59 protein-coding genes (1 of these 59 running past the window's edge) are annotated in these 57,671 nt (G+C 32.8%); 29 read left to right on the top strand and 30 right to left on the bottom strand.

Going from position 1 to position 57,671, the window contains the following annotated elements; all coding sequences use genetic code 11:
• Positions 1-13 precede the first annotated feature (13 nt).
• The 7 genes from BT107_RS16485 to BT107_RS16515 form a co-directional block, all read right to left on the bottom strand.
• Positions 14-1,183 (bottom strand): acyl-CoA dehydrogenase family protein, encoded by a 1,170-nt coding sequence (locus tag BT107_RS16485; RefSeq protein ID WP_072304942.1) that lies wholly within the window; start codon positions 1,181-1,183, stop codon positions 14-16.
• A gap of 7 nt (positions 1,184-1,190) precedes the next feature.
• A complete protein-coding gene (locus tag BT107_RS16490; RefSeq protein WP_072304943.1) occupies positions 1,191-2,078 on the bottom strand; it encodes a ComEA family DNA-binding protein in 888 nt (295 codons plus the stop codon).
• Positions 2,079-2,088: 10 nt separating this feature from the next.
• Positions 2,089-4,158, bottom strand: coding sequence for an amino acid carrier protein (locus tag BT107_RS16495; RefSeq protein WP_072304944.1), 2,070 nt, complete (start codon positions 4,156-4,158; stop codon positions 2,089-2,091).
• Positions 4,159-4,239: 81 nt separating this feature from the next.
• Positions 4,240-5,253 (bottom strand): potassium channel family protein, encoded by a 1,014-nt coding sequence (locus BT107_RS16500; RefSeq protein ID WP_072304945.1) that lies wholly within the window; start codon positions 5,251-5,253, stop codon positions 4,240-4,242.
• Between the two features lie 74 nt (positions 5,254-5,327).
• Positions 5,328-5,555, bottom strand: coding sequence for a PspC domain-containing protein (locus BT107_RS17700; RefSeq protein WP_072304946.1), 228 nt, complete (start codon positions 5,553-5,555; stop codon positions 5,328-5,330).
• 9 nt (positions 5,556-5,564) lie between these two features.
• Positions 5,565-6,848: a DUF2851 family protein gene (locus BT107_RS16510; protein ID WP_072304947.1), complete on the bottom strand. Its 1,284-nt coding sequence runs from the start codon at positions 6,846-6,848 to the stop codon at positions 5,565-5,567.
• A 57-nt stretch (positions 6,849-6,905) separates the two neighbouring features.
• Positions 6,906-7,214: a rhodanese-like domain-containing protein gene (locus BT107_RS16515; RefSeq protein ID WP_072304948.1), complete on the bottom strand. Its 309-nt coding sequence runs from the start codon at positions 7,212-7,214 to the stop codon at positions 6,906-6,908.
• A 72-nt stretch (positions 7,215-7,286) separates the two neighbouring features.
• Here BT107_RS16515 and BT107_RS16520 point away from each other — a divergent pair, with 72 nt between their 5' ends.
• The 9 genes from BT107_RS16520 to trpA all read left to right on the top strand — a co-directional run bounded on the left by BT107_RS16520 (position 7,287) and on the right by trpA (position 14,969).
• Positions 7,287-7,745 (top strand): MarR family winged helix-turn-helix transcriptional regulator, encoded by a 459-nt coding sequence (locus BT107_RS16520; protein WP_072304949.1) that lies wholly within the window; start codon positions 7,287-7,289, stop codon positions 7,743-7,745.
• Between the two features lie 10 nt (positions 7,746-7,755).
• Positions 7,756-8,316 (top strand): YceI family protein, encoded by a 561-nt coding sequence (locus BT107_RS16525; protein WP_072304950.1) that lies wholly within the window; start codon positions 7,756-7,758, stop codon positions 8,314-8,316.
• A gap of 239 nt (positions 8,317-8,555) precedes the next feature.
• Entirely contained in the window at positions 8,556-9,953 is a 1,398-nt protein-coding gene (locus BT107_RS16530) for an anthranilate synthase component I family protein (RefSeq protein ID WP_072304951.1), read from the top strand.
• 4 nt (positions 9,954-9,957) lie between these two features.
• Positions 9,958-10,521, top strand: coding sequence for an anthranilate synthase component II (locus BT107_RS16535; protein WP_072304952.1), 564 nt, complete (start codon positions 9,958-9,960; stop codon positions 10,519-10,521).
• A gap of 47 nt (positions 10,522-10,568) precedes the next feature.
• Positions 10,569-11,561, top strand: a complete 993-nt coding sequence (trpD, locus tag BT107_RS16540; protein WP_072304953.1) for an anthranilate phosphoribosyltransferase — start codon at positions 10,569-10,571, stop codon at positions 11,559-11,561.
• Positions 11,562-12,344 (top strand): indole-3-glycerol phosphate synthase TrpC, encoded by a 783-nt coding sequence (trpC, locus tag BT107_RS16545; protein ID WP_072304954.1) that lies wholly within the window; start codon positions 11,562-11,564, stop codon positions 12,342-12,344.
• Positions 12,344-12,985 carry a phosphoribosylanthranilate isomerase gene (locus BT107_RS16550; protein WP_072304955.1) on the top strand — a complete coding sequence of 214 codons (642 nt, stop codon included), beginning with the start codon at positions 12,344-12,346 and terminating at the stop codon, positions 12,983-12,985. The genes trpC and BT107_RS16550 overlap by 1 nt, the downstream gene beginning before the upstream one ends.
• Before the next feature lie 31 nt (positions 12,986-13,016).
• A complete protein-coding gene (gene trpB / locus BT107_RS16555; RefSeq protein ID WP_072304956.1) occupies positions 13,017-14,198 on the top strand; it encodes a tryptophan synthase subunit beta in 1,182 nt (393 codons plus the stop codon).
• Between the two features lie 9 nt (positions 14,199-14,207).
• The gene (trpA, locus tag BT107_RS16560; protein ID WP_072304957.1) at positions 14,208-14,969 is read left to right on the top strand and encodes a tryptophan synthase subunit alpha; all 762 of its coding nucleotides are present in this window, start codon (positions 14,208-14,210) and stop codon (positions 14,967-14,969) included.
• Positions 14,970-15,044: 75 nt separating this feature from the next.
• Here the strand turns inward: trpA and BT107_RS16565 are convergent, their stop codons facing one another.
• From BT107_RS16565 to abc-f, 4 genes are all read right to left on the bottom strand, one after another.
• A complete protein-coding gene (locus BT107_RS16565) occupies positions 15,045-15,980 on the bottom strand; it encodes a glycerophosphodiester phosphodiesterase family protein (protein ID WP_084639264.1) in 936 nt (311 codons plus the stop codon).
• Positions 15,977-16,930, bottom strand: coding sequence for an alpha/beta hydrolase (locus tag BT107_RS16570; protein WP_072304958.1), 954 nt, complete (start codon positions 16,928-16,930; stop codon positions 15,977-15,979). Before BT107_RS16570 ends, BT107_RS16565 begins: the two co-directional genes overlap by 4 nt.
• A 24-nt stretch (positions 16,931-16,954) precedes the next feature.
• Positions 16,955-19,456, bottom strand: a complete 2,502-nt coding sequence (locus BT107_RS16575) for a TonB-dependent receptor (RefSeq protein WP_072304959.1) — start codon at positions 19,454-19,456, stop codon at positions 16,955-16,957.
• Positions 19,457-19,751: 295 nt separating this feature from the next.
• Positions 19,752-21,389, bottom strand: a complete 1,638-nt coding sequence (gene abc-f / locus BT107_RS16580; RefSeq protein WP_072304960.1) for a ribosomal protection-like ABC-F family protein — start codon at positions 21,387-21,389, stop codon at positions 19,752-19,754.
• Between the two features lie 181 nt (positions 21,390-21,570).
• On the opposite strand from abc-f, the gene BT107_RS17585 reads away from it, so the two are divergent.
• Both BT107_RS17585 and BT107_RS16585 read left to right on the top strand, forming a co-directional pair.
• Positions 21,571-21,711: a hypothetical protein gene (locus BT107_RS17585; protein WP_170854755.1), complete on the top strand. Its 141-nt coding sequence runs from the start codon at positions 21,571-21,573 to the stop codon at positions 21,709-21,711.
• 176 nt (positions 21,712-21,887) lie between these two features.
• Complete coding sequence (locus tag BT107_RS16585) at positions 21,888-22,679, top strand: hypothetical protein (RefSeq protein WP_072304961.1); 792 nt, start codon at positions 21,888-21,890, stop codon at positions 22,677-22,679.
• 80 nt (positions 22,680-22,759) lie between these two features.
• On the opposite strand, the gene BT107_RS16590 is transcribed toward BT107_RS16585, so the two are convergent.
• Positions 22,760-26,212 (bottom strand): pyruvate carboxylase, encoded by a 3,453-nt coding sequence (locus BT107_RS16590; protein WP_072304962.1) that lies wholly within the window; start codon positions 26,210-26,212, stop codon positions 22,760-22,762.
• Between the two features lie 315 nt (positions 26,213-26,527).
• Between BT107_RS16590 and BT107_RS16595 the strand changes: the two genes are divergently transcribed.
• Together BT107_RS16595 and BT107_RS16600 are read left to right on the top strand one after the other, a co-directional pair.
• On the top strand, positions 26,528-26,656 hold the full coding sequence (locus tag BT107_RS16595) for a 30S ribosomal protein THX (protein ID WP_072304963.1): 129 nt from the start codon (positions 26,528-26,530) through the stop codon (positions 26,654-26,656).
• Positions 26,657-26,822: 166 nt separating this feature from the next.
• Entirely contained in the window at positions 26,823-27,365 is a 543-nt protein-coding gene (locus BT107_RS16600) for a hypothetical protein (RefSeq protein ID WP_139254341.1), read from the top strand.
• 5 nt (positions 27,366-27,370) lie between these two features.
• Here the strand turns inward: BT107_RS16600 and BT107_RS16605 are convergent, their stop codons facing one another.
• The 4 genes from BT107_RS16605 to BT107_RS16620 all read right to left on the bottom strand — a co-directional run bounded on the left by BT107_RS16605 (position 27,371) and on the right by BT107_RS16620 (position 30,260).
• Positions 27,371-27,745, bottom strand: coding sequence for a hypothetical protein (locus BT107_RS16605; RefSeq protein ID WP_072304965.1), 375 nt, complete (start codon positions 27,743-27,745; stop codon positions 27,371-27,373).
• A 50-nt stretch (positions 27,746-27,795) separates the two neighbouring features.
• Complete coding sequence (yaaA, locus tag BT107_RS16610) at positions 27,796-28,557, bottom strand: peroxide stress protein YaaA (protein ID WP_072304966.1); 762 nt, start codon at positions 28,555-28,557, stop codon at positions 27,796-27,798.
• 95 nt (positions 28,558-28,652) lie between these two features.
• Positions 28,653-29,681, bottom strand: coding sequence for an RluA family pseudouridine synthase (locus BT107_RS16615; RefSeq protein WP_072304967.1), 1,029 nt, complete (start codon positions 29,679-29,681; stop codon positions 28,653-28,655).
• A gap of 24 nt (positions 29,682-29,705) precedes the next feature.
• The gene (locus BT107_RS16620; RefSeq protein WP_072304999.1) at positions 29,706-30,260 is read right to left on the bottom strand and encodes a PASTA domain-containing protein; all 555 of its coding nucleotides are present in this window, start codon (positions 30,258-30,260) and stop codon (positions 29,706-29,708) included.
• 100 nt (positions 30,261-30,360) lie between these two features.
• Here BT107_RS16620 and BT107_RS16625 point away from each other — a divergent pair, with 100 nt between their 5' ends.
• The 3 genes from BT107_RS16625 to BT107_RS16635 all read left to right on the top strand — a co-directional run bounded on the left by BT107_RS16625 (position 30,361) and on the right by BT107_RS16635 (position 33,656).
• Positions 30,361-31,335, top strand: coding sequence for a D-alanine--D-alanine ligase (locus tag BT107_RS16625; protein ID WP_072304968.1), 975 nt, complete (start codon positions 30,361-30,363; stop codon positions 31,333-31,335).
• Positions 31,336-31,412: 77 nt separating this feature from the next.
• Positions 31,413-31,868 carry a pantetheine-phosphate adenylyltransferase gene (gene coaD / locus BT107_RS16630; protein ID WP_072304969.1) on the top strand — a complete coding sequence of 152 codons (456 nt, stop codon included), beginning with the start codon at positions 31,413-31,415 and terminating at the stop codon, positions 31,866-31,868.
• A gap of 42 nt (positions 31,869-31,910) precedes the next feature.
• The gene (locus BT107_RS16635) at positions 31,911-33,656 is read left to right on the top strand and encodes a M14 family metallopeptidase (protein ID WP_072304970.1); all 1,746 of its coding nucleotides are present in this window, start codon (positions 31,911-31,913) and stop codon (positions 33,654-33,656) included.
• A 1-nt stretch (position 33,657) separates the two neighbouring features.
• Here the strand turns inward: BT107_RS16635 and BT107_RS16640 are convergent, their stop codons facing one another.
• A complete protein-coding gene (locus BT107_RS16640) occupies positions 33,658-34,245 on the bottom strand; it encodes an NUDIX hydrolase (RefSeq protein WP_072304971.1) in 588 nt (195 codons plus the stop codon).
• 7 nt (positions 34,246-34,252) lie between these two features.
• Between BT107_RS16640 and pyrE the strand changes: the two genes are divergently transcribed.
• Entirely contained in the window at positions 34,253-34,897 is a 645-nt protein-coding gene (gene pyrE / locus BT107_RS16645; protein WP_072304972.1) for an orotate phosphoribosyltransferase, read from the top strand.
• A 1-nt stretch (position 34,898) separates the two neighbouring features.
• A complete protein-coding gene (locus tag BT107_RS16650) occupies positions 34,899-35,291 on the top strand; it encodes an orotate phosphoribosyltransferase (protein WP_072304973.1) in 393 nt (130 codons plus the stop codon).
• Here the strand turns inward: BT107_RS16650 and BT107_RS16655 are convergent.
• Positions 35,288-36,019 (bottom strand): biotin--[acetyl-CoA-carboxylase] ligase, encoded by a 732-nt coding sequence (locus tag BT107_RS16655; RefSeq protein WP_072304974.1) that lies wholly within the window; start codon positions 36,017-36,019, stop codon positions 35,288-35,290. The two genes, BT107_RS16650 and BT107_RS16655, sit on opposite strands and share 4 nt — an antisense overlap.
• A 93-nt stretch (positions 36,020-36,112) precedes the next feature.
• Here BT107_RS16655 and rsfS point away from each other — a divergent pair, with 93 nt between their 5' ends.
• The 6 genes from rsfS to BT107_RS16685 are packed head-to-tail and all read left to right on the top strand — an operon-like array spanning position 36,113 to position 40,847.
• The gene (gene rsfS, locus BT107_RS16660) at positions 36,113-36,490 is read left to right on the top strand and encodes a ribosome silencing factor (protein ID WP_072304975.1); all 378 of its coding nucleotides are present in this window, start codon (positions 36,113-36,115) and stop codon (positions 36,488-36,490) included.
• A gap of 9 nt (positions 36,491-36,499) precedes the next feature.
• Positions 36,500-38,482 carry an ATP-dependent zinc metalloprotease FtsH gene (gene ftsH, locus BT107_RS16665; protein ID WP_072304976.1) on the top strand — a complete coding sequence of 661 codons (1,983 nt, stop codon included), beginning with the start codon at positions 36,500-36,502 and terminating at the stop codon, positions 38,480-38,482.
• Between the two features lie 30 nt (positions 38,483-38,512).
• A complete protein-coding gene (locus BT107_RS16670; RefSeq protein WP_072304977.1) occupies positions 38,513-39,121 on the top strand; it encodes an LUD domain-containing protein in 609 nt (202 codons plus the stop codon).
• A gap of 2 nt (positions 39,122-39,123) precedes the next feature.
• Entirely contained in the window at positions 39,124-39,927 is an 804-nt protein-coding gene (locus BT107_RS16675; protein ID WP_072304978.1) for a phosphatidate cytidylyltransferase, read from the top strand.
• Positions 39,917-40,582: a phosphatidylserine decarboxylase family protein gene (locus tag BT107_RS16680; protein WP_072304979.1), complete on the top strand. Its 666-nt coding sequence runs from the start codon at positions 39,917-39,919 to the stop codon at positions 40,580-40,582. Before BT107_RS16675 ends, BT107_RS16680 begins: the two co-directional genes overlap by 11 nt.
• Positions 40,575-40,847, top strand: a complete 273-nt coding sequence (locus BT107_RS16685) for an acyl-CoA-binding protein (RefSeq protein ID WP_072304980.1) — start codon at positions 40,575-40,577, stop codon at positions 40,845-40,847. Before BT107_RS16680 ends, BT107_RS16685 begins: the two co-directional genes overlap by 8 nt.
• Positions 40,848-40,887: 40 nt before the next feature.
• Here BT107_RS16685 and BT107_RS16690 read toward each other — a convergent pair whose 3' ends face one another.
• Positions 40,888-42,228, bottom strand: coding sequence for an FAD-dependent oxidoreductase (locus tag BT107_RS16690; protein WP_072304981.1), 1,341 nt, complete (start codon positions 42,226-42,228; stop codon positions 40,888-40,890).
• Positions 42,229-42,394: 166 nt separating this feature from the next.
• Positions 42,395-42,943 (bottom strand): ClpP family protease, encoded by a 549-nt coding sequence (locus tag BT107_RS16695; RefSeq protein ID WP_072304982.1) that lies wholly within the window; start codon positions 42,941-42,943, stop codon positions 42,395-42,397.
• Positions 42,944-43,058: 115 nt separating this feature from the next.
• Between BT107_RS16695 and BT107_RS16700 the strand changes: the two genes are divergently transcribed.
• On the top strand, positions 43,059-43,757 hold the full coding sequence (locus tag BT107_RS16700) for a hypothetical protein (RefSeq protein WP_072304983.1): 699 nt from the start codon (positions 43,059-43,061) through the stop codon (positions 43,755-43,757).
• Positions 43,758-43,760: 3 nt separating this feature from the next.
• On the opposite strand, the gene kynU is transcribed toward BT107_RS16700, so the two are convergent.
• A complete protein-coding gene (gene kynU / locus BT107_RS16705; RefSeq protein WP_072304984.1) occupies positions 43,761-45,035 on the bottom strand; it encodes a kynureninase in 1,275 nt (424 codons plus the stop codon).
• A 60-nt stretch (positions 45,036-45,095) separates the two neighbouring features.
• On the opposite strand from kynU, the gene BT107_RS16710 reads away from it, so the two are divergent.
• Positions 45,096-45,737, top strand: a complete 642-nt coding sequence (locus tag BT107_RS16710; protein WP_072304985.1) for an O-methyltransferase — start codon at positions 45,096-45,098, stop codon at positions 45,735-45,737.
• Here BT107_RS16710 and BT107_RS16715 read toward each other — a convergent pair.
• The 9 genes from BT107_RS16715 to BT107_RS16755 form a co-directional block, all read right to left on the bottom strand.
• Positions 45,715-46,275: a phosphatase PAP2 family protein gene (locus BT107_RS16715; protein WP_072304986.1), complete on the bottom strand. Its 561-nt coding sequence runs from the start codon at positions 46,273-46,275 to the stop codon at positions 45,715-45,717. The genes BT107_RS16710 and BT107_RS16715 overlap by 23 nt on opposite strands.
• A 4-nt stretch (positions 46,276-46,279) precedes the next feature.
• Positions 46,280-46,561 (bottom strand): Sec-independent protein translocase subunit TatA/TatB, encoded by a 282-nt coding sequence (locus tag BT107_RS16720; RefSeq protein ID WP_072304987.1) that lies wholly within the window; start codon positions 46,559-46,561, stop codon positions 46,280-46,282.
• 99 nt (positions 46,562-46,660) lie between these two features.
• Positions 46,661-48,970 carry a M1 family metallopeptidase gene (locus tag BT107_RS16725; protein WP_072304988.1) on the bottom strand — a complete coding sequence of 770 codons (2,310 nt, stop codon included), beginning with the start codon at positions 48,968-48,970 and terminating at the stop codon, positions 46,661-46,663.
• Between the two features lie 59 nt (positions 48,971-49,029).
• On the bottom strand, positions 49,030-49,530 hold the full coding sequence (locus tag BT107_RS16730) for a DUF6702 family protein (protein WP_072304989.1): 501 nt from the start codon (positions 49,528-49,530) through the stop codon (positions 49,030-49,032).
• A 67-nt stretch (positions 49,531-49,597) separates the two neighbouring features.
• Entirely contained in the window at positions 49,598-50,374 is a 777-nt protein-coding gene (locus BT107_RS16735) for a carboxypeptidase-like regulatory domain-containing protein (RefSeq protein ID WP_072304990.1), read from the bottom strand.
• 1 nt (position 50,375) lies between these two features.
• Complete coding sequence (locus BT107_RS16740) at positions 50,376-51,107, bottom strand: carboxypeptidase-like regulatory domain-containing protein (RefSeq protein WP_072304991.1); 732 nt, start codon at positions 51,105-51,107, stop codon at positions 50,376-50,378.
• Between the two features lie 2 nt (positions 51,108-51,109).
• On the bottom strand, positions 51,110-51,838 hold the full coding sequence (locus tag BT107_RS16745; RefSeq protein WP_244543139.1) for a carboxypeptidase-like regulatory domain-containing protein: 729 nt from the start codon (positions 51,836-51,838) through the stop codon (positions 51,110-51,112).
• Entirely contained in the window at positions 51,838-52,593 is a 756-nt protein-coding gene (locus BT107_RS16750) for a carboxypeptidase-like regulatory domain-containing protein (protein ID WP_072304992.1), read from the bottom strand. The genes BT107_RS16745 and BT107_RS16750 overlap by 1 nt, the downstream gene beginning before the upstream one ends.
• A 3-nt stretch (positions 52,594-52,596) precedes the next feature.
• Complete coding sequence (locus BT107_RS16755; RefSeq protein ID WP_072304993.1) at positions 52,597-53,337, bottom strand: hypothetical protein; 741 nt, start codon at positions 53,335-53,337, stop codon at positions 52,597-52,599.
• Between the two features lie 149 nt (positions 53,338-53,486).
• Between BT107_RS16755 and pepE the strand changes: the two genes are divergently transcribed.
• From pepE to BT107_RS16770, 3 genes are all read left to right on the top strand, one after another.
• Positions 53,487-54,179, top strand: a complete 693-nt coding sequence (gene pepE / locus BT107_RS16760; RefSeq protein ID WP_072304994.1) for a dipeptidase PepE — start codon at positions 53,487-53,489, stop codon at positions 54,177-54,179.
• Positions 54,180-54,308: 129 nt separating this feature from the next.
• Positions 54,309-57,020 (top strand): beta strand repeat-containing protein, encoded by a 2,712-nt coding sequence (locus BT107_RS16765; protein WP_072304995.1) that lies wholly within the window; start codon positions 54,309-54,311, stop codon positions 57,018-57,020.
• A 1-nt stretch (position 57,021) separates the two neighbouring features.
• On the top strand, positions 57,022-57,671 hold the 5' portion of the coding sequence (locus BT107_RS16770; protein WP_072304996.1) for a T9SS type B sorting domain-containing protein. It continues 508 nt past the right edge of the window; 650 of the gene's 1,158 nt are visible here — the first part of the coding sequence; the start codon lies at positions 57,022-57,024; the stop codon falls past the right edge of the window.

A 57,671-nucleotide genomic window follows, 5' to 3' on the forward strand; every position in this document is an offset into this window, starting at 1 on the left:
AAAATAAGTAAATCTAATTTGTTGCTGGCTTGTATTCTTTTTTATCTATTACCATTTTAGCAATAATCTCCCTCAAGATTTCAGAAGTACCACCACCAATTGGCCCAAGTCTACTATCCCTAAGTAATCTAGCCAAAGGATAATCCTCCATATAACCATAACCTCCTAAAAACTGCAAACAGTCATAAATAACCTCATCAGCCATCTTTGTAGACTTCAACTTAGATATAGTTGCTTCTTTCACAACATATTCACCTTTATTTAACCTATACGCTACTGAATAGTTATATTCTCGGCATATTTCCATATCTGCATATAAATCTGCATACTTATGCCTTAATGCCTGGTATTTGTCTATTGTTTTTCCAAACGTTGTACGCTCAGACATATATTGACGCGCATAATCTAAAGCATACTCTGCTCTAGCGTGTGCATTAACCCCCATTATTAATCGTTCTAAAGCAAAATGCTGCATTATGTAAGAGAACCCCTTATCTTCTTCACCCATTAAATTAGATGCAGGTATCGTAACATTATCAAATGCTATTTCTGCCGTATCAGATGCTCTCCAACCTAACTTATTAAGTTTAGAAGCAGAAACACCTAAAGTATCTTTATCTACCATAAAAATGCTAATACCTTTATTACCTAATTCAGGACTAGTCTTTGCAGCAACTACCATATAGTCACAATATACTCCGTTTGTAATAAATGTTTTAGAGCCATTAATTACATATGTATCTCCTTTTTTAACAGCAGTAGTTCTCATACCAGCGACATCACTACCTCCAAAAGGTTCCGTAACACATAAACAACCAATTTTTTCACCAGCTATACTAGGTGTTAAGTAGTTTTGTTTAATAGCATCATCTCCTTCTTTTGTAACGTGTGTCATTGCTAAGTAGGCGTGTGCCCACATTGCAGCAGCAAAACCACCAGAATTAATTTTTTGCAATTCTTCTAAAAAGATAATTGTATAAAAAAGATCTAAATCTAATCCTCCGTATGCTTCTGGAGAAGCAAGACCAAAATAGCCCATATCTCCAAATTTCTTCCAGATAGAACGATCAATAGTTCCTGATTCTTCCCACTTATCTATATTGGGAACAACTTCCTTTTTTAAAAATTCTTTTAGACTTTCTCTAAATAATTGATGTTCTTCTGTGAAGTACATACCTTCCATACCTGTTTCATTTTTTATCGATGCTCAAATATAGTTTAATTCTATCAATCTTATTCGCAGGAAATCCCTCAATATTTATTAAATCAGCAAAAGAAGTAAAAGCTCCGTTTTCTTCCCTATATGCAACTATATGCTTTGCAAGATCATATTTAATATAAATTAATTTAGAAATCTCGTACGCTGTAGCGTTATTAATATCTATTAATACAACATTAGGCTTGCTTATAACCTTATAACGCTTCAAAAGACGCACTACAACCTCAGGAGACAAACCATAAACATCTAACAACTGATCGTTTACCAGAAAACCACCTAACCTATCTCTAAATTTAATTATCCTAGCAGATAATTTCTCTCCTATTCCATTTATTTTCTGAAGTTCTTCTGCAGTTACCGTATTAATATCTGCAACATCATAAGCCGTAGAGACTATTGGCTTTTTAACAAAACCGACACTTGTTGCATTCTTTTTAATTTTACTGGTCCAATCTGGAAATTTAAAATAAGGAGATAAAACACCTAATAACGAATCGGAAACTTTAGTAACCTCTTTAAAATCTGCCGTAGAGTTTACATATTTATTTAAAGCCCTATAACTATGCAACCTATCTATTTCCTCTACAGACATACCTAATGTATACCCTTTATAATCCGAAATGTAATTTGGATTAAAAGGATAGATTTTAAATGTATTCTTTTCTATAGATTGATTTTTTAAAGAGTCTATTTTAGATTGAAGTTCGGCATTATGAGTTAAACCGTTTGTAGAAGATGTAAATACCCCATTACGAACCAAAAAATAAACAACCTGAAGAATTACGATGAATAGTAATAAAAAGAAAATCCCACTTTGCTGTTCTTTACTGAACTGAAAGTGGGACTTAAACTTTTTCATTATTTTATTTTTACTTCTCTATTGTCTGCTTTGTATGCAGCTGACCAGATTTTAACTTTTTAAAGTACTCCGACAAGTCTTTTTTAACTTCGCCAGACATTATATACAGACCTATTATATTAGGAAAGGACATTGCCAAGATCATCATATCTGAAAAATCTAACACAGCACCTAAACTAACAGAAGCCCCTATTACAACAAATACTAAAAAGAACATTTTGTAAACAAATTCAGTTCTTTTACTTTTTCCAAATAAGTAAGTCCAAGCACGCATACCGTAGTAAGACCAAGATATCATTGTAGAAAATGCAAATAAGAAAACAGCCAACGCCAAAACATAAGGAAACCAAGAAATTTGACTACCAAAAGCATCAGATGTTAACTGTGCACCAGCCATACCTTCTACTTCATGCATACCAGTAAATATTAACACCAACGCAGTTAATGTACAAACTACTACCGTATCTATAAAAGGCTCTAAAAGCGCAACAAAACCTTCTGATGGAGGATTGTTGGTTTTTGCTGTACTATGTGCAATTGCTGCAGAACCAACACCAGCCTCGTTAGAGAATGCTGCTCTTTGGAAACCTACAACTAAAACACCCACAATACCACCTTTTAATGCAGACGGGCTAAAAGCTCCGTCTACAATCGCAGAAAATGCAGGACCTATATTTTGTATATTCATAACAATAACTGCTAAAGCAGCTACTACATAAATAGATGCCATAACTGGTACAATTTTACCCGTTACTTTAGCAATACTATTAATACCTCCAATAATAACAACACCTACTAAAACTGCTGTCACTACGCCAAACCAAAAACCGTTACCAACTAGCGCTGGAAACTGACCTGCTAATTGCTCAAAAGACTGGTTTGCTTGGAACATATTACCACCTCCAAAAGAAGCTCCAACGGCTAATACTGCAAATGCTCCTGCAAGTACTTTACCTACTCCTTTCATATTTCTTTTCTCAAGACCATAACGCAAGTAGTTCATTGGCCCTCCAAATACTCTACCATCAGGTAAAATATCTCTATATTTTACACCTAGTGTACACTCTACAAATTTTGAAGACATACCTAACAATCCGCAAACAATCATCCAGAAAGTTGCACCTGCACCACCTAATGATACTGCTACTGCCACACCTGCAATATTACCTAAACCAACAGTACCTGATACTGCTGTAGCTAATGCCTGAAAATGTGTTACTTGACCTGGAGCATCTGGATCATCATACTTACCTCTTGCAAGGTCTAATGCATGTTTAAATCCACGAATATTAATAAAGCCCATTCTTACTGTAAAGAAAGTTGCTCCTAATACCAACCAGATTACAATAAATGAAATTGGTTTAGTTAACGGATCTCCATTAGGATGCGTTAAAACTACTGGGTCATCATAATTAATTTCAGCAAAGTAATGTGCACCTTGCTCTATAACGTGTTCTTTATTCTCTGAGTTATAAACAACCTTACCTGCCGCTGTTAAATGGTTTAATGTACCATTAGCCAAAGACACTATATTTTGATCTTCACCTGCTGCGTTAGTAAGAACTGCTATATCTTCACCTTGCTTAACTTTTTCTCCATCTCCTTTAAGCCAAGTTTTTAACGTAAACTTATCTTCTAACTCAGGAGACCAGTTAGGCACACCTATTCTTTTAGAGTCTGCATATACTACAGGATCATAAATACCTATTGCAGCAAAAGGGTCCCAAAACAAAACAGACCCCAAAGCACTTACTGCTGGAGTCATAGTTCCGTTAAAAATTTCGGCAATTGCTTCTGATTCTACGGTAAATACTTTGGTTACACTTTTTCCGCTAGAGTCCGTAACTACTACACTATACGGTATTCCCTCTACCAAATGTTCAGCTTTATTAGAGCTTAGAGGAGTTGCTTGGTTACTCCATTTATAGGTATAAGGGGCAACACCACCTTTTACCTCTAGCTTAATCACTCCATCATTTATAGAATTTGAGGGATTAAAAACTTTTCCTTCTACACTAAAGTCTTGAGAAAATACAGACACAGACATTAAAAAAGAAAGAAAATATAGGTATTTCTTCATCGTTGATTGAATTTTTTGAGTTAGTTAGGACGGCAATATCCAAAAAATAATCAACTCAATCAAGGAATTTTCATTAAATTATCAACCAATCTGGAAGATTTCATTCAATTTCATAATTTGCTCTGGCCTGCCTAAAACAATAACTTTACTCTTAGATTCTAATTGTAAATCTGCTTCTGGATTAATAATATATTCACCATCAGGAGCAATGTAACCTATTATAGTACAACCTGTTCGTTTTCTTAGATCTAAATCTCTTAACGAATTACCTGTTATTTTATCTGTAAGATCTTCTATTGCTATTTCTTCTAGTGTAGTGGTATGTTTGCCTTCTGTAGAAAGTTTATCCATAAAACTTATTAAATCTGGCATTACAACTAAAGATGCCATATGGTCACCACCAATTTTATCTGGCATTATTACTTTATCTGCTCCTGCCAATATTAATTTACGCTGAGAGTTTATTAAAGATGCTCTACTTATTATAAACAATTCTTTATTTAACTGCCTACTAGATAACACTACAAAAAGATTAGATGCATCATCTGGCATTGCTGTAATTAAGTATTTTGCTTTAGAAACACCTGCTTCTATTAAAGAATCATCATCTGTTGCATCTCCTTCTATAAAAAGAACTTCATCTTCATATTTTTCTATAACTTGTTTGTCTTTTTCTATAACAACAAATGGCCTCTTATAACTACTTAATCTTTCTGCTGCCTGCGCACCATTTCTTCCGTATCCGCAGATAATAATATGACCAGACAAGTCTTTAATTTTATTTTTCACTCGTTTCTTCTTTAATAGTTGCACTGAATTTTTACCCAAAACATATTCTGTAACCACAGATATAGCATAGGCGACAATAAAAACACTAGAGATTATAAAAAATATTGTAAAAATTTTAGATGCAGTATCTAATGGCTTAACCTCAGAAAAACCAACGGTAGCCATTGTTATAACAGTCATATAAACTGCCTCCATCCAACTGTAACCAGAAATATACCTATACCCTAAAATACCTATTGTTAAAATAGATACAATTAACAACTCTGCTAAGTATATTTTAGATCTGAATAATTTTAAAAGCTTCACCTATAAATGGTATTTTAACACTCAACAAAGCATTTCTAAGAATAGAAATACACTTTATGTTGGACTATTAATTATTACAAATCAAAAACCGATGTCCTTTTGGTATAAAGTAAATCTTTAATTTTTAGCCAAAATGCTAAAAATAAGTATAGTGCAAATCCAAATCCTAACGTAGCAAAAGTTAGGTAAATAAAAGAAGTACGCACTATTCTAGCCCTTATTCCAAAGCGCTCCGCTATACGTCTACACACCTCAAAACCACGTTTTTGAAAATAGTACAATATGTTATAGAAAAATTTCATTGTATAAAATTAACTATTTCTACTTAATAAACTACTACCAACAGCACATTGCAAGCATTTATTTTTTACGCAATACTGCTTATACAACTGTAATATAGACTGCCCTTCTTTTGCGTTTTCTACATTTACACTTAAATTAGTAAAACCAGCTATTATGCTATTCTTTTCTTTAGAAAGGCTAGTTATAATTTCTAAAATAGCTTCATTATCATCCTTACCTATATATTTAGCATAACAAAATCGTAATGGCAAAATAGTATTTATAACTAATAGATCTACAAAAGATTTAGTTAGCTTTTTTTTACTTTTTTTTGACTCTTTAGCAAACGTAAAATGATTATCCCAATAACTACTTGCTGTAACATTACAAACAGCATATATTTCGGATAAATTTTTAGCCTGCATTAACTTAGCAAACAATGTTTGATGCGCTACATACAAAGAAGATAATTGAGATAAACGTATGGTAGGAAAATTAGTAGGCCTTAATTTAAAAAAAGCCACAGCAACTTCATCATTAATAGTTAATTCAAACTTGTTTTGTAAAAAAGCATATTCTTTTTGGAGCTCCATATAATATGTATCGGTAATATCTTGCTTCTGCAGTAAACCCGCTAAACCAAACAAAAGACTTTCGGACTGTTGTTGCTTATTAGTTACTTTCTTAAAAACATTATAAGTAACGTTATTTGCGATATTTAAAAACGAATCTCCGTTAATGGTAGAGCCAAAATTCTTCATTAACATTAGAAATAAAACTTGCTCCCAATTATTATTAGAATCTTTTAAAAGCTTTAGAACAAGAATAGATTTCTGCTCTAGACGCTCTAAATACAATCTATCTAACCAGTTTTTAAACAAAAAAGAATCTACAGATGCAATGTCTTTTTCACAATTGATAAATACTTTTTTTGTTGTAGAAAATAACTGCTGGTAATTTTGTAATACTGAAGTAGATATATAGTCTTTAAGAACCAAGGTTGGAATTTCAGAATTATCTGTTCTAAAAACTGTTGCATCGTCTTCCCAAACAACATGCAGTATTACATTATTATAATTTTTATCTTGCTCATGATTGTGCGCATACCAATGAGACGCATTTAAATGTATTTCTACATTACCAGCCCACAACTGGCCTCCTATTTTAACTTGAGCATTAAAAAAATCTGGACCTTCGTTATAGTTATGCGTGCCAGTAGATACAATTGTTATTGTATCTCCGTTGGTAGTTTGCAAACCTTTTAACTGTAATTTTTTATATTTCCATATAAAATGTAAAAGATCTTCACGCATAACTATAATAAGGTTGTTTGCTTACTAAAGTAAACAAAAAGAATTTTATATGTAAAATTACTCTTTTACATCACCTTCCCAGTTCATAAAACCGCCTTCTAAATTGTAAGCGTTATCAAAACCAAGACTATTCATTATTGCACAAGCTTGTCCGCTACGGTTTCCAGATCTACAATAAACATAATATGTCTTTGTTTTATCTAGTTTTTCTAATTCATCTATAAAGCCTTGACCCTTGTAAATATCAATATTTACAGCATTTGGTATTATACCTTCTGCAATCTCATCTTCAGTCCTTACATCTAATATAAAAGCGTTAGCGTCCTCTGCTAATTTTGCGCTCCATTCTTCTTGTGTTAAATCCATCTTAAATATTTTTTTTCAAAAGTAATTAAAATATATTTTACATACATTTGTATATACAATTATTGTAGCGACATGGATGTGAATAAAATTTTAAAATCGAATAAGCCTTTAGCCCTAGAAAGCAAGACTATTATTCACTTAATGTTAGTACACCAAAGCATATCAGAAAAAACAACAGAAGCCTTAAAACCTTTTGATGTTTCTATACAGCAGTTTAATGTTTTACGTATATTAAAAGGGCAAAACGGAAAAGCTGCAAACCTTAGCACCTTAAATGAAAGAATGGTGTCTAAAATGAGTAACACAACTAGATTAGTAGATAAACTAATTTTAAAAGATTTTGTAAAACGTACAGTTTGCGAAGAAAACAGAAGAAAAATTGAAATTTTTATCACTAAAAAAGGAAAAGAAGAACTTTTAAAAATGAGTAACACTATGCTTGCTATGGAAAAAGAACTTCTAAAAGATGTAAATACGGAAGACTTAATTACTTTAAATAAATTATTAGACAAATTAAACACAGACAAATAAAACAACAATTATGAAAAAATTATCAGTAAGCATTTTAGCATTAGTATTTTCTGTTGCAGCATTAACAGCTCAAGAAAAAAAAATTAACACAGAAACAAGTAACATTACTTGGAAAGGATATAAAGTAACAGGTTCTCATGAAGGTTCTTTAGATTTTAAAGAAGGCTCTTTAGTGTTTAAGAACGATAAATTATCTGCTGGTGAATTTGTAGTAGACATGACTACATTAACTGTTACAGATTTAGAAGGTGGTATGAAAGGTAAATTAGAAGGCCATTTAAAGTCTGATGATTTCTTTAGTACTGAAAAAAATACAACTTCTAAATTAGTTTTTACTGTTGGTAAGGCTACAGGGAAAAATGCTTACGCAGCAAAAGGTAAATTAACTATAAAAGGTATTACTAAGCCAGTAGACTTTACAATATCTGTATATGGTAGTAAAGCAACAGCAAGCTTAAAAGTAGATAGAACAGATTTTGACATTAAATACAAGTCTGGTAGCTTTATAGAGAACTTAGGAGACAAAGCAATTTATGACGATTTTGATCTTGTTGTAGATTTACAATTCTAAAACATACTTTAATATTGTTTTAAACCTCACTTTTGTGTGGTTTTTTATTTTTTATGAAACTCTAGTTGGGTATTATAAAATTCCTTTATATATTTGACCTAATGAAAATAACAACTAACATATGGTGGTGGAACAACTTACGTCAAACGTCGTGAGCAAAGCATCATTGTAATCATATACATAAAAGGCTTGTCTATCACGACAAGCCTTTTTTTTTATTTAAAAATTTAAAGTTTAAGATGAAATATAATCTAACATCACACTACAAAAAAATATTAGCAGATACTATTACTCCTGTTAGTATGTACTTAAAAATTAGAGATAAGTTTCCTAATAGCATTTTATTAGAAAGTAGTGACTACCACGCAAACAATAATAGTTTTTCTTATATCTGTTGCAACCCTATTGCTTCTATTAAAATAGAAAACGAAACAATACTAGAAAACTACCCAGATGGCACTAGCCAAACTACCGTTATAGATAAAACTGTAGATGTTGCCACTGTTCTACATAACTTTAGTACTAAGTTTAGTTCTTCTAATAATGACTTTAAATTTATAAACAATGGTCTTTTTGGATATATGGCTTATGATTCTGTTCGTTATTTTGAAGATGTAAACATTACCAAAAAGGATAATTCTATTGTTATACCAGATATGTATTATGCGGTATATAAGAATGTAATTGCTGTTGATCATTTTAAAAATGAAGCATACATATTTGCACATACTTATAACACAGAAAATAACATTCCAGAAATAGAACAATTATTAAACGTAAGAGATTTTGCTACTTACAATTTTTCTAAAACAGGAGAAGCAACATCTAACTTAACAGATAACGACTTTTTAGAACAGGTAGATTTAGCTAAAAAACATTGTCAGCGTGGAGATGTTTTTCAATTGGTATTGTCTAGAAGATTTTCTCAGGAATTTAAAGGAGACGAATTTAATGTATACCGTGCCTTAAGATCGGTAAATCCATCACCTTACTTATTCTATTTTGATTATGGCGACTTTAAAATATTTGGAAGCTCACCAGAAGCACAAATTATAGTTAAAGATGGCAAAGCAGAGATACACCCAATCGCAGGTACATTTAAACGTACTGGTAATGACGAAAAAGATGCTGTTCTTGCTAAAGAGTTAACAGAAGATAACAAAGAAAATAGCGAACACGTAATGCTGGTAGATTTAGCCAGAAACGATTTAAGCAGAAACGGAAATACTGTTACGGTAGAAAATTATAGAGAGGTTCAGTTTTTCTCCCACGTAATTCACTTAGTATCTAAGGTTACAGGAATAAAGAAAAAAGACATTCCTACTATGAAGGTTGTTGCAGATACGTTCCCTGCTGGCACACTTAGTGGCGCACCTAAACATATGGCTATGCAACTTATAGAAAAATACGAAAAAACAAGTCGTGGTTACTATGGTGGCGCAATTGGATTTATGGATTTTAACGGAAACTTTAATCACGCTATAATGATTAGAACTTTTCTTAGTAAAAATCACCAACTACATTACCAAGCAGGCGCTGGTTTAGTTGCGGCATCTAACCCACAAGACGAACTACAAGAAACATACAATAAATTAGGAGCACTAACTAAAGCTTTAGAAATAGCTGAGAACATTTAAGACGATGAAAAAAATACTAGTTATAGATAATTACGACAGTTTTACATACAATTTAGTGCACTACCTAGAAGATTTAGATTGTGATGTTACAGTAAAACGAAACGACCAATTAACACTGAAAGAAGTAGATGCTTTTGAAAAAATAGTACTTTCTCCAGGTCCAGGTATACCCGACGAGGCTGGTTTATTAAAACAAATAATAGCAAAATATGCACCTACTAAAACTATTTTAGGTGTTTGTTTAGGACAACAAGCCATTGGCGAAGTTTTTGGCGGTTCTTTAATTAATTTAGAACAAGTTTACCACGGTATTGCTACCACTATTACAGTTATTAAAGACGATGTTTTATTTAATGGTTTAGGCAAAGAATTAAAAGTTGGTCGTTACCATTCTTGGGTTGTTAATCCAGATTTGCCAGAAGTTCTAGAAGCTACTTCTGTTGATGAAAACGGACAAATAATGTCTTTACGCCATAAGGCTTATGATGTTAACGCAGTACAGTTTCACCCAGAATCTGTATTAACACCAGAAGGAAAACAAATGCTAAAAAATTGGGTAAATAAGTAAAATAGATCGATATCAAAATTTTACTTATTCATTAATAAAAATTAAAGATGAAAACAATATTAAATAGATTAATTAATCACGAAATTCTTGGAAAAGAAGATGCCAAAAATGTATTGGTAAACATTGCTAAGGGTGATTACAATACAAGTCAGATTGCAGCTTTCTTAACTGTTTATATGATGCGTAGCGTTACTATTGAAGAGTTAGAAGGTTTTAGAGATGCATTACTAAACCTTTGCTTAGCTGTAGATTTATCTGCATATAACCCAGTAGATTTATGTGGCACTGGTGGCGATGGTAAAGATACTTTTAACATTTCTACACTTGCCTCTTTTGTAACTGCGGGGGCTGGTATAAAAGTTACCAAGCACGGTAACTATGGCGTATCTAGCAAATGTGGTAGTAGCAACGTAATGGAATCTTTAGGTATAAAATTTAGTAGTGATATTAGCTTTTTAGAAAAAACAATAGACCAAGCTGGTATTTGTGTATTACACGCACCACTTTTTCATCCAGCTATGAAAAACGTTGCACCAATACGTAAAGAGTTGGCAGTAAAAACATTCTTTAATATGTTAGGCCCCATGGTAAATCCTGCCTTTCCTAAAAACCAAATGGTGGGTGTTTTTAATTTAGAATTAGCTAGAATGTATGGCTACCTTTATCAAAATACAGATAAAAACTTTACCGTTTTACACGCCTTAGATGGGTATGATGAAATTAGCTTAACAGGGAACACAAAGACAATCTCTCGTTTATCAGAAAGTATGCTTAAACCAGAAGATTTTGGAGTACAAAAAATAAAACAATCAGATATTGTTGGCGGAGAAACCGTTGAAGATTCTGCTAAAATATTTGTAGACATCTTAAGCGGTAAAGGTACAGATCCACAAAACAATGTGGTTTGTGCTAATGCAGGTATAGCAATTGCTACTGTAGAAAATATAAGCCCTAGAGAAGGCTTTTTAAAAGCACAAGAATCTTTGCGTAGTGGTAAAGGTTTAGAAGCATTAAAAAAATTACAAAAGCTAAGTGCATAAATGGATATCTTAGAAAAAATAGTACTAGACAAACGCAAGGAGGTGGATTTAAGAAAATCTCTTATTCCTGTATCGCAATTAGAAGCTTCGGTTTTGTTTAACAGACAAACTAGTTCTTTAGCTAGCGCATTAAAAAATAGTACCTCTGGCATTATTGCCGAACACAAAAGAAGGTCTCCTTCTAAAGCTGTAATAAATAATAGCTTATCTGTGCAAGATGTTGCTACTGGTTACCAAGACGCTGGCGTTTGTGGTATGTCTGTTTTAACAGATGGCAAATATTTTGGAGGCTCATTAGACGATTTACTAACTGCAAGAGCAGCTGTACAAATGCCGCTATTACGCAAAGAGTTTATTATAGATGAATACCAAATACTAGAAGCTAAAGCCTACGGAGCAGATGTTATTTTATTAATAGCTGCTATATTAACTAGAGAAGAAATAAAACAATTCTCTGAATTTGCAAAAAGCTTACATTTAGATGTTTTACTAGAGGTACATAACCAAGAAGAATTGCACAAGTCCATTATGCCTAGTTTAGATATGTTAGGCGTAAACAACCGTAATTTAAAGACTTTTACCGTTAGTCTAGAGACAAGTAAATCTTTATCTACTTTAATACCAAACGATTTTGTAAAAGTATCTGAAAGTGGTATTAGTAACATAGGAGCTATTAAAGAATTACAACCATATGGCTACAAAGGTTTTTTAATAGGTGAAAATTTTATGAAAACAGATAACCCTGGCAAGAGTGCTACTAACTTTATAACATCTTTAATTTAATGAGGCTGAAAGTTTGTGGTATGAAGTATTTAGAGAATATGGAGGCAGTGGCAGCATTGCAACCAGACTATTTAGGCTTTATATTTTGGGAACCTTCATCTAGGTATTTTAATGGCAAAATGGGAAATATCCCAGATGGCATTAAAAAAGTTGGTGTTTTTGTTGATGCTGATTTAGATTATGTTGTAGATAAAATTAACCAATATAATTTAGAAGCTGTACAACTACACGGTAAAGAATCTCCTGAGTTTTGTAAAGGATTACGAAATTCTAGTCTTGGATTAAAAGGGAAACAACCACAGATTATAAAAGTTTTTTCTATTAAAGATAGTTTTGACTTTAGCATCCTTACTCCTTTTGAAAAAGTATGCGACTATTTTTTGTTTGATACTAAAGGAAAATTGCCTGGTGGTAATGGTTATACTTTTAACTGGTCTGTTTTAGAAAATTACACATCTACCAAACCTTATTTTTTAAGTGGTGGTATTGGCGTAAAAGATGTAGATAAGGTTAAATCTTTTTTACACACACCAGCATCTAAATACTGTGTTGCACTAGATGTAAATAGTAGTTTTGAAATAGAACCAGGACTAAAAAATATTGAAAAATTAAAAGAATTTAAAACAGCATTAAGTATCTAAACTAAGTACTTAAAACTTAATACTAATTCAGATGAATTATAATGTAACAGAAAAAGGATATTACGGAACATTTGGCGGTGCCTATATTCCAGAAATGTTATATCCTAACGTAGAAAATCTACGTAAAAATTACCTTAAAGTTATGGCAGAGCCAGACTTTAAAGCAGAGTTCGATCAGCTTTTAAAAGATTACGTAGGCAGACCTTCTCCTTTGTATTTCGCAAAAAGATTATCAGAAAAATACAACACAAAAGTATATTTAAAAAGAGAAGACCTTAACCATACTGGTGCACATAAGGTTAACAATACTATTGGTCAGATTTTAATGGCCAAAAAATTAGGCAAGCAACGTATTATTGCAGAGACTGGCGCTGGTCAACACGGTGTTGCCACAGCTACTGTTTGCGCTCTAATGGGTATGGATTGCGTAGTTTATATGGGGGAGATTGATATTGCTCGCCAAGCACCAAACGTTGCTCGTATGAAAATGCTAGGCGCAGAAGTTAGACCTGCTCTTTCTGGCAGTAAAACACTTAAAGATGCAACCAACGAAGCTATTCGTGACTGGATTAACAACCCTGTAGACACACATTACATTATTGGTTCTGCTATTGGCCCGCATCCTTACCCAGATATGGTTACTAGATTTCAATCTATTATATCCGAAGAAATAAAGTGGCAACTAAAAGAAAAAGAAGGTCGTGAAAATCCCGATTATGTAGTTGCTTGTATTGGTGGCGGTAGTAACGCTGCTGGTACATATTATCACTTTCTACACGAAGAAGAAGTTGGTATTATTGCTGTAGAAGCTGCTGGTAAAGGTATAAATTCTGGAGAAAGTGCTGCTACATCTGCACTTGGTAAAGAAGGTGTTATACACGGCTGTAAAACATTACTAATGCAAACCAATGACGGACAAATTACAGAGCCCTACTCTATTTCTGCAGGGTTAGATTATCCTGGAGTTGGACCATTGCATGCGCACTTATACAAATCTGGAAGAGGAGAATTTTATTCCGCTACAGATGATGAGGCAATGCAATCTGGTTTAGAATTAACAAAATTAGAAGGTATTATACCTGCTATAGAAAGCAGTCACGCTTTAGCTATTTTTAAACACAAAACTTTTAAACCAGACGATGTAGTTGTTATAAGCTTATCTGGTCGTGGAGATAAAGATTTAGATAATTACATTAAATATTTTAACTTATAAAATTGTATAATGAATAGAATTAATCAAAAAATGCAAGAAGACAAAAAACTTCTTTCATTGTACTTTACTGCAGGTTATCCAGAGCTTAACAACACAGTTAAAATAATTAAAGATTTAGAGGCCAGCGGTATAGATATGATTGAAATTGGATTGCCTTTTAGCGATCCGTTAGCAGATGGACCTACTATACAAAACAGTTCTACTATTGCGCTTAAAAATGGTATGACCACCAAATTACTTTTTGAGCAATTAAAAGATATACGTAAAACAGTTTCTATACCATTAATTATAATGGGGTACTTTAACCCAATGTTACAATACGGTGTTGAAGCATTTTGCGCAAAATGCGCAGAAATTGGTATAGATGGTTTAATTATGCCAGATTTACCTTTGGCTGTTTATCAAGATGAATACGAGGCTATTTTTAAAAAACACAACCTAAAAAACATCTTTTTAATTACACCACAAACTAGTGACGAACGTATTAAGGAAATTGATAATGCATCTGATGCATTTATTTATATGGTAAGTTCTGCTAGTGTTACAGGTTCTAAAACTGGTTTTGGACAAGAACAAACAGATTATTTTGAGCGTATTGCGAGTATGAATCTTAAAAATCCGCAAATTATAGGATTTGGTATTAATAATAACGAAACCTATACACAAGCTACAAAAGAAACAAAAGGAGCAATTATTGGCTCTGCATTTATAAAACACCTAACAGAAAATGGTGCAGATACAATTTCAGATTTTGTACAAAAAATAAGATAAGAACTTATTTTTATAAACATAAAAAAGCTGTTTCATAATTGAAACAGCTTTTTTTGGTTGTGGTTGTTTGTGTTATTATTTTCTGTATTGTATGGCCTTGTTAGGGTAATCTGTAATTAAACCATCTACTCCCATTGCAAGTAAATTTTCCATATCAGTCTCATTATTAACTGTCCAAGGAATAACTTTCATATTTTTTGAGTGCAGTTCTGCTATTACTTCTTTAGACAACATATTGTGTAACGGACTGTAAATTTGTGGTACAAACCCCAATGCTTTTAAATTTGTTTCTACATCATCTTTATACACCAAAGCAGCTATTGTATACTCTGGATAATTTTGATGCAAATACTGTAACACTCTAAAATCAAAACTTTGTAACACTACATTTTCAACCGCAATTTTATCTTTAATAGTTGCTATAACTAAATCAGAAAAATCTTTTGGATTAGGGTGATAAATGCCATCGCCCTCTGGTAAACTCTTAATTTCTATATTGTATTTAATTGGCGCAGCATTACCTGCTGTTAAAGAATCTGCAAGTGCTATTACATCTAACAGCAAAGGTTTTGTTACAAACTGTTTTTCTTGCTCTGGAAAATTAATATTACCCATACTACCACAGTCGTACTTTTGAGTTTGCTTATACGTATGCTGATAAATATTTAGAGCAATAGAATCTTTTTTAGCAATGGTTTGCCCAAGAGAATCTAAACAAAAAAGCGGGTTAAAATAAGGCTCATGAGACACCAAAACTTGCTTATCTTTAGTTACAGCCAAATCTAGCTCAATAGTATTTACACCAAGTTCTATTGCTTTTTTAAAGGCAGGCAAACTATTTTCTGGCATTAAGCCTCTAGCACCACGGTGACCTTCTAAATCAAAATTATAAGTTACCACTGTCTCTTCAACCGAAGCAGTTTCTTCTTTTACTTCTTTCTTTTTATCGCTTTGCTTACAAGCAATAAAGCCTATGCTTATTAGGCTACAAATAACTAATTTTAATTTCATTTTATAATATTATTTAAAAATGCAACCGTATTTACATACACACCTTGCCAGTCTTTGGATCTAATATCGCTTGCTATTACGTGATTTCCACTTTCTGGAAAAGCCATCTTTGCTTTATCTTCTTCTGGCGTACCAAGAGCATCATACATTACTTGCATTGCAGGTACAGAAACTACATTATCTTGCTCTTCTTCATTCTTGTAATAATACCCTAAAAACACAGGACACGTAACTTTAGAAAAAGTCTCTGTTGTCATATTACTTTTCAGTAACGTAATTAAAGACACATAACCGTTTACGTGGTAATTAGTAGACCAGTACTTTGCCTCTTCTTCTGGGCGTTTTTGCACTTGCATAGAACCTCCTAAAACTTTCATAAATTGTTCTTTTCCGCCTGGCTCTATAATTGCAGCCATTGCAGGATTAATTAAATCTATAAAAGGAGAATACAACACCAATGCTTTAATATCCTTGTCTTCTGCTGCCAAAGCCAAGCTTAAAGTACCACCTGTAGATGTACTAATTACAATAACCTCTTCGCCTATTTGCTTACCATATGCTATAGCCTGCCTTGCAGAAGCTATGTAGTTTTCTGGTGTTAAATCTTCGAACGTATTGTCTCTGTAAATTCCGTGCTCTTCTAAACGAGCCATATATGTATTTGCATTAAAGTTTGCCGATAATTGAGACATTACTGGCTCTCCTTCTTGCTGACTTGCTCCAAAACCGTGTAAATACACAAAAGCTATAGGAGATTTTTTATATTTATAATCTTCCGACCAAATTATACGAGCCTCATTATCAGGCTTTATACCTACTACATTTTTCTCGTTAATCTGAATATTTTCTTCTACTTCCTTTAAACTCTGCATTTTCACTGCTTTTTGCGCTGTTGCAAAAGAAACAATTACTAGAAACAAAGAAAGGATATATGTGTTTTTATTTTTCATTATATTGTTATTTAATTTTTTAGCCTAAAAGTTTACAGACAATTGAATTCCGTAAAATGCAGGAGGACCAGCAATAAATGTAGGAATCCCAAAAGCACCACCTGTATTACCTGCATCTATAATAAACTCCTCGTCTAAAACATTAGTTGCGTATAAACTAATCTCGTATTTACCTTGTATAGTTATACCTGTTCTAATGTTTAATAAACCATAACCATCTTGAGATATGTTTGGTAAATTAGTTTCTTCAAAAAACACTTTAGACTTATAAGTATATGTTGGTCTTAAAAAAACAGCTACTTTATCATTTAAAATAGGGTTAATATTAAATCCTGCAGAGAAAGAGTGTTCTGGTGTTAACCTAAAAGTATTACCTGCTAACTGTTGTGGATTACCATTAGAATCTTCATCATCAAAAGAAGCATCTATAAAACCGTAATTAGCAAAAAATGAACTACTTTTTGCAAACTGATATTGCATTGCAGCTTCAAAACCTAATGCTTTAGCACTACCACTATCATTAGGCACCACAACTAGGCCATCAGTTTCATCTAAACGAGCAATTGTTGTCTGAAAATTACTATAATCGTAATAAAATCCGTTTATATCAAACTGTAATTTATTATCTAACAAAAGAGATTTAATACCAAGCTCGTAAGACCAAACAGTTTCATCTGACAATACATTTACATCGTTAGCTGTTACATTAATTACATTTGGTCTTCTACCACGTGCTACATTTCCAAAAAGTGTAAAATCATCATTTAAATCGTAATTTACAGCAAACCTACCCACGGCAGATAAAAATGTTTCACTTGCAGAAATTCTTCCATTTGTTGGTACAAATAAGTTATTAGGAAATGCTCCTAAAAAGTTACCTAATAATCCTGGATTATCTGCATTTATAACTTCTAAACCTGCATTGCTATTTTCTAATGTTGCTCTTAAACCTAAAGTAACTGTTAACTTTTCTGTAAGATCGTAAGATCCGTCTGCAAAAATATCTCCAGAATAATTTTCTCCGTAGTTAATAGACTCCTCTTTATTAAAAGGTAGCAAAGGAGCACCTGCCAATGGACCAAAACTACCAGGATCGTTAGGAATATTAGGAAATAAAGTTGCTACGCCGTTTACAACCAAAGCATCTGTAGCTACTAAAAGTGCTAAGTAACTTTGCTCATTAACCTCAAAAGGCACAGCTTGTGATCCGTTTTCATAAAAGAAATTAGCTCCTACAAAACCAGATAATTTATCATCATTATCAAAATTAAAACGTACTTCTTGACTAAATTGCTCTCCTTCTGCAACCTCTCTAAAAAATAAAACAGGTGCTACTGTACCATCTGCATCAAAGGCTTCATCAGAATTAAATTTTCTGTAGGCAGAAATAGAAGTTACATCCCAATTATCATTTAATGATGACTTTAAAATTCCTGTAAAACCATATACTGTACGGTCTAACCCTAATTCTTTACCACGCTCTAAATCTGCAAAAGAGTTAGGACTTAAATCACCTCCTAAAGGAGCAAAAGTTCCACTTTTAAAAGAAGTTCCTGGAGGTGTATCTTGTTGCCAATTTGCAATAAAATCAAACGTAGTATTATCACTAATCATATATTTTAAAGAACCTCTAAGCGCTAAGGTTTCTTTACCATTTAGGTCTCCGCCAGAAAGGTTTTCTATATATCCGTCTCTTCTATTGTAAATTGCAGCTACACGTGCAAACAACTTATCTTTTACTAAAGGAGTATTTACATAACCGTTTACTAAAAACTGATTGTAATTACCAATACCTGTTTTTAAAGAAGCAGAAGTCTCATTTTTAGCCTTGTTTTGAATAATGTGCATTGCTCCAATTTGTGCACCTCTGCCAAAAAGAGTCCCTTGGGGACCTTTTAAAACTTCTACACGTTCTATGTCAAACAACTCTACAACAGAACCACGAGATTTACTAATAGAAACCCCGTCTTGGAAAACAGATACTCTTGGCTCTACTCTAGAATCTCCGCTATCACTAGTAATACCCCTTACAACAATACCTGGGTTATTTACACTTTGAATTTGAATTTGTAAACCTGGTACATAATCTGAAAAAGTATCATACTCAAATGTACCCTGATTGTTAATAAAATCACTACCGTAAGATGTAATTGCAATTGGCACATCTTTATTTAACTGCTCTCTTTTTTGAGCAGTAACGACTAAACCATCTAATTGAAAAGAAGGCTCTTTAAGATTAAAATTTAAAATAGTTTCTGTTGTTGTAATAGTTATAGATTTACTTATGCTTTTGTACCCTAAGTAAGACACCGTAACGGTATATGTTGTATTTGTTAAGTCGCTAATTTTATACATTCCAGACTCATTTGTTACCGCACCGATTGACATACTTTGTATAACAACGTTTGCTCCCATTACTGGAGTGCCAGTTTCGTCTAAAACTTGACCTTTAATACTTGTATTATTTTGTGCCGAAGCAGAAAATATTGTAAATAATAGTAAAATAAAATAGTAATTCTTTTTCATCGTGTTTTTTTAAGATGTCCAAAACTATACAGCTACTGTTAAGCTAAATACTTAGTCAGTTTATAATAATGTTAGGCTAGTATTAACACGTATTAAGTAAGTATTAATAAGGCACTACCATTGTTAAGACAAGTTTAAATAAAACACGTAAAAATCTTATAATAAGACAACTAACTAACAAAACATCATTTAACATATAAATTGCACAACCATTCAATTTATACAAAAGAAAAAGCCCTAAACAATATGATTAAACATAATGTTTAGGACTTGAATCAAAAATAAAATACAATCGCTATTTTTTTAGATCGATATCTTTTATATTCTTAATCTTATTTCGTTCTAAGAAAGCATCTATAGTTTCAAAATGTTCTATTACACGCTGGTCTTTAAACTCGTATACCTTTTCTGCAAGCCCTTGTAAAAAGTCACGATCATGAGATACCAATATTAATGTTCCATCAAAATCTAATAAAGCTTCTTTTAATATGTCTTTAGATTTTAAATCTAAATGGTTTGTAGGCTCATCTAATATTAAAAGATTTACAGGTTCTAACAATAGTTTTACCATAGCTAGTCTTGTTTTTTCTCCTCCAGAAAGTACACTAACTTTTTTATCTATATCGTCTCCTTTAAACATAAACCTACCCAAGATATTTTTTATCTGGGTACGCACATCTCCTTTAGCAACCTCATCTACCGTTTGAAAAATGGTTAAATCTGGATCTAGTAATGACGCTTGGTTTTGAGCAAAGTAACCTACCTGTACATTATGGCCTAAGCTACATTTACCCTCATACTCTATTTCTCCTAGAATAGATTTTATCATAGTAGATTTACCCTCACCGTTTCTACCAACAAAAGAAACTTTTTCTCCTCTAGAAATAGACATACTTGCATTTTTAAATACTGTATGGTCTCCGTAAGTTTTAGTTAAATCTTCAACCGAAACAGGGTAATCTCCTGAACGTTGTGCTGCCGGAAACGATAATCTCAAAGCCGAATTATCAACCTCATCAATCTCTATAATATCTAGTTTTTCTAGCATACGCTCTCTAGAAGTCACTTGGTTTGTTTTAGAGTACGTTCCTTTAAAACGCTCAATAAAACGCATATTATCTTCTATAAATTTACGTTGCTCTTCGTAGGCTTTAATTTGGTGTGCTCTACGATCTTCTCTAAGCTGTAAATAATGCGTGTAGTTAGCTTTATAATCATAAATTTTGCCCATAGTAACCTCTATAGTTCTATTGGTAATATTATCTATAAAAGCCCTATCATGAGATATAACCATAACTGCTTTGGCTTTGTTTACCAAAAAGTCTTCTAGCCAAATTACAGATTCTATATCTATATGGTTCGTTGGCTCATCTAACAAAATAAGATCTGGTTTTTGTAATAGAATTTTTGCTAACTCTATACGCATACGCCATCCGCCACTAAACTCACTCGTAAGTCTATTAAAATCCTCAGGCTTAAAACCCAAGCCTTTTAATGCTTTTTCTACCTCAGCATCATAGTTAACATCTTCTAGGGCATAGTATTGCTCACCAAGCTCGGACACCTCTTCTATAATTGCCATATAGGCATCACTCTCATAATCTTTTCTTGTTTCTAACTCTTTGTTTAAATGCGCCATACGGTCTCGCATTGTAAAAACGTGACTAAAAGCCTTAGACGCTTCTTCTACCACTGTACAATTATCTTCTGCTAATAAGTGCTGTGGTAAATAAGCAATTACAGTATCTTTAGGGCAACTTACTTTACCCTTGGTTGCTTTTTGCTCACCTGCAACAATTTTCATCATTGTAGATTTACCAGCACCGTTTTTACCCATTAAGGCAATTTTATCATTCTCATTAATCACAAAATTTACGCCACTAAACAGTGTAGTTCCGCTAAATTCTACTGCAATATTATCTACTGTAATCATTTCTATATTTTAAAGACTGCAAAACTAACAAAAAGTAAAGAATGTAGTAGCGGCTTTTATCACTTTAGTTGTAAATAATTAAAACTTGCATTAACACTCATTAACAAAGACTTACAACTCTATTAACTAAGATTCTATAAGAATTACTATATCTTGAGGATGAACATAAAAAACAAATGATATGGGAATTATTGATGATAAGAGATTAAAAAGAAAAAGGAAACAAACAAATCCGACTAACCCAACAGGGAATACAAATATTGATACAAATAAGTTTGATATTGATTCCAAAACAATTAAGGATCAACAAAACAAGAAATAACCCCACAAGCTTTATATTTTAAAGCCCTGAAGTCTACTATAGATTTCAGGGCTTTTCTTTTTTTAAAAACTTAACACATTATTCATATTAATTTAAATTTTGAAATGAAAAACTAGTTGCAAAAACGCAATAAATTCTTACAAAAATCGTTTTATTTCGAACAAAAAAATTCAACAATGAAAAAACAAATCTTAGTACTTACTACATTTTTATCTGTTTCTTGCCTTACCTATGCGCAAGAATTGGAATCTACAGAAGAAACACCTGCTGATGAAATATCTGTTTTAGATTATCAAAACAAGAAAAACATAGTAAAATTTAGCTTAACAAGTCTTGTGTTTAAAAACTTTCAGTTTCAATACGAAAGAGTTTTAAATAAAACTTTTTCTGTTGCATTATCTTATGGAACAATCCCTAAAAGCGGAATTCCATTTGGAAAATCTATTAAAGAAATTGCTGGTGATGGCGACTTAACTAAGATTATAGCCGATGGAAAAGTTGGTTACTCTAGTTTTACTCCTGAAGTACGTATTTACACAGGAAAAAAAGGATATGGTAAAGGTTTTTATTTAGCGCCATTTTTTAGAGCTTCTAAATATACCTTTGAAAACATAAACTTTGATTACGATTTAGATAACGGAGATACTGCTACTATAAACACTAGCGGTACTTTAAAGGGTAGTACTTTTGGTCTATTATTAGGCTCACAATTTAATTTAGGACATAATCTTGTTTTAGATTGGTGGATTGCTGGTCCACATATAGGGACTAGTAACGGAGACCTGAGAGGTACAACTTCTAGAGTATTATCTCAGAACGAACAAGATGCTTTATTAGACAGCTTACAAGATACAGATATAACATTTGTAGATGCTGAATACAAAGTAGATGAAAATGGTGCCGAAATATCTTTAGATGGTCCTTGGGCTGGTGTACGTGCTGGTTTAAGTATTGGATATAGATTTTAAAACGCTTTTACATCTAATTTATAAAAAAAGCCATTCTTCTAAGTTTAGAAGAATGGCTTTTTTTATAAATGTACTAAACTCTATTTAAGTACCAATACTAGATCGTCTGAGTTTACAAGAGAACCACCAGATAATTGTATTTTATCTACAATACCTTCTGCAGTGGCTGTTACTGTTGTTTCCATTTTCATTGCTTCAATTACAAACAAAGGCTGATTTTTTTTAACTTCTTGTCCTTTTTTAACTAAGACATTAGATAACAAGCCTTGTAAAGGCGCACCTATTTCTTTAGAATTATTATCATCTGCTTTTATGTTCTGTGCCTTAACAACCTTTATAGAGGTATCTTTTACCATTACATTACGTAGCTGTCCGTTAATTTTAAAGAAGATGCTTACATATCCATTTTCATCTGGTTCACCTTTTAACATTAAAGACACTAAAACGTTTTTACCACGATCTAGTTCTACTATAATTTCTTCGCCCACATCCATACCATAAAAGAAATTCTTTGTTGGTATGTTCATGACATTGCCATACTTAACGTGGTTGTTATATGCGTCTGTAAATACTTTTGGATATAGTTTGTAAGACAAGAAATCTGTTATCTCTAAATCTCTACCCATACCTTTAGCAAATTTTCGTTTAAAAGATTTAAATTCCTTTTCAAAATCTATAGACTCTAAATGTGCATTTGGTCTTTCTGTATATGGCACCTGATCTTTTAAAATCAATTTCTGAAGCTCTTTTGGAAAACCACCAACTGGCTGACCAAGATCTCCTTTAAAGAAACTAATTACAGATTGAGGAAAAGAAATTGTATCTCCCTTTTCTAAAACATCCTTGACAGTTAAATTATTACTTATCATATACTGGGCCATATCACCCACTACTTTAGAACTCGGTGTTACTTTAACTATATCTCCAAACAATTGGTTTACCTCACCGTACATTTTTGTAACCTCAGGGAATTTATCTTCTAATCCTAGTGCAATTGCTTGTCCTTTTAAATTAGAATATTGTCCGCCAGGTATTTCATGCTTATATACTTCTCCAGTTCCAGATTTTAAGCCAGACTCAAAAGTATAGTAATAGTTACGTACCGTTTCCCAATAGTTAGAATATTCTGCTAATTTTTCTGTATCTAATTTATTTTCACGTTCATGAAAACGCAACATCTCTACTACAGAGTTAAAGTTTGGCTGAGATGTTAGACCTGACAATCCGCCAAGGGCAACATCTACAACATCTACACCTGCTTCTATTGCTTTTAAATACATTGCCGCTTGTATAGAAGACGTATCATGCGTGTGTAAATGTATTGGTATATTTATTTCTGATTTTAAGGCTGATATTAGCTCAAACGCAGCATTAGGCTTTAGCAAACCTGCCATATCTTTAACCCCTAAAATATGTGCACCAGCATTTTCTATATCTTTTGCTAGTTGAACATAGTATTTAAGATTGTACTTTGTTTTAGTAGGATCTAAAATGTCTCCTGTATAACAAAGAGAACCCTCTGCTAAACCACCTGTTTTTTTGCGCACATGTTCTATAGTTGGCGCAATAGATTTCATCCAGTTAAGTGAATCAAAAATACGGAAAACATCTACTCCTGTTTCCCAGGATTTTTCAACAAATTTTTCAATTAAATTATCAGGGTACGCAGTATAGCCAACACCATTAGAGCCACGAAGAAGCATTTGCAATAACACGTTTGGCATAGATTTACGTAATAATGCCAAACGTTCCCAAGGGTTTTCTTGTAAAAAACGCAAACAAACATCAAACGTAGCACCACCCCAAACTTCCATACTAAATATTTCTGGAAAGTTTTTAGCATAACCTTCAGACACTTTTAGCATATCTATGGTACGCATACGAGTCGCCAATAAACTTTGGTGCCCATCTCGCATTGTAGTATCTGTAAAATGTACTTTTTTCTCATTTTTTAACCAAGTTGCAAAACCTTCTGGACCTAGATCTGTTAACAAATCTTTTGTTCCTTTAGGAAAAGGACCTCTTTTATCAAAAGAAGGAACTTTTGGTTTAGAAAAAACGTGATTAGGATCTTTCTTTTTTACATCTGGATTACCATTAACAATAGTTTCTCCAAGATATTCTATTAATTTATTAGCACGGTTTCTTGGCTCTACAAATTCGAACAAAGAAGGTTCGTTTTTAATGAAGTTAACCGTAACCTTACCGTCTCTAAATGTTTGGTGTTTTAAAATATTATCTAAGAACGCCATATTGCTTTCTACGCCTCTAATACGGAACTCTGCCAATGCTCTACGCATTTTACGGCAAGACCCATCTAAGGTTCTACTAATTGCAGAAACCTTAACAAGCATAGAATCAAAAAATGGAGAAATACGTACTCCTTGATAAATACTACCAGCATCTAAACGAATACCAAAACCGGAAGCACTTCTATAGGTTGTAACTACACCATAATCTGGTTTAAAATCGTTTGCAGGATCTTCTGTTGTAATTCTACATTGTAAAGCATAGCCCGTAATCTTTACAGATTCTTGATCTTGTATTTTTATTTGCTGATCTGACAGTTTGTAACCACCTGCAATAAATAGTTGTGCTTTTACTAAATCTATATTGGTAATCATTTCTGTTACCGTATGCTCTACTTGTATTCTTGGGTTTACTTCTATAAAGTAAATACTACCATCGTCATCTACCAAAAACTCTACTGTACCTATATTATTATAGTTTACAGCTTTACAAATATCTATAGCGTACTTATACAAACTATCTCTAGTTTCTTGTGGCAAGCCTATAGATGGTGCAAATTCAATTACTTTTTGGTAACGTCTTTGTACAGAACAATCTCTTTCGTACAAATGCACCATATTACCGTGTGTATCTGCAACTATTTGTACTTCTATATGTTTTGGATTTTCTACAAATTTTTCAAGAAAAACGGTATCATCACCAAAAGCATTTAAAGATTCTCTTCTTGCTTCAGGAAAAGCCTTTACTAATTCTTCTTCTGTACGTATAACTCGCATACCGCGACCACCACCACCAGAAGCAGCTTTTAGCATTAAAGGATAACCAATACGTTTAGCTTCATTTATAGCAATACTTACATCTACTAAATCTTTATCACTACTTTGTATAATTGGTATATTATTAGCAACAGCAACTTCTTTAGCTGTTATTTTATCTCCTAAAGATTTTAGCACAGATACTTTAGGACCAACAAAAATAATATCGTTGTCAGCACATTTTTGAGCAAATTCTGCATTCTCAGATAAAAAGCCATAACCAGGATGTATAGCGTCTACACCATTATCTTTTGCTACCTGTATAATAGCATCTATATTTAAATATGGCTTTAAAGGCTCATGATCTTCTCCTATTTGGTAACACTCATCTGCCTTATATCTATGTAAAGAATAACGGTCTTCATAGGTATATATGCCAACGGTCTTAATACCTATTTCTACACATGCTCTAAAAATACGGATTGCAATCTCCCCTCTATTTGCTACTAAAACCTTGTTAATTTTCATTTACTCTATTTTTGTTAGTGTTTACTGCCAAGATGCAATTATTTTATTAAATTAGATGCTAATCATTAATATAAATTAACACAATTACCTCTTTTTATTCTACTTATCAAAGGTACTTCATTTAACCGTTTTTATCAATATTAAAATTTTACAAAACAACCTTATTTCGTATCATATTGTTACTATTTAACCTATATTACATTTATTTAATAAGTAATTTAAGTCTATTACTGAAAATTCATTTTTTAAAACATCAATAAATAAGCTTGACATTGATCTTAAAAATTATTACCTTTTAAGAAAATTATATGATATATGGGAAAAGGAGATAAAAAATCGAAGAGAGGAAAAATCATAAACGGCACGTATGGAGCCAAAAGGAAGCGAAAAATTAAAAGAAAACCTACTTTACAAGAAAAGATTAATCCAGAAAAAAAGAAGTAAAACTAACCATTTTACGCTTTTTATCTAAAAAACCAACCACTTTAACCGATAACAAATAGGTTCTACACCACAAATTTGACTGTGTTTACCACATTACTTTTTAATTAACCTAAAAATAAACCAATTTTGTAATACCAAATTGCAAACATAACCAACCCCCAACACTATGCTTAAAAGTACTTTTGTTATTCTTTCACTTGTAATGACTACAACGTTTACAAACACATCTAATTGTGACAATGCTTACTCTGCAACTTCTTATGCGCTTAACTACGCTAAAAAGTCTTTAAAAGCTGATAATTTTGATCATCAAAAATTTTATGCTAATAAGGCATATACTGCCCTAGAAAAAAGTAATAAGCTTATGAAGCAATGTGATTGCCTTAAAGCTAAAACTACTGTCTTAAGCGGTTTAGAAAATATAGATAAAGCTAGTAAGCCTAAAGATTGGGACTTAGGAAGGCATTATGCTAAACTAGCACTTATAGATGTAGAAAATACAATTACAGCTTTAGATATTTTTACGCAAAATGGCATAAACACAGTTTCTTCTGCTGCCGAACTAAAAGACAACTCTTTATTATTAGAAGCTGTTGAGCTAGAGAAACAACGCGTAAGTCTAGAAGCTGAAATAGAAAAACTACTTAGCAAAAAAAGAGTTTTAGCTATTAGAATTGCTGAAAACATACAGAAACAAAGACAAAACTAATTTACTTAGTCTACAACTAACGTAAGCTCTAAACTATTACTTTCTTCTATAATATTTAACTCGTACGTGTAAAAACCTAGCGGTAAAGGTGTCTCACCTACATAATCTATTGGTTGTAATGTATATGTTTGTTCGTCTGCCTCTATAGAAATGTAAGCATAACCATATGCTGTTTCATATTCTAAATACTCAGAAAAAGCATCAGGTGCTATATTTGTATGTACCGTTTCTGCATCCCCTACCTGTACTGTTGTATAAGTTACACTACTTGTATTTTTTATTCTAATATTTACAGCTTCTAGATTGTCATCTCTATCATCACAACTAAAACAAAAGGTTAACATTAAAAGTACAATAGGTAAAAACAGTTTATTTTTCATAGCACACATATTTAATTGTATACTATAAAAACGATGTTTTACACATATTATTATCTAATAAAAACAGGCATATTGTCTTTTTCTGTATACTCTTGACTATAAGCGTAGCCATCTGTAGTAAACTTTTTAATATCGTCTAAAGTTTCTGCATTAGTATCTATAATATAACGCACCATACAACCTCTAGCCTTTTTAGCGTAAAAACTTATAACCTTTAACTTATCATTTTTCCAATCTTTAAAAACTGGAGTTATAATAGGCGATTTTAAACTCTTTTTATCTACAGCGCCAAAATACTCGTTACTTGCTAGATTTACAAAAAGTTCATTTTCTTTAAGTTCTGAATTTAAATAGGCAGTTAATTGCTTCTTCCAGAATTCGTGTAAATTTTTAGCAGAACCTACCGCTAATTTTGTTCCCATTTCTAAACGATAAGGCATCATTAAATCTAATGGCTTTAACACACCATACAACCCAGAAAGTATTCTAAGTTTATCTTGTAAAACATTTAGCTTGCTTTCTGGTAAAGAATACGCATCTAGCCCTTGGTATACATCTCCATTAAATGCATAAACAGCTGGTCTTGCGTTTTCTGTTGTAAAAGGAATGACAAAATCTTGATTGCGTTGCCAGTTTAATTGTGCTAAATTATCAGAAATACTCATAAGCTCAGAAATAGCTTTGGGAGTTTTCTTTTTAAGAACCTCATTCAACTTTTTTGCTTCAGTTAAAAACTGAGGTTCTGTAAATTTTTTAGTTGGTAATTTAGTATCAAAATCTAATGACTTTGCTGGCGAAATAACAATCTTCATCTTTTCTTTAATTTGATATAAAATTAAGAATCATTTTAATGATTCTACCTATAGTCTAAAAGAGTTTTTTAATACCACTATTGCAAAAACTAATACTATTGAGAATGCTTAGCGTAATGCCTCCACTTATCTATAACACTTGCCATATCTTCTGGTATTTCTGAGTTAAACTGCATTAACTCCTTAGTAACAGGATGTACAAAACCAAGCGTTTTAGCGTGTAATGCTTGTCTAGGTAATATTTTAAAAGCATTTTCTACAAACTGTTTGTATTTTGTAAATGTTGTACCCTTTAAAATACGTTCACCTCCATAGCGCTCATCATTAAATAATGTGTGCCCTATGTATTTCATATGCACTCTAATTTGGTGTGTTCTACCAGTTTCTAATTTACAAGAAACCACAGTAACATATCCTAAACGCTCTATTACTTTATAGTGTGTTACCGCTTCTTTACCCTCGTCTCCTTCAGGAAAAACGTGCATTTGCAACCTATTCTTTGGATGACGTCCTAAATGGCCTTCTATAGTTCCTTCATCATCCTCTACATTACCCCAAACAATAGCAATATATTCTCTTTCAGATGTTTTATCAAAAAACTGCTTAGACAAGAAAGTCATAGCGGCTTCTGTTTTAGCAACTACTAAAAGTCCAGATGTATCTTTATCTATTCTATGTACCAATCCTGGCCTATCACTAGTATTGTTAGGCAATTCGTCCTTACAATGATGTAATAATGCATTTATTAAAGTTCCAGAGTAGTTACCGTGCCCTGGGTGCACAACCATTCCTGGTTCTTTGTTTACTACCAAAAGAACATCGTCCTCGTAAACTATATCTAAAGGTATATCTTCTGGTTGTAATAAAAACTCGTATGGTGGATGCGTAAACATAACACGTATCTCATCACCTGCTTTTACTTTATAGTTTTGCTTAACTACCACATTATTTACCCAAATGTGACCGTCTTTTGCTGCTTTTTGTATTTGACTACGTGTTGCGTTTTCAATAAAATTCATTAAAAACTTATCTATACGTAGCGGCTCTTGGCCTTTAGAAGCTATTACCTTATGGTGCTCATAAAGTTCCTCTTCATTGGCTTGTGGTCCAAATTCTTCACTCATAAAATATGTAGCTTACTGTTGTTATTAGTGGTTACCGTTACCACAAACCAATTCAACCTTAGATGTTTTTGGTAATTTTTCTCCGGCTTTAATTTCTTTTCCCTTGTACTTAATTTTAAGTACCATATCCTCGCCAATATTATCTACATAAGATACTTTTAGCACATCTAAACCAACAGCACGTAACATAGATGTTGCGTTTCTTTTTGTTTTTTGTATTACCTGTGGTACAGATACTTTTTTGTATCCAGAAGGGTTTACTGTAAAATATATTTTTCTGTTCTTTTTTACTTTGTTTCCTGCTGGTGGGTTTTGCTCTATAATAGAAAACCTTGGAAAATTTGGATTGTAATTCGCAGAATCTAAAACCTGAGAACGCAATCCTACTTTATCTATTTCATGTTTCATTTGAGAAACTGCCATTCTAGAAAAATCTGGTACTTCTACAAACTCACCATGATTTGTAGTTGACTTTAACCATTGTAAAACTCCAAAAACCAATAATACCACCACTACTAAGGCAATACCAAGTTGAATAATTAATGTTTTACTTTTTAAAAAGTTGAAAAAATTTCGCATAACTATAATATTATCGCACAAATATATAAAACCCAATGCTTTTTTCTTTAATTTAAAAAAATGATATTTGTTATTACCATTTAAGATCTTTATAAATACCATGAAAAAAAATATTGCCATCATTATGGGAGGCTACTCTAAGGAGTATAAAATATCCCTAAAAAGCGGAAATGTTGTTTACAAACACCTAGATACCAACAAGTTTAACACTTATAGAATTCATATTCTAAAAGATAAATGGGTTTATGTAGATGCCAACGACCAAGAGAGCCCTGTAGATAAAAGCGACTTTTCTATTACAGAAAATAATCAAAAAATAAATTTTGACTGCGTTTTTAATGCAATTCACGGTACACCAGGAGAAGATGGTTACCTGCAAGCCTATTTTAATTTAGTTGGCTTAACCCAAACCGCTTGCGATTTTTACCAAGCTGCTCTTACATTTAACAAGAGAGATTTACTTAGTGTGCTAAAACCTTATGGTATTAAATCTGCAGATTCTTACTACTTAAATAAAGGTGATGCTGTAAACGAAAATGAAATTATAACCAAAGTTGGCTTGCCGTGTTTTGTAAAAGCAAATAAAGCAGGTAGTAGCTTTGGTATTTCTAAGGTTCATAAAAAAGAAGACTTGGCACAAGCCATAGAAAATGCTTATTTGGCTGATGACGAAATTATTATTGAAGCTTTTTTAGATGGTGCAGAAGTATCTGTAGGTGTTATTATGTACAATGGCAAACCTACTGTTTTACCAATTACAGAAATAACTACAGAGAACGACTTTTTTGACTATGAAGCTAAGTACGAGGGCAAATCACAAGAAATTACCCCTGCAAGAATATCTAAAGAACAAGAAGAAAAAGTAAGTGAGATAGCTAAAAGAGTTTATAAAATTCTAAAAATGAAAGGCTATTCTAGAAGCGAATTTATATTTGTAGATAATGAACCTTTTATGTTAGAGATGAATACAACTCCTGGTCTAACAGAAGAAAGTATTTTACCGCAACAAGCAGCTGTAGCAGGTATATCCTTAGCAAACTTGTTTGAAAGTGCTATTACAGAGGCTTTAAGATAATTTAGCTACTTTAGTTATTTACAAAAGTGTATTAAGAAATGTAATACACTATTTTTTATAAAACAAAACACAATTATATGAAACGTGCCATATTTCCCGGTTCTTTTGATCCACTTACTTTAGGCCACACAGATATTATAAATAGAGGTATTACACTTTTTGATGAAGTAATTATTGCCATTGGTATTAATGCTGAAAAAAACTATATGTTTACCCTAGAAGAACGTATGCATTTTATTACTGAAGCTTTTAAAGACGAGCCAAAAGTAAAAGTGATGACCTACAAAGGACTTACTGTAGACTTCTGCAAAGAAGTAGATGCTCACTTTATTTTAAGAGGATTACGTAACCCTGGAGATTTTGAATTCGAAAAGGCTATTGCACACACAAACAGAAAGTTATCAGAAATTGAAACCGTATTTTTACTAACTTCATCTGGCAAATCTTACATTAGTTCTTCTATTGTACGTGATGTTATTAGAAACAATGGTGATTATACTAGCTTGGTGCCAGACACAGTTAGAGTTTCATAAACACAAACCTATTGTATTTTAACTAAAAATAATTACACCAGAATGAAAAAAATTATAGGTCTTTTTAGTCTACTATGTATAATTGCTTGTAGCGAAAAACCAGAAGACAAAGAAAAAGATTTTCAAACTTTTTTTGAAACTAGCAACGGACTAGAAACTCCTACATACACAGAGGTTATTGACTTTTACATTAAGCTTGCTAAAGAGTTTCCGCAAATAAACGTGCTTACTATTGGCGAAACAGATAGCGGTCTGCCACTGCATTTGGTAACCTATAATCCAGATGGTGAATTTAACTTTAACAAGCTAGAAGATAAAACCGTAATTTTAATAAACAACGGTATACACCCTGGAGAAAGTGATGGTATTGATGCTACTATGCTTTTATTTAGAGATTTAGTAGTAAACAAAATTGGAGCGCCAAGAAATACGGTACTAACCACTATTCCTATTTATAATGTTGGCGGTGCATTAAATCGTAATTCTACTTCTAGAACCAACCAAAACGGACCTAAAGAATACGGTTTTAGAGGTAATGCCCAAAACTATGACCTTAATAGAGATTTTATAAAAAACGACACCAAAAATGCAAAAACTTTTGCTGAGATTTTTCATTTAACCAAGCCAGATATTTTTATAGACAATCACGTTAGTAATGGCGCAGATTACCAGTATACGTTAACGCACCTGTTTACACAACACAACAAGTTAGGTGGCGACTTAGGCAACTATTTACATACAGAAATGATGCCTACTCTAGAAACATCATTAGAAGAGATTAACTGGCCAATTACACCTTACGTTAACGTTTTTAATAATGTTCCAGAAAAAGGATTTTCTCAATTTATGGATTACCCTAGATACTCTACTGGCTACACTACTCTCTGGAATACTTTAGGCTTAATGGTAGAAACACATATGCTTAAACCGTATAAAAAACGAGTTATGGGCACATACTATCTAATGCAAAAAATGATAGACATATCTGAAAAAGATGGCGAAAAAATTAAAGAATTAAGAGCTAATGCTTTTATTGCCGATCAAGAAAAAACAACATATCCGCTACAATTTAAAATAGACACTACAAAATCTTCAATATTAAAATTTAAAGGGTTTGAAGCAGACATTATAAAAAGTGAGGTTACTGGTCTAAACAGATTAAAGTATAACAAGTCTAAACCATTTACTAAAGATGTTGACTATAAAAATTATATGATAGCAACTAGCAGTGTAAAAATACCTGCGGCATATGTAATTCCAAAAGGATGGAAAAAAGTGATTCCGTATCTAGAAGCAAATAAAATTAATTATACAGAATTAGAAAAAGACACTATTATTGCTGTAGAATCTTATAGAATAAAAGATTACAAAACTCGTACAAGTGCTTACGAGGGTCACTACCCACATAACAACACTATAGTTAGCGCAAGCAAACAAGATGTACAGTTCTATAAAGGTGATTTTTATGTACCAACAAACCAACGTGGCATTAGATACATACTAGAAACACTAGAACCAGGAGCCATTGATTCTTTTTTTAACTGGAACTTTTTTGACACCATTCTACAACAAAAAGAAGGTTTTTCTCCTTATGTTTTTGAAGACGTAGCTGCGCAACTACTAAAAGATAATTCAGACCTAAAAGCAGAATTTGAGCTTAAAAAGTCTGAAGACGAAAGTTTTGCTAGTAGCTGGTATGCACAGTTAGATTGGCTGCACAAAAAATCTCCTAATTACGAAAAAGCACATTTACAATACCCTATATACAGAGTATTGAAGAGTAATTAAATTACTCTTCAAACAAAATCTTAATATTAGCATAAGAATTTTCTAAGGCCTTGGCAATTTTCCCAGGGCCTTTCCATTTTACTTTCTCTATGCCTTCCTCTTTTTGTCCCGTAAGCTCTCCATCATAAGAAGTAGTCATAGCAAACCAGTGTACCTCTTTTAGCTTGTATTTACCATTACGCTTAAAAATATGGTAGGTAATTTTCAACAAGTTTTCAATTTTTAATCCTTGAACACCTGTCTCCTCCTCTACTTCTCTAATAGCACAATTCTCAATAGTTTCGCCTTTATCTAGTTTTCCTTTAGGCAAATCCCACTTATCATTTCTATAAATAAAAAGTACTTTACCGGCATCGTTTGTTACCACGCCACCGCCAGCAACAACAATAGGAATATTCTTAGCGAACTTCTTTAAAATCTCCTCTTTATTAGGATGATAGATGTATGCCTTTGGCAATTTATTCTTAGACAGGGCTTTTATAGCCTCATTAATTGCCTCCCCATTCAATAAAAAATATTTATTATCTGCGATATCTGACAGTTTATTTGTCAAAATCAAGGGCAATTCATTCACAAAAACTTTATACATTTGCGGTATGGTTTTAAATAAAGACACTGCAAAAAAAACAGCCGAACTTCTATTGCAAATTAATGCAATTAAGTTGAAACCAGAAAATCCTTTTACATGGGCTTCTGGATGGCAATCTCCAATCTATTGTGATAATAGAATTATTCTATCATATCCTATAATTCGCAACTACGTTCGTGAAGAAATGGCTAAACAGGTAGAAGAACTATACGGTAAACCAGATGTTATTGCTGGTGTAGCTACTGGCGCCATTGGTATTGGTATGCTTGTTGCAGAGTATTTAGGGCTTCCGTTTGTATACGTTAGGCCAGAAGCTAAATCGCACGGTAGACAAAATCAAATAGAAGGTCATCTATCTCCTAACCAAAACGTTGTGGTTATAGAAGATTTAATTAGTACAGGAAAAAGCAGTTTAAATGCTGTAAAGGCACTTAAGGAAGCTGGCGCCAACATTAAAGGCATGGTTGCTATTTTTACTTATGGTTTTAATGTAGCTGAAGAAAATTTTAAAAACGAAAATATAGAATTACATACGTTAAGTGACTACCCTAACTTAATACAACAGGCGTCTGATACTAACTATGTTCAAGAAAAACAATTAAACACACTACTGCAATGGAAAAGTAACCCAGCAGTATGGAAACCAGAATAATATGCATATAGAAGCACCCAAAAAAACAGTATCTAAAAGCGATAAAGAGGTTTTTGATTTCTTAATTGATATTAAAAATTTTGAAAAACTAATGCCAGATAACATTAGTAAGTTCGAAGTATTAAGTGAAGATAAATTTCTTTTTGCCCTTAAAGGTATGCCAGAAATTGTTTTAAAACTAAAAGAACAATATCCTAACAATAAAATAATACTAGGAGCTGCTAGCGAAAAATTACCGTTTACATTAACAGCAGACATTAATGGAATTTCTGCAACAGAAACTGAAGTTACATTAAGTTTTGAAGGCGAATTTAACGCTATGATGGCAATGATGATCAAAGGCCCTATCACTAAATTCATAGATACCTTATCAGAAAACCTACAGGTTATTTAATACAACAACTGTATTTCTTTTAAGTTATATTCTTTAAAAATATTATCCTCTAGTAGAACTATTAGTTTTCCGCTAGAGGATACTCCTTTTATAAAGCCCATAAACAACGCTCCTTCATTATTTTTAAATGTTGACGGCTTATTTACCCTAAACATAATTTCTTGGTACAAGGCTCTTAAAGCATCCGGATTCTCCAAAAAATCTTTTGTTACGTATTTTTTTAATTTCTGAATTATAATATTTAAAACTTCATCCAAATTAAAAGTTTCTCCCTTTAATAATTTTAAAGAAGAAACATTTGGCAAATTATTAAACGATAATTGATTTACATTTAGCCCTATTCCTATAATTGAAGATTGTATTTTACTGCCAATCAATATATTTTCAATTAAAATACCACATATTTTAGAATTAGCTGACAGAATGTCGTTTGGCCACTTTACGGCTAAATTAGGTATATTTAGCTGTTGCAGAGCTTCGTACAGAGCTAAAGAAACACACATATTTAACAAAAATTGATCTGCAACCTCCAAACCTTCACCTTTCTTCAATACACTAAAAGTCAAGTTTTTACCTGGCTCAGATAACCAATGCGTACCCATTTGCCCACGTCCTTGCAATTGATTTTCGGTTACAACTACAGTAAAATCGTCTAAGTTACTAGAGACAATTAACTGCTTTAAATACTCGTTTGTAGAGTTGGTGGCATTAAGTTTGATTATGTGCATATGTGGATTATTATAATATTCTGCAATCTTATGTTAAAAACAATAGTTAAAAAAACAAAAAAACAATAACTTTGTATAATCTAAAATTTTTGAATGCAAAAAAATACAACTAGTGCAGACGAACTAATCGCTTTAATTTTACAAGGGATAGATGATGTTAAAGGGCACGATATAAATTTACTTGATCTTAGAGATATAGACAACACTGTATGTGACTATTTTATAGTTTGCAATGGTACGTCTAATACGCATGTTAATGCAATAGTAGGTTCAATACAAAAAACCGTTAGTAAAGCAATACACGATAAACCTTGGCACGTAGAAGGATCAGATAATTCTGAGTGGGTTTTACTTGACTACATAAATGTTGTAGTACACGTTTTCCAAAAACAAATAAGAGATTTCTATGATATAGAAGGACTTTGGGGAGACGCAAAAATTACCGCAATAGAGAGTAGTTATAACCAGTAAAAAAAAAGAATGGCAAAAGATAATAGCACAAAACCTACTAAACCTAAATTCAACTCTTGGTGGATTTACGGTATTTTAGTAGTCTTAATCATAGGATTTCAGTTTTTAAGTAGTGATGGATTATCATCTACTAGTAAAAAAACTACATCAGAACTATTAGAATACATCAAAAATGGAGATGTAAACAAGGTTATTGTAATTACTAATGCTAAGTATGCTAAAGTATACCTTACCAAAGAAGCATTAGAAAAAGAAACGCACAAAACTGTTGCTAAACCAAGTTTTTCTCTAAACCCTACAGAATCCCCTAGTTACATTGTTAACTATGGTGATTTACAGAATTTTGAGAACGAACTTAAGAAAGTAAAAAGTGAAAACAGCTTAGATACCAAAATAGAATATGGTACAGAATCTAACACGTTTGAAAATCTTTTATTTACACTATTACCATTTGTACTAATTATAGGTATTTGGATATTTATGATGCGTAGAATGTCTGGCGGTGGCGCTGGAGGTGGCGGTGGTCAAATATTTAACATTGGCAAATCTAAAGCTAAGTTATTTGACGAAAAAACAGATACACGTACCTCTTTTAAAGATGTTGCTGGTTTAGAAGGAGCAAAAGAAGAAATAGAAGAAATTGTTGAGTTCTTAAAAAACCCAGAAAAATACACCTCTTTAGGTGGTAAAATACCAAAAGGAGCATTATTAGTTGGCCCTCCAGGTACTGGTAAAACATTACTAGCTAAGGCTGTTGCTGGTGAAGCTAAAGTTCCTTTCTTCTCTTTATCTGGTTCTGACTTTGTAGAGATGTTTGTAGGTGTTGGTGCTTCTAGAGTACGTGACTTATTTAAACAAGCTAAAGATAAATCTCCTGCAATTATTTTTATAGATGAAATAGATGCTATTGGTAGAGCTCGTGGAAAAAACAACGCTACAGGATCTAACGATGAAAGAGAAAACACATTAAACCAATTATTAACAGAGATGGATGGTTTTGGCACCAACACCAATGTTATTGTATTGGCTGCAACTAACCGTGCAGATGTTTTAGATAAAGCATTAATGAGAGCTGGTCGTTTTGATAGACAAATTTATGTAGATCTACCAGACATTAGAGAACGTAAAGAAATTTTTGAAGTACATGTTAAGCCAATTAAAACAGCAGAAACATTAGATTTAGATTTCTTAGCTAAACAAACTCCTGGTTTTTCTGGAGCAGATATAGCTAACGTTTGTAATGAAGCTGCTTTAATTGCTGCTCGTAAAGAGAAAAAATCTGTAAACAAACAAGATTTCTTAGATGCTGTTGACAGAATAGTTGGCGGTCTAGAAAAGAAAAATAAAATAATTACGCCTAAAGAAAAGAAAACTATTGCTTATCATGAAGCTGGTCACGCAACCGTAAGTTGGATGCTAGAACACGCTGCACCGTTAGTAAAAGTTACTATTGTACCTAGAGGACAATCTTTAGGAGCTGCTTGGTACTTGCCAGAAGAGCGCCAAATTGTTCATGCAGAACAAATGTTAGACGAAATGTGTGCTACTCTTGGTGGTAGAGCTGCAGAGAAAGTTATTTTTAACAAAATATCTACTGGTGCTTTAAGTGACTTAGAAAAAGTAACTAAGCAAGCAAGAGGTATGGTAACTGTTTATGGCTTAAATGACAAAATAGGTAACTTAACGTATTACGATTCTTCAGGTCAAGATTCTTATGGTTTTTCTAAGCCTTATAGTGAAGAAACAGCCCGTGTAATTGATGAAGAAATCTCTAAATTAATTGAAGAGCAGTACGTAAGAGCCATAGAACTTTTAGACAACAACAAAGACAAGCTTACAGAACTAGCAGAACGTTTGCTAGAAAAAGAAGTTATCTTTAAAGATGATTTAGAGAAGATTTTTGGAAAAAGACCTTTTGCTAAAGACGTTAAAGAAAACGCTGAAGAAGAAGCTAAGAAAGACGCTGCTGCTAATTCTTCTGAGGAAGAATAGTACAATAGATTACAAATTTTAAAGATTTTAATGAGCATATTTGGTAAACTTTTTGGAGGTAATAAAAAAAAGAGTTCTGATGTACCCGCAGAAAACCGCGGAGTGCATATGCCAGAGCTAGACTTACCTATAGACGAAAAGTTTACCATCTATTTTAAAAAGAATGGCGGTAAATTTATCTATTGCGATTCTGAAGATGAAGTTTCATTAGCTCTAAAAAACATAGTAGAAGAAAATAACTGGGAAGACAGTTCTTTTTTTCATTTAGATGATAGATTAGAAAAAAAATTTGCAAGTGAGCATTTAAAATTTTCTAAATCTGCACAAAAAAGTACAGTATTTTTTACAACCTGCGAGCATCTTATTGCTCAAAATGGTTCAATCTTAATTTCTTCTAATCAATTAAAAGAAAGAAAGATGAACGAACTTCCTGATAATTTTATTGTTTATGCCACAACTAGCCAGCTTACACCAAGTTTGGGCGATGGATTAAAAAGCATAAAAAGGAAGTACCAAGGAAGTATACCTGCCAACATTACAACCATAAAACACTTTCAATCTAACATAAAAGAAGAAGATTTTTTATCTTATGGTAGTACATCTAAGAACTTATATCTTATCTTAATGGAAGATTTATAAGTATGAAAGAAATCTTAAAAAGAGGAATAACAGGTATTGTCTACGTACTACTTTTATTATCAGCTGTATTCTTAAACTCAGATGCATTCGATTTTTTATTTATGGCTTTTGGCTTAGCTTGTTTGTTTGAGTATAAACGTATTGTTAAACTAAAAGGCTATTATGTATTTGTAGCATACCTAGCATTATGGTGGGCTTATATTTATCTTATTAAAAGTGATTGGATTATAAACGTGCTACTTGTAGCTACATTACTTATAGACTTCTTTTTACTTTATTTCTTATTTTCTAAAAAAGAAATAACCTTTAAACCCCTTCATAAATTTTTAATCGCACTATTTTTCTTAGGAGGCGGTTGTATTTTCTTAACTATGATACCTTATAGAGGTGGTGGTTTTGAAAAAATATTAATTATGGGGATTTTTATTTTAATCTGGGTAAACGACAGTTTTGCCTACTTAGTTGGTCGTAAATTAGGGCGCACAAAGCTTTTTCCAACTGTATCTCCAAAAAAAACAATAGAAGGCGCTGCAGGAGGTTTAATTTTTGCTTTAATTGCTGCTTATATTATTTCTATATTTGAAACAAACTTAAGTATTATACAATGGTTTATATTAGCCACTGTAATTGTAGTAGCAGGCAATTTAGGTGATTTAATAGAATCTAAATTCAAAAGAAAAGCTAACGTAAAAGATAGCGGAGCAATTTTACCAGGACACGGAGGCATTTGGGACCGTTTAGACAGCCTTGTTTTTGCTGCACCATTTGCATTTTTAACTTTAATTATATTTTCACATGTTTCATAAAGAGGGACAAAAAATTATCATTATTACATTTATATTAGTAACTGCTGCCGTAATAGCTGCCGATTACTTTGTAACCCTTAATTGGCTAAAATTAACTTTACAACTTACTGCTTTAGTATTCTTAATATTGATATTACAGTTTTTTAGAAACCCTAAAAGAAAAGTAGTAAAAAGTTTTGATGACATTCTTGCTCCTGTAGATGGTAAAGTTGTAGTTATTGAAGAAGTTGAAGAACCTGAATATTTTAAAGGAAAACGTAAGCAAATTTCTATTTTTATGTCTCCTATAAATGTACACGTTACAAGATACGCTGCTTCTGGCTCTGTAAAGTACTCTAAATACCATCCAGGTAAATATTTAGTTGCATGGCATCCCAAAGCTAGTACAGAGAACGAACGCACTACAGTTGTTATTAACACTCCTAAATTTGGAGACATTTTATACAGACAAATTGCTGGCGCATTAGCAAAAAGAATTGTAAATTATGCTAAAGTTGGTGATAGTGTTCATCAAGGTGAAGATGCTGGTTTTATAAAATTTGGATCTAGAGTAGATGTTTACTTACCTTTAGATACTGTTGTAACGGTAAAACTTAATCAGAAAGTAACTGGCGCTAAAACTTGTATTGCTACCTTACCTAATAAAGATGACTAATGATAAGCTACATAAAGAGTTTCTAGAATCTGTGGAATATGTAAACAATTACATAAACCCTTTGCCTGCAGACTTACTTTTAAAATTATATGCATACTACCGTATAGCACATAAGAACTTTGACAACCCAGGCAGTACAACACCGCTTATAAATGCCTTTAAAGCAAACGCTTTAATACAAGCCAAAAACCAAAGTACTGACGAGGCTATGCAAAACTATATAGAACTAGTTAACAAGGAAATTAAAAATAAAGACTTAAAATAATACATAAAAAAAGACCGCTTTAAAAGCGGTCTTTTTTATTTTATAATAGTTCAATTATTTTTTGCATAATAACATCGCTATCCCAATCTTTTTCTATATTGGGTAGTTTCATTATTTGCTGCATAATAGCTTCTTGCTTATCTCCTAAAGCTAAAGCCTCTGCATATGGTCTATTACTAAAGGTGACCCTTGAATATACTGGCAACCATTTTTCTGGATAAGCCGCAGCAAATTTCTTCTCAATCTTTTTTTGCAACAAAAATAATGGATCTGCTGTTTTACTACTCATCTCTACAAAATTTCTGTAACTAAGCTCAGCAATAGCATCTGCATTAGGCTTACGTTCTTTTTGATACTCTTCAAAAGCTAGGGTCCAGTTATCAGGATATTTTTCTAACATATTAGTTAGTATAAAAATATCTTCAAAACCAGCATTCATACCTTGTCCATAAAAAGGAACTATTGCGTGCGCAGAATCCCCCACTAAAGCAGCTTTATCCCAATACGTCCAAGGAAAACATTTCATTGTTACCATTGCGCTAGTTGGGTTTTTAAAGAAATCACCAATAAGATTATCTAAATCTGGCATAACATTAGGAAAATGCGTAGAAAAGAACTCCCTAGCCTGCTCCTTGGTATTTATACTTTCAAACGACGTATCTCCTTCAAAAGGCATAAAAAGCGTACAAGTAAAGCTACCATCTATGTTTGGCATTGCTATAAGCATAAACTTACCACGTGGCCATATATGAAAAGAGTGTTTATCTAACTTATGCGTACCATCTTCATTAGGGAGAATAGACAACTCTTTGTAACCTACTTTTATAAATTTTTGCGAATAATCAAATCCGCTACGTCTTTGCATTTTATGACGAACTCTAGAAAAAGCACCATCACATCCAAAAACACAGTCAAATTTATACTCTTCCCAGACTCCTTTTTCAGATTCGCCTGTAAATATTTTTGCTTCTGGTAAATCTACATCCCACACTTTCTCAGAAAAACGAAACTCTGTTCCTTCGGCTTCTGCCAAATCTATCATCTTTCTATTTAAAAGTCCTCTAGAGGTAGACCAAATAGCTTCTTCTTCTTTACCATATTTCTGAAAATACAAAGGCACACCATCTACGTGCATTGCTCTTTGATATAATGGTATTGCTATTTTTTTAATTTCGTCTTCTAAACCTACCTGCTTTAATGCGTTCCACCCCCTATTACTCATTGCTAAGTTTATAGAGCGTCCGGAAAACTCTACGGTACGTATATCTGGTCTTCTATCAAAAACAGTAACCTTATGCCCTTCTTTTCTTAAGTAAATGGCCAATAAAGAACCTACTAATCCGGAGCCAACTATGGCAATGTCTTTTGGAGATTGTGACATATTTTATGTGTGTAAAGAGATTAAGCAAAATGTAAAAATTACACGAATAAGAGATCTAAACATAGTCTATTACCCGTATATATAACACATCCGCGTTATGCGTCTACATATAAAAAAGTCCTTCACAATTTTTATTTTTATGAAGGACTTTTTCTTTTAACAAATCTTATTCTAATATTCCGTCTACTATTCCGTAGGCTACAGATTCCTCTGCATTCATCCAGTAATCTCTATCAAAATCTTTCATTACTTTTTCAAAATCTTGACCACAATTATCTGCTAAGATTTGTGCGCTTAATTCTCTGGTTTTTATAATTTCTTCGGCTTGTATCTGTATATTAGACGCCTGACCTCTTGCTCCACCACTTGGTTGATGAATCATTACCTGAGCGTGTGGCTGTATAAAACGTCTTCCTTTAGCACCTACAGATAATAATATAGACCCCATAGAAGCCGCTAAACCAGAACAAACTGTAGAAACAGGACTTTTTAAAGACTTAATAGTATCATAAATAGCAAAACCTGAAGTTACATAACCTCCCGGGCTGTTTATAACAAACTGAATTTCTTCACTTCCTTGTAAATCTAAATACAACAAACGATCTATAACGTGCTTTGCAGAGTCATCATCTACCATACCCCATAAAAACACTTTTCTTTCATTCAACAACTTTTCATCAATTGCTTCTTGAACTTTACCTTTTTTTGAACTCATTGCCTATTTTATTTACATCAAAAATAATCAATTTATTTATAAAGTACACAGCTACATTTCATCAATCTAAAAAACATACTACAAAACACAGTATCTTTGTTAAAAATTAAACTTTATGCGTAAAATATTCACTTTTATCCTTGCCACTACCCTTATTGTTTCTTGTAAAGAAACTAAAAAAGAAGATACTGTAACACCTACAGAAACACAAGAACCAACAAAAAAAGAGCTTACTATATTAGACAGTGTAGCTAATGCTCACGGTTTTGAAAACTGGAAAAACATCACACAATTGCAATTTACTTTTAATGTAGACAGAGACAGCAACCATTTTGATCGTACTTGGAACTGGCGTACAAAAAGTAATGATGTTTTAGCAATGACAGCTAAAGATACTATTGCTTACAATAGAAAATCTATGGATTCTATTGCTAAAAAAACAAATGCAGGGTTTATAAATGATAAATTTTGGTTGATAGCCCCTTTTAATCTTGTTTGGGATAAAGACAATTTTACATTTACTACAGCCAAAAACACTGAAGCTCCTATTAGTAAAAAGCCAATGCAAAAACTAACTATTGTATATGGCAATGAAGGTGGTTATACTCCTGGAGATGCGTACGATTTTTACTTTGATGACGATTACCTAATTAAAGAATGGGTATACAGAAAAGAAAATGCTGCAGAACCATCTATGAGTACCACTTGGGAAAACTATACAGAACAAAACGGATTAAAAATTGCCTTAGACCATAAGAATGCCGAAGGCAATTTTAAATTATATTTTACAGATGTAAAAAGTATTAGCAAGTAATGATTATTGCTTTTGCAAAATACCCTCTTTTAAAATTTGTCCAAAGCGGTACATATCTTCAAAAGAACAGTAAAATGGTGCAGGAGCTAAACGTATTACGTTTGGCTCTCTCCAATCTGTTATTACTCCGTTTTTCATTAAGTAGTTAAACAACTCTTTTCCTAGACCGTGTAATAACACAGATAATTGTGTACCTCTTTCTTTAGGTGTAATAACCTCAAAACTGGCTGTTTTTACTTCTTTATCTATTTCTTGTAACACAAACTCTAAATAGCTTACAATTACATCTCTTTTCTTAATTAAAGCTGGCATACCCACCTCTGCAAACATTTCTAAAGATGCTAAATATGGGGCCATTGCCAATACTGGCGGGTTGCTTACTTGCCAAGAATCTGCCGTGTAACTAGATTCAAATTCTGGTTTCATTAAAAAACGAGTTTCTTTTTTAGAACCCCACCAACCTTCTAGTCTAGGAATAGTATCGTCTGCTAGATGCTGTTCGTTTACATATACACCAGATGCATTTCCTGGTCCACTATTTATATATTTATAACTACACCATGATGCAAAATCTGCATTCCATTCATTTAATTTAAGTTCTATATTACCTGCTGCGTGTGCTAAATCCCAACCAACAAAAGCACCAACATCTTGCCCTGCTTTGGTTATCGTTTTCATATCAAAAACCTGACCGTTGTAATAGTTTACTCCACCAATTAAAACAAGTGCAAGCTCATCTCCTACTTCATTAATTTTTGCAACAACATCTTCTGTACGCCAAAAATGCTCTCCGTCTCTTTTTTTAACCTCAACAATGGTGTCTTTAGGATCATACCCGTGAAATTTAACCTGACTAGTTAACATATATTGGTCTGATGGAAATGCCTTTTCTTCACAAATAATTTTAAACCGCTTTGTTGTTGGTCTATAAAAAGAAGCCATTAAAAAATGTAAGTTTACGGTTAACGTATTCATTACACATACTTCTTTTGTTTTTGCCCCCAACAATGTTCCCATTGGTGGCGCTAAACGCTCGTGATAATCCCACCACGATTTTTCTGCATAAAAATGCCCCTCTACACCTAACTGCGCCCAATCTTGCATTACATCGCCTACAAACTTCTGTGCTGTCTTTGGCTGTAAACCTAAAGAGTTTCCTGTAAAATAAATGGCATCCTTACCATTAATTTTAGGAAAATAAAACTGATCCCTATATCCTTTTAAAGCATCATTAGCATCTAACTCTTTAGCAAACTCTAAGGTATTTTTAAACTGCATCTATTTAATTTTTATTCAAAAATAAGAAATCAAAATAACTATTTTTGCAAAAACTTTTTTATGCATTTTTTATCTTCCTTACTAGAAAATTATATTGCCAATAACTCTGAGAATGAACCTGAAGTTTTAAAAGAACTTACCAGAGAAACACATTTAAAGGTAATACAACCTAGAATGCTTACCGGGCATTTTCAAGGACGTGTACTTAGTATGCTATCTAAGATTAGCAACCCTGAAAATATTTTAGAGATTGGTACTTACACTGGGTATTCTGCTATTTGTTTAGCTGAAGGATTGCGAAAAAATGGAAAACTACACACTATAGATGTTAACGAAGAACTAAGTTATATACAACAAAAGTATTTTAAAAAAAGTGGTTTTGCTGATAAAATTGAAGCGCATGTTGGTGATGCTCTTAATATAATACCAACTTTAGACGTTACTTTTGATTTGGTTTTTATTGATGCGGAAAAAAGAAGTTATCCTGCTTATTTTGAAGCTGCTCTTAAAAAAACAAGACCTGGAGGCATTATTTTATCAGACAATGTACTTTGGTCTGGTAAAGTTATAGAACCACTAAACCCTAAAGATGTTGCCACAAAAGTATTACTAGAATATAACAAAAGTTTAAAAGATGATCCTAGGGTAGAAACTGTTTTACTACCAATTAGAGATGGCCTTACGCTAAGTAGGGTTTTGTAAGCTTTTTACTAAGCTTATACAATACAAAAGCAAAAATTGTACCTACCAATGCACCAACAGTAATATCTAAGGGGTAATGTACACCAACATATATTCTACTTGTACAAAATAGTATTGGCCATAAATAAGCTAGATAAATCCACTTGTATTCTTTTCGTAAAACAAGAACCACAATTGTTGTTAAAGAGAATGAAGAAGATGCGTGCCCAGAGAAAAAACTATATCCTTTAGCCTTTACCACTACACGTATAAGGTCTCCTAAGGCAGTATCACTACTTGGCCTTACTCTAGCTACAAAATCTTTAGTTAAATTGGTAAGCAACATTACAAAAAGAAAAACAGCAACTATAGTAAAAAAATCTACTAATGCTTGTTTTTTAGGTCGCTTGTAAAAAACTAGAATAAGAAAAAAAATATAAAGCGGAATCCAAGTTGTTATATTGGTCACTATAGACCAAAAATAATCATACTCTTCTAAACCAAGATTGTTTAAGTATATAAAAGTATCCCTATCCCACTGCAAGAGTTCATCTAACATAAAATTACTTTCTCTTAATTACGCCAGTAATGTCTTGTACATCCTCTTTTACCTTAGTAACACCGTCTTTGATGTCTTTGGTAAAGCTAGTATCTATACCTTGCTTTTCTGCGCTTTTAGTAATTTCTTGTTTAATATCTTCGGTTGCGTCTTTAAGCTGACGCATACCTTTACCCAAGCCCTTTGCGATATCAGGAACTTTATCTGCACCAAAGACCATCACCACGATAAACATAATGAAGAAAATTTCGCCTCCGCTAATAAATAAGATAAACGTTGAATACATATTACAAATATAATCAGAAGTTTGATTGCACCATAAAAAAAGTCCCACATCTTGAATAATTAACAAGTGTGGGACTCTCTATTTTTTTTAAGGCTGAAACTATTGCTTCACATTTCCTTTAAATTTATCAAAACCTGACTTCACTTCTTTAGCTGGCCAAGAGTTGTTTGTTGTATCAATATCAGCAGTTTCTGCTTTAGGATCTACAACTACACCTGTTAATTCTTTCTGAGAAGAAATTACTTTTTTAACCTCTTTATCACTCATTCTCCAAACTTCTGCTGGGTAAGTAACATTCTCTTTAGAACCATCTGCATAACTATATTCTACTATTAAAGGCATTGGTATACCACCTGGCTTATTAAAAGTAACTTCGTAAAAGAATTTTGGTTCTTTTACAGCTGCTCTTTCTGCTGCAGTTAAGTTATCCATCATAAATTCTTTTAATGTCTTAGATACATCTGATGGGTTTTTACCTTTTAAGTTAGCATCAAAATCATCACTATCCATATCTGCTAGAAAAACCATTGGTGGTAAGTCACTTAATTTTAAGTTTCTTTGCTCCATTACATCTCTAATTTGCTTTGGTGGCTTGTTAGACACTTGGTATTTTTTAACTTCTTTAACTCCCATATCTACGTAATCTGTAGTATAGAACCAACCTCTCCAGAAATAATCTAAATCTACTGCAGATGCATCTTCCATAGTACGGAAGAAATCTTCTGGTGTTGGGTGTTTAAACATCCAACGATGAGAATATGTTTTAAACGCATGATCAAACAACTCTCTACCCATTACTGTTTCTCTTAAGATGTTTAATGCAGTTGCCGGCTTACCGTATGCATTATTCCCCAATTGATACACATTTTCTGGGTTAGCCATAATTGGTGTAATAAAACTTTGATCACCAGCCATGTAAGGTACTATTTTAGAAGGCTCTCCTCTTCTAGATGGGTATTTAGCATTTGGTGCAATTGCATCTGGAAATTCATCTCCAAATTCTTGCTCTGCCATATATTGCATAAAAGTATCTAAACCTTCATCCATCCAACCCCACTGACGTTCGTCAGAGTTTACAATCATAGGAAAAAAGTTGTGACCTACTTCGTGTATAATTACACTTATCATTCCGTATTTAGTTCTATCAGAATATGTACCATCTTCATTCGGTCTTCCGTAGTTCCAGCAAATCATTGGGTATTCCATACCTTGTTGCTTTGCATGTACAGATATTGCTTTTGGATAAGGATAATCAAAAGTATGAGCAGAATAAGAACGTAACGTATGTGCTACTGCTTTAGTAGAATATTCTTCCCATAATGGGTTACCTTCTTTTGGATATAAAGAAACTGCCATTGCTGTTTTACCACTTGGCAATTTAACATTTTGCATATCCCAAATAAATTTACGTGATGTTGCAAAACCGTAATCTCTTACGTTCTTAGCAATAAACTTCCACGTTTTCTTGTCTTTAGAGAAACCTTTTTCTGCAGCTTCTGCTTCTTTTTGTGTTACTATAACTACTGGCTTATCAAAAGACTTCACTGCCTTTTCATAACGCTTCATCATATCTTTAGAGAATACTTCTTTTCTATTCTGTAATTCTCCTGTTGCATCTAATACGTGATCTGCAGGTACTGTAATGTTTACTTCGTAATCTCCAAAAGGTAAAGCAAACTCGCCACTACCCCAGAACTGATGGTTTTGCCATCCTTCTACATCACTATAAACTGCCATTCTTGGAAAGAACTGAGCAATTACATAGGCTTTGTTACCGTCTTTAGCAAAAGACTCGTATCCAGATCTTGCTCTACTTACTGTATGGTCTGGTATGTTGTACCACCACTTAATAGAAAAAGAAATTTGATCTTGACTTTTTAATGCTGTAGGTAAATCTACACGCATCATAGTTTGGTTAATTGTATAAGGTAAATCTTTACCGTTAGATCCTTTTACATGCTGAATTTTAAATCCACCATCAAATTCTGCACCTTTCATATGAGAACCAGCAAACTGACTTACAGGCACTGCACCGTTTAAAGAAGAACTATTTCTTAACGCAGACTTATTTCCTTTTTCACGTACGTTCTGATCTAACTGAACCCATAAAAACTCTAAATCGTCTGGAGAGTTATTAATGTACGTAATTGTTTCTTCACCGTAAATTTTTGAGTTTTTATCATCCAACTCAATGTCCATTTTATAATTGGCTTGTTGTTGGTAATAAGCTGGTCCCGGAGCACCAGACGCAGACCTATATGCATTAGGAGTAGAAAACTCCTGGTACATTTGTCTAAATTTACTCTGGTTGGTATGGCCAGCTTGTCTTTCTGTTTGTTCTTGTGCTTGCACCATTACAGTGGCAAACATAAATAGAACAGCAGCTAAATAGTAGTTAATTTTGTTCATTTTCTATGGTTTTATGTAGGCGAAAATTAACACTTTTTTAGCGATTTGTTAAAGCAACTCTAAAACTTTAACATTCCTTTATTATTTCCACGGGTTAGAACAACACTTTTCTTACTTTTTAAGAACTTAAAATGTACTATGTTTTTTTGTTCTTCATATATATCTGTAAGTATAGTACTTTCTGCCTCAATAGTTTTAAGTTCTTCTAATTTAACATTTTCAACCTCTAGATATATTACTATGTTATCTACATCGTATTCTCTACCTATATAATTAACCTTAACTTCTTCTCCGTTTATGTAAATATGAAACTTTTGCTTTAGATATTTTTTTATATAATCTTCAGCTTGTTTGTTCTCATTTTTAGTCGCTAAATTAGATTTTATGTCATAGCGTTGCTTTAACAACTCATCAAAATCATCTATAAAAACCCTAGACGTTATTTGTAGTGTATGCTCTTTATCAGAATAATTAACACTAGTTACACTTACATAGTATTTATGTAGCGCAACAAAAGCAAAAAGGGGCAACACTAATAATAAAAATCTTTTTTTAAGCATGATATGTAGTTTATAATCACCAAAAGTAAGCAATTGGCGTGCCAAATATATGACGTAGTTTATTTATTTAATTTGATTGAACACCTATTTTTTTTGTCTTAAATTCCATACTTCTTTTGCGCAAATACTCCCATATTTTTAGTTGGTCTTTTGTATTTATTACAACCTGAAAATCATCTTTAAACTCACAGTACCACATAAACAAATCTATTTTATCTTTTTCTATCCCTAATTCATTTACAAATAACGAGTCTGCATAATATCTTTTAACACGCATAGTTTTCTGGTATCTACGATTACGCTCTACTCTTTTCTTTAATAGTTTGGTTTGTCCGTTTAATGCATTTATTAACGATAAAATTGGTCCGCCAGACATTGATGAGTACAGTGCACGTTCATCTGAAGATAGTGTTTTTACATTTTGATTAGGCAACCCCAATGACCTACCATCAACAACAGGTTCTAAAGTTAAACTATTTAAGTCTGTAGCAATATTACCAGATAAATAAAATGGTTTTACTACTACCTCTTTTAACTCTGTTAATGCTACTTCTAAAGCTACTACCCAATTATTCTGTTGTAAAATAGCAGCAGTAATTACTATTTTTTTATTTGTAAACTGTACTGCAGAAAACTCGATGGTATCTTTTTCTTGCGCCGGAATAGAAAAGTACCCGTTTAAATTTGTAATTGTAGCTTTATTACTTGTTTTATTTAATACGTAAACACCAACAACTTCTTCTGTTGTACTGGTTACCGTACCTTTTATATCTATACTTTTATTTTGCGCTACGCCAGCTTGCACAAATAAGACAACCACTAACAAACAGAATAGTTTTTGCATATTATTCTTTTTCTTTTAAAAATGACTTAGCCTTCATTTTAAAGAATGCTTTTATAAATACATCGTTGGGTTGCAACATAAAAGCATCAAAATCCTCATCTTGCTCACAATATAAAATATATTCTTGCAAGCGTTCTTTTGGTATTTTTAGCTTACTAAGAACTGTAGAATCTAAATACTTGCGCTGCATTTTTTGGCTTGTTGCATAACGCTTATTTCTAGCCACGCGTTCTTTTAACATTTTAGTACGGCCACTTAAGTAATTTATAACCGGATCTAATGAGTTTTTAATACCATCAAAAGACATCGTTTTACCAGAAATTAATTCTCTTTCTGCTAATTCTAATGTTTTTACATTTGCATGAACAAAACCTAAACTCATTGCTGTTACTTGTGTTCTTTGATCCAGAACAACCTCATCTAACTCCTCTAGAGTTTCATCTAAATTGATTATATAACTTTTAAGGTCTAGTATTTTTTGGGTGATAACAATCTCCCTATTTTTAAACTGCACAGCAGAGAACTCTATAGTATCTTGTAAACGTACCGGAATAGAAAAAGAGCCATTTTCATTTGTTATAGATCCTTTATTGCTAGTTTTATTTAATACATAAACACCAACAACTTCTTGTACATTACTAATTACACTACCTTTTAATTGTACAATCTTATCTTGCGCAGTAGTTAGTTGAGTAGCAGTAACCAAAAACAAGAAAAATTGTAACTTTTGCATATTTACTCTTCTTTAAATTTTAAAAAAACCTCGCTTTTTTGTCGTAAAAAATCCCAAACAATAAGTTTATTTTTCTCCTTAAAAATACCATCAAACCTTTTGTCGTACTCGCAATACAGCATAAACTCATCTATACGATCTATAGGAATGTCTAAACTTTTTGAAAAAATTGAATCTACATAACTACTTCGCAATTCTTGACTACGTGCATAGCGTTTATCTCTAGAGATTCTGTCTTTTAGCATTTTTGTACGACCACTTAAAAAGTTTATTAGTGGATCTAAACTCATATAATTATTACCATTATTAGCCGAAAATAATTCTCTCTCTGACAAAGGCAAAACTTTTACATCTGCATTTGGCAATCCTAAGCTTTTTGCTGTTATAAAAGTTCTTTGGTCTAAAACAACCTCATCTAACTCTTCTAAAGTTTCGCTTAAATCGACTAAATAATTTTTAGAATCTAATATTTTCTGGGTGATAACAACCTGCCTGTTTTTAAATTGTACAGCAGAAAACTCTATGGTATCTTGCAAACGAACCGGAATAGAAAAACTTCCGCTTTTGGTAGTAATTGTTCCTTTACTTGTTGTTTTATTTAAAACGTAAACACCAACTACCTCTTCTGCTTGGGCTACAACAATACCTCTTAATTGCACTACTTTTTCTTGTGCTGTGCTTATTTGTGTAAACGCAGTTAAAACTAAAAAACAGTACAATTGTCTCATCATTATTTATCCTCTATTGGGTTTTCATTTTCTTTTAAAAAGACCAAGCTTTTACGAACTAAAAAGTCCCAAATAATAAAATCGTTTTTTTCTCTAGCAAGAGAATTAAACTCAGAATCTACCTCACAATACAATATAAATTCTTCTATGCGGTCTCTAGGTATGTTTAAATCTTTTATAAAAACGGAATCTGCATAAGAATTTCGCATTTCTTGACTACGTGCATAACGCCTATCTCTGGCTACACGCTTTTTAAGCATTTTAGTACGACCATTAATTGCGTTTAAAAGCTTGTTCATATTTATGCTTAAACCACCAAACATAGGTCCGTGATTTGCATCATGCAATAAGCGTTCGCTTTGTGGCAGCACAACAGCATCTGCATTTGGCAAGCCCAAACTCTTTGCAGACACAAAGGTTCTTTGGTCTAAAACAACCTCATTTAACTCCTCTAAAGTTTCTTCTAATACTATAATGTTGTTTTTACTTTCCAACATTTTTTTAGTTACTATAATATCTTTTTTCTTAAACTGTACAGCAGAAAAAATTATAGTATCAGTCTCATTGGCTGGCATAACAAAAAAACCATTAGCATTGGCTATAGTTGCCTGCCCGCTAGTTGTGTTTATAACATATACACCTACCACTTCTTCTGCGGTACTCATAATAGTACCTTTGACTGCCTTATAAAGGACAACCTGCCCGTTTGCAAAGAAACAGGCACATATAAAGATTAAAAAAAGTAGATTTTTCTTCAAGCTTTATAGTTTTTTATATTCCTTACTATGGGTTACAAGAAAATCTATAAGCTGAAATTCGTTAGACTTTTTCAACAATGTTTGAGATGGTATTTTATCATCACAATACTGTAAAAAATTATCTATTTTATCTTGAGGTATTCCTAAATCAGTTACAAAAAAGTCATCTTCGTACACCTGTCTTAAAACTCTACTTATTTTAATTTCTGGCACTTTTGCTTTTTCGTCTTTTTTCTTTTTAGACTTTGTTAAAGCCTTAAAAAGATTTACAAAATTAATTCCATTTTGCAAACCTCCGTTTTGAATATCGGTATTTGCAACGTTGTTAACAATAGTAGTACGGTCTATCTCGTACTCTACTTCTTTAAACTCTTCATTCTTAAGTTCTATAAATTTTTCTTGATCTTCTGGGCTAACTACAACCTCGTCTAGTTCTGTAACTTTTTCGTTAACATCTATTACCAAACGGTTTTTCTTTAAAATAGCCTCAGTAATAAATACTATTTTAATTTTATAATTTAAAGCTGTAAAAGCTAACTGATCTCCTAATTTTACATTTATAGCAAAATCACCGTCTTGATCTGTAACTACAGCATCTTCTGCAGTAACATTTATAACATCCAAATCTGGCACATTAATATCTCTATAGATAACAGTACCTCGTAATAGCGTACGCTCTGCATCTTGTGCAAAAACTGTTACGGTAATTAGTAAAAAAAATAATGCAAGTAAATTGTTTTTCATAGGGGTTAGTTTTTACTACTCAGAAAATTATTTTCTAAGTATCACTTAAATATAATGAAATGCAATTTACATTCAAAAAAAATAGAGTACCATTAAACTTTTGTTAATTTGTAAAATTGAATTTTAAGAATCTTTTAAAAATATAATGCATGAAAAAATTATTATTAGCTAGTACATCTACCCTTTTTGGAGAACGCTATTTAGAATACATATTACAAGATGTTGCTTTATTTTTTAAAGATGTAGATACCGTAACCTTTATACCTTTTGCCAGGCCAGGCGGCATAAGTCACGATGACTACACAGAAATTGCAGCTAAAGCATTTGCTAAAATTGATAAAAAAGTAATAGGCCTACACACCTACAAAAACCATAAAGAAGGCATAGACCAAGCGCAGGCTTTTTTCTGTGGTGGCGGCAATACATTTGTTTTGGTACAACAACTGTACAGCCAAAATGCAATGCAACATTTAAAAGAACGTATTACCAACGGCACACCTTATATGGGCACAAGTGCAGGTAGCAATATTGCTGGTATTACTATGAAAACCACTAACGATATGCCTATAGTATACCCTCCAAGTTTTGATACTATGCATTTGGTAAACTTTAATATAAATGCCCACTATCTAGATCCAGACCCTAATAGCAAGCACAATGGCGAAACCAGAGAAACTAGACTAAAAGAGTTTCACGCATATAACAACACACCCGTAGTTGGTTTAAGAGAAGGCAGTTTTTTACTTGTAACTGCAAATACAATAGAACTTAAAGGCAAGCATACCGCTCGTATTTTTGAAGTTAACAAAACACCATACGAAAGCAAAACCATTGATTTTTAAAATACTGACGTGCCATAGATGTTATTTAACGGATACCAATTGCATTTTAACCACAGTTTTAGGTTGCCACACATCTTTACTTTATTTTTGTTAGCACTGTTTATTTGCAAAATATAACACCCCTATTGTATGAAAAAATTAGTTTTTGGATTATTTTTAAGTACTTGTCTGTTTACCAGTATACAAGCACAAGTTAAAATTGGCGAAAATCCACAAAACCTAGACGCTAACTCAGTTTTAGAATTAGAAAGCACCAATAAAGCTTTGGTAATTACTAGACTTAGTACGTTACAAATGGATGCAATGACTCCTTTAAACGGAGCATTAATTTACAACACAGATACCAACTGTGTACATTATTACAATGGCACAATTTGGATTAACTTATGTGAAGCAGAAAATGCAGGCGATATTAACTTGGTAGAAAACCCTGCCAATACATTTACATTTACAAATGCTGCAGGCGTAGAAACTGTTTTTGAAACTCCAGAATTTACAAATAACTATACAGGTTCTGGTGCTAGCTCTATTACTAGTGGAATAAAAGTGACAGACGATGGAAACACGGTTAATATTGAAGTTTTTCAGTTAGACGGCGCTTCTATTTTAGACGGTACCATTAGCGGAGCTAAAATTACAGATGATGCCATTAAAGCTAACCATATAGGAGATAACGAAATAAACAACACCCACATAGCAGACAACTCGCTAAGTGCTGTAAAAATAGCCCCAGGTGCAGAAAGTCAAGTTTTAAAAACACAAGGAGGCACTACTGTTTGGGGAACTTTAGACGCTACTAGCATTGCAGGTCAAGATTTAACTGCAGATACATCTATAGCACTAACAGGGACACCTACTGGTTCTTTATTAGAAACTGTTGGCATTTCTGTTGCCGATGGTGGAATTACGAATGCTAAATTAGCTGCAAATGCGGTTACTACAGACAAAATAGCAGATGAAACAATACTTTCTGAAGACATATTAGATGGTGCAATTGCAACACTAGATATTGCAGATGATGCCATAATTACCTCTAAAATAGCAGACGCAAATGTTACTACTAGCAAAATTGCTAACGGCACAGCTAATCAAGTTTTAAAGACAAATAATGCTGGCGATGGCGTAGAATGGGGAGCACTAGACGCAAATAATATTACAGGTCAAGATTTAACTGCAGATGCATCTATAACACTAACAGGAACACCTACTGGTTCTTTATTAGAAACTGTTGGTATTTCTGTTGCTGATGGTGGAATTACGGTTGCTAAATTAGCTGCAGATGCAGTTACTACAGATAAAATAGTAAATGAGACAATACTTTCTGAAGACATATTAGATGGTACAATTGCAACACTAGATGTTGCAGATAATGCTATAACTGCTGATAAAATAAATGCAGATGTTGCTGGCTCTGGGTTAACAAAAAACACAACTACTGGTGCTTTAGATGTAGATGTAACTGCCTTGACGGGTGATGGTAACATTACGTCTACCGACTTAAATGTTACAGGTGACACTAATGCTTTATTGGGCGATGTTAATTTAGAGATTAACCCAAGTGCAGTTGGTGCAAATGAAATTGCTGACAAAAATATTACACTAACAAAATTAGCAGATGGTACTGCCGTAGGACAATTAATGCAATGGAATGGTACCGGCTGGGTTTTAGTTGATGCTACTACCTTAACAGCAGATGGATTAATTGGTAACGAAGTTACCGGACCAACAGATGCCACACTTGTTGTTTCTGGTTCAGGAACCGTAGCAGATCCATTAACTCTAGATGTTAGTGCAGGCGGAATTAATACGGATGAACTGGCTGACAATGCCGTAACAACAGTAAAAATTACTGATGCAAATGTTACTAGGGATAAAATTGCTGATTTAGCAATTAACGATGCTAAACTAGACAAAACAAATATTTCTCTATCTGGCTTTGCTGTTCCAACGGGCGACTTATCTATTGGTTCACAAAAACTAACCAATGTTTTAAACCCTACTGATGCGCAAGATGCTGCAACAAAGTTTTATGTAGATGCAGCAGTTACAGCAGGAACCACTGCTTTAGCTTTAAAAGAAGATAGCGCAAATAAATCTAATGACGGTACTTTAGTTGATAACTCTGTAACTGATTTCCCAACAGAACAAGCTGTAAAAACATATGTTGATAGTAAAACTGTTAGTGGTACAACAGGGTCTATCTTTTTTGCTGATGCAACAGGCCAAGCTACAGAAAACAATAGTCAATTATTTTGGGATAACACAAACAATAGGTTAGGAATTGGAAGAACAAACCCGCAAGACAAATTGGATGTCGAGGGACAAATTAGAGCAAGAGATGGATTCGCTGCAACTGGAGGAACAGTTGGCCAACCATCTTATGGTTTTTATACCAATGGAGATACAAATACTGGAATGTTTAGAATTGCTGAAGACCAAATTGGTTTTTCAACTGCTGGTATTCAAGCTATAACAATAGACGCAACTCAAAACGTTGGTATTGGAACTACATCCCCAAATTCTACATTACATACAGGTGGCTCGTTAGCTACTGCAATATTAACTACAACAGGCAATTTAACTCTTTCTGATATTCACCACACAATAATAATTGGTTCTGATGGAACTATCGCACTACCCGCAGCCAGCACTTGCCAAGGTAGAATTTACATTATTAAGAATCCAGATACAGCAACTATTACAGCATCTCCTGATTATTCCGTAACTTTTACTCCTGGTTCTTCTTATTTAGATTCTATGGGTAACAACAACCCAACATCACTTCCTGCTGGTATAACAAAATTACAAAGTGACGGTACTAACTGGCAACAAATAAACTAGTATGAAAAACTTACTTTACATATTTTTATGTTGTAGTTCTGTTGCCGTAGCACAAAATGCCATGTATAACAATGGTAGCATACGCATACATGATACGGGTACACTTGGGCTGCATACCAACCTTATTAACGATGCTCCTTTTGATCAGAATTTGGGTACACTTGGTTTTTATGGTCAAGTAACAACTAGTGTTACAGGTGCGTTTATTCCTGTTTTTTATGATGTAGAAATGTACAAGCCTTTTAGTTCTGCTATTCTAGAAACTTCTATTACAACTACCAATGCATTAAACCTTGTAGATGGCGACTTTGTTACTCTCCGTAACAATCCGCTAGAGAATATAAAACTAACACAAGACGCATTTACTGTAGGCGAGTCTAACCTATCTAAAGTAGATGGGTATATGCTAGTAGAACAAAAGCAAAACTTCTTTTTTACCGTTGGCGATTCTGGCTACATAAGACCTTTAACATTGCAGTCGCAAAGCGAAAATGTAACCGCTAAGTGTGCATACTTTTTCGAAGATCCTAACTTTCCATCAACCTTTAGTACAAGTTTTAATACAAACAGCAAACAAAAAGAAGTTAGAGACGTTAGCACCACAGAATTTTGGGACATAGATAGCAGTTTACCATCTACTGTTAGTATTTC

The sequence above is a fragment of the Cellulophaga fucicola genome, assembly GCF_900119145.1.
Lineage (GTDB): Bacteria > Bacteroidota > Bacteroidia > Flavobacteriales > Flavobacteriaceae > Cellulophaga > Cellulophaga fucicola.

What these genes read in the sequence shown, in the direction of transcription:
- BT107_RS16510 (WP_072304947.1), bottom strand. Translation starts at nt 6,848, where the DNA reads ATGCGTGAAGATCTTTTACATTTTATATGGAAATATAAAAAATTACAG.
- yaaA (WP_072304966.1), bottom strand. Translation starts at nt 28,557, where the DNA reads ATGAAGATTGTTATTTCGCCAGCAAAGTCATTAGATTTTGATACTAAA.
- BT107_RS16670 (WP_072304977.1), top strand. Translation starts at nt 38,513, where the DNA reads ATGAGCATATTTGGTAAACTTTTTGGAGGTAATAAAAAAAAGAGTTCT.
- BT107_RS16595 (WP_072304963.1), top strand. Translation starts at nt 26,528, where the DNA reads ATGGGAAAAGGAGATAAAAAATCGAAGAGAGGAAAAATCATAAACGGC.
- BT107_RS16525 (WP_072304950.1), top strand. Translation starts at nt 7,756, where the DNA reads ATGAAAAAATTATCAGTAAGCATTTTAGCATTAGTATTTTCTGTTGCA.
- BT107_RS16530 (WP_072304951.1), top strand. Translation starts at nt 8,556, where the DNA reads ATGAAATATAATCTAACATCACACTACAAAAAAATATTAGCAGATACT.
- BT107_RS16730 (WP_072304989.1), bottom strand. Translation starts at nt 49,530, where the DNA reads ATGCTTAAAAAAAGATTTTTATTATTAGTGTTGCCCCTTTTTGCTTTT.
- trpB (WP_072304956.1), top strand. Translation starts at nt 13,017, where the DNA reads ATGAATTATAATGTAACAGAAAAAGGATATTACGGAACATTTGGCGGT.
- BT107_RS16605 (WP_072304965.1), bottom strand. Translation starts at nt 27,745, where the DNA reads ATGAAAAATAAACTGTTTTTACCTATTGTACTTTTAATGTTAACCTTT.
- rsfS (WP_072304975.1), top strand. Translation starts at nt 36,113, where the DNA reads ATGCAAAAAAATACAACTAGTGCAGACGAACTAATCGCTTTAATTTTA.
- BT107_RS16625 (WP_072304968.1), top strand. Translation starts at nt 30,361, where the DNA reads ATGAAAAAAAATATTGCCATCATTATGGGAGGCTACTCTAAGGAGTAT.
- BT107_RS16520 (WP_072304949.1), top strand. Translation starts at nt 7,287, where the DNA reads ATGGATGTGAATAAAATTTTAAAATCGAATAAGCCTTTAGCCCTAGAA.
- BT107_RS16575 (WP_072304959.1), bottom strand. Translation starts at nt 19,456, where the DNA reads ATGAAAAAGAATTACTATTTTATTTTACTATTATTTACAATATTTTCT.
- pepE (WP_072304994.1), top strand. Translation starts at nt 53,487, where the DNA reads ATGAAAAAATTATTATTAGCTAGTACATCTACCCTTTTTGGAGAACGC.
- BT107_RS16635 (WP_072304970.1), top strand. Translation starts at nt 31,911, where the DNA reads ATGAAAAAAATTATAGGTCTTTTTAGTCTACTATGTATAATTGCTTGT.
- kynU (WP_072304984.1), bottom strand. Translation starts at nt 45,035, where the DNA reads ATGCAGTTTAAAAATACCTTAGAGTTTGCTAAAGAGTTAGATGCTAAT.
- BT107_RS16570 (WP_072304958.1), bottom strand. Translation starts at nt 16,930, where the DNA reads ATGAAAAATAAAAACACATATATCCTTTCTTTGTTTCTAGTAATTGTT.
- BT107_RS16765 (WP_072304995.1), top strand. Translation starts at nt 54,309, where the DNA reads ATGAAAAAATTAGTTTTTGGATTATTTTTAAGTACTTGTCTGTTTACC.
- BT107_RS16640 (WP_072304971.1), bottom strand. Translation starts at nt 34,245, where the DNA reads ATGTATAAAGTTTTTGTGAATGAATTGCCCTTGATTTTGACAAATAAA.
- abc-f (WP_072304960.1), bottom strand. Translation starts at nt 21,389, where the DNA reads ATGATTACAGTAGATAATATTGCAGTAGAATTTAGCGGAACTACACTG.
- BT107_RS16715 (WP_072304986.1), bottom strand. Translation starts at nt 46,275, where the DNA reads ATGTTAGATGAACTCTTGCAGTGGGATAGGGATACTTTTATATACTTA.
- BT107_RS16695 (WP_072304982.1), bottom strand. Translation starts at nt 42,943, where the DNA reads ATGAGTTCAAAAAAAGGTAAAGTTCAAGAAGCAATTGATGAAAAGTTG.
- BT107_RS16490 (WP_072304943.1), bottom strand. Translation starts at nt 2,078, where the DNA reads ATGAAAAAGTTTAAGTCCCACTTTCAGTTCAGTAAAGAACAGCAAAGT.
- BT107_RS16735 (WP_072304990.1), bottom strand. Translation starts at nt 50,374, where the DNA reads ATGCAAAAACTATTCTGTTTGTTAGTGGTTGTCTTATTTGTGCAAGCT.
- BT107_RS16565 (WP_084639264.1), bottom strand. Translation starts at nt 15,980, where the DNA reads ATGAAATTAAAATTAGTTATTTGTAGCCTAATAAGCATAGGCTTTATT.
- BT107_RS16485 (WP_072304942.1), bottom strand. Translation starts at nt 1,183, where the DNA reads ATGGAAGGTATGTACTTCACAGAAGAACATCAATTATTTAGAGAAAGT.
- BT107_RS17585 (WP_170854755.1), top strand. Translation starts at nt 21,571, where the DNA reads ATGGGAATTATTGATGATAAGAGATTAAAAAGAAAAAGGAAACAAACA.
- BT107_RS16680 (WP_072304979.1), top strand. Translation starts at nt 39,917, where the DNA reads ATGTTTCATAAAGAGGGACAAAAAATTATCATTATTACATTTATATTA.
- BT107_RS16700 (WP_072304983.1), top strand. Translation starts at nt 43,059, where the DNA reads ATGCGTAAAATATTCACTTTTATCCTTGCCACTACCCTTATTGTTTCT.
- BT107_RS16710 (WP_072304985.1), top strand. Translation starts at nt 45,096, where the DNA reads ATGCATTTTTTATCTTCCTTACTAGAAAATTATATTGCCAATAACTCT.
- BT107_RS16600 (WP_139254341.1), top strand. Translation starts at nt 26,823, where the DNA reads ATGCTTAAAAGTACTTTTGTTATTCTTTCACTTGTAATGACTACAACG.
- BT107_RS16585 (WP_072304961.1), top strand. Translation starts at nt 21,888, where the DNA reads ATGAAAAAACAAATCTTAGTACTTACTACATTTTTATCTGTTTCTTGC.
- BT107_RS16690 (WP_072304981.1), bottom strand. Translation starts at nt 42,228, where the DNA reads ATGTCACAATCTCCAAAAGACATTGCCATAGTTGGCTCCGGATTAGTA.
- BT107_RS16550 (WP_072304955.1), top strand. Translation starts at nt 12,344, where the DNA reads ATGAGGCTGAAAGTTTGTGGTATGAAGTATTTAGAGAATATGGAGGCA.
- BT107_RS16590 (WP_072304962.1), bottom strand. Translation starts at nt 26,212, where the DNA reads ATGAAAATTAACAAGGTTTTAGTAGCAAATAGAGGGGAGATTGCAATC.
- BT107_RS16720 (WP_072304987.1), bottom strand. Translation starts at nt 46,561, where the DNA reads ATGTATTCAACGTTTATCTTATTTATTAGCGGAGGCGAAATTTTCTTC.
- trpD (WP_072304953.1), top strand. Translation starts at nt 10,569, where the DNA reads ATGAAAACAATATTAAATAGATTAATTAATCACGAAATTCTTGGAAAA.
- BT107_RS16740 (WP_072304991.1), bottom strand. Translation starts at nt 51,107, where the DNA reads ATGCAAAAGTTACAATTTTTCTTGTTTTTGGTTACTGCTACTCAACTA.
- BT107_RS16495 (WP_072304944.1), bottom strand. Translation starts at nt 4,158, where the DNA reads ATGAAGAAATACCTATATTTTCTTTCTTTTTTAATGTCTGTGTCTGTA.
- BT107_RS16725 (WP_072304988.1), bottom strand. Translation starts at nt 48,970, where the DNA reads ATGAACAAAATTAACTACTATTTAGCTGCTGTTCTATTTATGTTTGCC.
- pyrE (WP_072304972.1), top strand. Translation starts at nt 34,253, where the DNA reads ATGGTTTTAAATAAAGACACTGCAAAAAAAACAGCCGAACTTCTATTG.
- BT107_RS16620 (WP_072304999.1), bottom strand. Translation starts at nt 30,260, where the DNA reads ATGCGAAATTTTTTCAACTTTTTAAAAAGTAAAACATTAATTATTCAA.
- BT107_RS17700 (WP_072304946.1), bottom strand. Translation starts at nt 5,555, where the DNA reads ATGAAATTTTTCTATAACATATTGTACTATTTTCAAAAACGTGGTTTT.
- BT107_RS16535 (WP_072304952.1), top strand. Translation starts at nt 9,958, where the DNA reads ATGAAAAAAATACTAGTTATAGATAATTACGACAGTTTTACATACAAT.
- BT107_RS16515 (WP_072304948.1), bottom strand. Translation starts at nt 7,214, where the DNA reads ATGGATTTAACACAAGAAGAATGGAGCGCAAAATTAGCAGAGGACGCT.
- BT107_RS16675 (WP_072304978.1), top strand. Translation starts at nt 39,124, where the DNA reads ATGAAAGAAATCTTAAAAAGAGGAATAACAGGTATTGTCTACGTACTA.
- BT107_RS16615 (WP_072304967.1), bottom strand. Translation starts at nt 29,681, where the DNA reads ATGAGTGAAGAATTTGGACCACAAGCCAATGAAGAGGAACTTTATGAG.
- BT107_RS16755 (WP_072304993.1), bottom strand. Translation starts at nt 53,337, where the DNA reads ATGAAAAACAATTTACTTGCATTATTTTTTTTACTAATTACCGTAACA.
- BT107_RS16655 (WP_072304974.1), bottom strand. Translation starts at nt 36,019, where the DNA reads ATGCACATAATCAAACTTAATGCCACCAACTCTACAAACGAGTATTTA.
- BT107_RS16650 (WP_072304973.1), top strand. Translation starts at nt 34,899, where the DNA reads ATGCATATAGAAGCACCCAAAAAAACAGTATCTAAAAGCGATAAAGAG.
- BT107_RS16685 (WP_072304980.1), top strand. Translation starts at nt 40,575, where the DNA reads ATGACTAATGATAAGCTACATAAAGAGTTTCTAGAATCTGTGGAATAT.
- BT107_RS16745 (WP_244543139.1), bottom strand. Translation starts at nt 51,838, where the DNA reads ATGATGAGACAATTGTACTGTTTTTTAGTTTTAACTGCGTTTACACAA.
- trpA (WP_072304957.1), top strand. Translation starts at nt 14,208, where the DNA reads ATGAATAGAATTAATCAAAAAATGCAAGAAGACAAAAAACTTCTTTCA.
- ftsH (WP_072304976.1), top strand. Translation starts at nt 36,500, where the DNA reads ATGGCAAAAGATAATAGCACAAAACCTACTAAACCTAAATTCAACTCT.
- trpC (WP_072304954.1), top strand. Translation starts at nt 11,562, where the DNA reads ATGGATATCTTAGAAAAAATAGTACTAGACAAACGCAAGGAGGTGGAT.
- coaD (WP_072304969.1), top strand. Translation starts at nt 31,413, where the DNA reads ATGAAACGTGCCATATTTCCCGGTTCTTTTGATCCACTTACTTTAGGC.